General features: G+C 72.7%; 48 protein-coding genes and 2 pseudogenes (1 of these 50 running past the window's edge). 26 read left to right on the top strand and 24 right to left on the bottom strand.

Annotated features, from left to right (window positions below; translation table 11 throughout):
* Positions 1–472, top strand: the 3' portion of a protein-coding gene (locus FM110_RS07280; RefSeq protein WP_087104053.1) for a GNAT family N-acetyltransferase. The gene continues 140 nt to the left of window position 1, outside the view; the window shows 472 of its 612 coding nt (coding positions 141–612); its start codon lies beyond the left edge, outside the window; its stop codon occupies positions 470–472.
* Between the two features lie 154 nt (positions 473–626).
* Here the strand turns inward: FM110_RS07280 and FM110_RS07275 are convergent, their stop codons facing one another.
* The 4 genes from FM110_RS07275 to FM110_RS14120 form a co-directional block, all read right to left on the bottom strand.
* Positions 627–911: a DUF2249 domain-containing protein gene (locus tag FM110_RS07275; protein WP_087104051.1), complete on the bottom strand. Its 285-nt coding sequence runs from the start codon at positions 909–911 to the stop codon at positions 627–629.
* Between the two features lie 244 nt (positions 912–1,155).
* Positions 1,156–2,472 (bottom strand): FtsX-like permease family protein, encoded by a 1,317-nt coding sequence (locus FM110_RS07270; RefSeq protein ID WP_087104049.1) that lies wholly within the window; start codon positions 2,470–2,472, stop codon positions 1,156–1,158.
* The gene (locus FM110_RS07265) at positions 2,460–3,023 is read right to left on the bottom strand and encodes an ATP-binding cassette domain-containing protein (RefSeq protein WP_087104047.1); all 564 of its coding nucleotides are present in this window, start codon (positions 3,021–3,023) and stop codon (positions 2,460–2,462) included. The genes FM110_RS07270 and FM110_RS07265 overlap by 13 nt, the downstream gene beginning before the upstream one ends.
* Before the next feature lie 116 nt (positions 3,024–3,139).
* Positions 3,140–3,313, bottom strand: a complete 174-nt coding sequence (locus FM110_RS14120) for a hypothetical protein (RefSeq protein WP_159458005.1) — start codon at positions 3,311–3,313, stop codon at positions 3,140–3,142.
* Between the two features lie 171 nt (positions 3,314–3,484).
* On the opposite strand from FM110_RS14120, the gene FM110_RS07260 reads away from it, so the two are divergent.
* Positions 3,485–4,840 carry a TIGR04053 family radical SAM/SPASM domain-containing protein gene (locus FM110_RS07260; RefSeq protein WP_087104045.1) on the top strand — a complete coding sequence of 452 codons (1,356 nt, stop codon included), beginning with the start codon at positions 3,485–3,487 and terminating at the stop codon, positions 4,838–4,840.
* A gap of 85 nt (positions 4,841–4,925) precedes the next feature.
* The gene (locus FM110_RS07255) at positions 4,926–5,363 is read left to right on the top strand and encodes a DUF3592 domain-containing protein (RefSeq protein WP_087104043.1); all 438 of its coding nucleotides are present in this window, start codon (positions 4,926–4,928) and stop codon (positions 5,361–5,363) included.
* A gap of 109 nt (positions 5,364–5,472) precedes the next feature.
* On the opposite strand, the pseudogene FM110_RS07250 reads toward FM110_RS07255, so the two are convergent.
* From FM110_RS07250 to gcvT, 4 genes and pseudogenes are all read right to left on the bottom strand, one after another.
* A pseudogene (locus FM110_RS07250) lies at positions 5,473–6,684 on the bottom strand (cobalamin-independent methionine synthase II family protein).
* Positions 6,685–6,810: 126 nt separating this feature from the next.
* On the bottom strand, positions 6,811–9,822 hold the full coding sequence (gene gcvP / locus FM110_RS07245) for an aminomethyl-transferring glycine dehydrogenase (RefSeq protein ID WP_087104041.1): 3,012 nt from the start codon (positions 9,820–9,822) through the stop codon (positions 6,811–6,813).
* Positions 9,823–9,941: 119 nt separating this feature from the next.
* Entirely contained in the window at positions 9,942–10,319 is a 378-nt protein-coding gene (gene gcvH / locus FM110_RS07240; RefSeq protein WP_087104039.1) for a glycine cleavage system protein GcvH, read from the bottom strand.
* A gap of 101 nt (positions 10,320–10,420) precedes the next feature.
* On the bottom strand, positions 10,421–11,545 hold the full coding sequence (gene gcvT, locus FM110_RS07235; protein WP_234992021.1) for a glycine cleavage system aminomethyltransferase GcvT: 1,125 nt from the start codon (positions 11,543–11,545) through the stop codon (positions 10,421–10,423).
* A 179-nt stretch (positions 11,546–11,724) separates the two neighbouring features.
* Between gcvT and FM110_RS07230 the strand changes: the two genes are divergently transcribed.
* The gene (locus tag FM110_RS07230) at positions 11,725–12,291 is read left to right on the top strand and encodes a GNAT family N-acetyltransferase (protein ID WP_234992019.1); all 567 of its coding nucleotides are present in this window, start codon (positions 11,725–11,727) and stop codon (positions 12,289–12,291) included.
* Between the two features lie 41 nt (positions 12,292–12,332).
* Here FM110_RS07230 and FM110_RS07225 read toward each other — a convergent pair whose 3' ends face one another.
* Positions 12,333–13,640 carry an arginine deiminase gene (locus FM110_RS07225; RefSeq protein ID WP_087104033.1) on the bottom strand — a complete coding sequence of 436 codons (1,308 nt, stop codon included), beginning with the start codon at positions 13,638–13,640 and terminating at the stop codon, positions 12,333–12,335.
* Positions 13,641–13,726: 86 nt separating this feature from the next.
* Here FM110_RS07225 and FM110_RS07220 point away from each other — a divergent pair, with 86 nt between their 5' ends.
* The gene (locus FM110_RS07220) at positions 13,727–14,566 is read left to right on the top strand and encodes an aldo/keto reductase (protein WP_087104032.1); all 840 of its coding nucleotides are present in this window, start codon (positions 13,727–13,729) and stop codon (positions 14,564–14,566) included.
* Positions 14,563–15,360: an SIR2 family NAD-dependent protein deacylase gene (locus FM110_RS07215; RefSeq protein ID WP_234992018.1), complete on the top strand. Its 798-nt coding sequence runs from the start codon at positions 14,563–14,565 to the stop codon at positions 15,358–15,360. Before FM110_RS07220 ends, FM110_RS07215 begins: the two co-directional genes overlap by 4 nt.
* Positions 15,361–15,378: 18 nt before the next feature.
* On the opposite strand, the gene epsC is transcribed toward FM110_RS07215, so the two are convergent.
* Complete coding sequence (gene epsC, locus FM110_RS07210) at positions 15,379–15,975, bottom strand: serine O-acetyltransferase EpsC (RefSeq protein ID WP_087104028.1); 597 nt, start codon at positions 15,973–15,975, stop codon at positions 15,379–15,381.
* A 25-nt stretch (positions 15,976–16,000) separates the two neighbouring features.
* Complete coding sequence (gene cysK, locus FM110_RS07205; protein ID WP_087104027.1) at positions 16,001–16,930, bottom strand: cysteine synthase A; 930 nt, start codon at positions 16,928–16,930, stop codon at positions 16,001–16,003.
* Between the two features lie 180 nt (positions 16,931–17,110).
* On the opposite strand from cysK, the gene FM110_RS07200 reads away from it, so the two are divergent.
* A complete protein-coding gene (locus FM110_RS07200; protein ID WP_087104025.1) occupies positions 17,111–18,757 on the top strand; it encodes a DUF5129 domain-containing protein in 1,647 nt (548 codons plus the stop codon).
* A gap of 24 nt (positions 18,758–18,781) precedes the next feature.
* Here FM110_RS07200 and trpS read toward each other — a convergent pair whose 3' ends face one another.
* Together trpS and FM110_RS07190 are read right to left on the bottom strand one after the other, a co-directional pair.
* Positions 18,782–19,864: a tryptophan--tRNA ligase gene (gene trpS / locus FM110_RS07195; RefSeq protein ID WP_087104022.1), complete on the bottom strand. Its 1,083-nt coding sequence runs from the start codon at positions 19,862–19,864 to the stop codon at positions 18,782–18,784.
* Between the two features lie 93 nt (positions 19,865–19,957).
* On the bottom strand, positions 19,958–20,983 hold the full coding sequence (locus FM110_RS07190; RefSeq protein WP_087104020.1) for a LacI family DNA-binding transcriptional regulator: 1,026 nt from the start codon (positions 20,981–20,983) through the stop codon (positions 19,958–19,960).
* Positions 20,984–21,167: 184 nt separating this feature from the next.
* Between FM110_RS07190 and FM110_RS07185 the strand changes: the two genes are divergently transcribed.
* The 10 genes from FM110_RS07185 to FM110_RS07140 all read left to right on the top strand — a co-directional run bounded on the left by FM110_RS07185 (position 21,168) and on the right by FM110_RS07140 (position 32,751).
* On the top strand, positions 21,168–22,562 hold the full coding sequence (locus tag FM110_RS07185; RefSeq protein ID WP_234992016.1) for an ABC transporter substrate-binding protein: 1,395 nt from the start codon (positions 21,168–21,170) through the stop codon (positions 22,560–22,562).
* A 103-nt stretch (positions 22,563–22,665) separates the two neighbouring features.
* Positions 22,666–23,511 (top strand): carbohydrate ABC transporter permease, encoded by an 846-nt coding sequence (locus FM110_RS07180; protein ID WP_087104017.1) that lies wholly within the window; start codon positions 22,666–22,668, stop codon positions 23,509–23,511.
* A complete protein-coding gene (locus FM110_RS07175) occupies positions 23,508–24,410 on the top strand; it encodes a carbohydrate ABC transporter permease (protein ID WP_234992014.1) in 903 nt (300 codons plus the stop codon). Before FM110_RS07180 ends, FM110_RS07175 begins: the two co-directional genes overlap by 4 nt.
* A 40-nt stretch (positions 24,411–24,450) precedes the next feature.
* Positions 24,451–25,092, top strand: coding sequence for a MusI family membrane protein (locus FM110_RS07170; RefSeq protein WP_200810190.1), 642 nt, complete (start codon positions 24,451–24,453; stop codon positions 25,090–25,092).
* 137 nt (positions 25,093–25,229) lie between these two features.
* Entirely contained in the window at positions 25,230–26,873 is a 1,644-nt protein-coding gene (locus FM110_RS07165; protein ID WP_087104015.1) for a glycoside hydrolase family 13 protein, read from the top strand.
* A 36-nt stretch (positions 26,874–26,909) separates the two neighbouring features.
* On the top strand, positions 26,910–28,169 hold the full coding sequence (locus tag FM110_RS07160; protein WP_087104014.1) for a carboxylate--amine ligase: 1,260 nt from the start codon (positions 26,910–26,912) through the stop codon (positions 28,167–28,169).
* A 17-nt stretch (positions 28,170–28,186) separates the two neighbouring features.
* Positions 28,187–29,473, top strand: coding sequence for a carboxylate--amine ligase (locus tag FM110_RS07155; protein ID WP_087104012.1), 1,287 nt, complete (start codon positions 28,187–28,189; stop codon positions 29,471–29,473).
* A gap of 161 nt (positions 29,474–29,634) precedes the next feature.
* Entirely contained in the window at positions 29,635–30,117 is a 483-nt protein-coding gene (locus FM110_RS07150) for a YbhB/YbcL family Raf kinase inhibitor-like protein (protein WP_087104010.1), read from the top strand.
* 103 nt (positions 30,118–30,220) lie between these two features.
* Positions 30,221–31,585, top strand: a complete 1,365-nt coding sequence (locus tag FM110_RS07145; RefSeq protein WP_234992013.1) for a glycosyltransferase family 4 protein — start codon at positions 30,221–30,223, stop codon at positions 31,583–31,585.
* Positions 31,586–31,599: 14 nt separating this feature from the next.
* Entirely contained in the window at positions 31,600–32,751 is a 1,152-nt protein-coding gene (locus tag FM110_RS07140) for a glycosyltransferase family 4 protein (RefSeq protein ID WP_087104006.1), read from the top strand.
* A 489-nt stretch (positions 32,752–33,240) separates the two neighbouring features.
* On the opposite strand, the pseudogene FM110_RS07135 reads toward FM110_RS07140, so the two are convergent.
* The 5 genes and pseudogenes from FM110_RS07135 to dnaK all read right to left on the bottom strand — a co-directional run bounded on the left by FM110_RS07135 (position 33,241) and on the right by dnaK (position 39,988).
* Positions 33,241–35,091: pseudogene (locus tag FM110_RS07135) on the bottom strand (BCCT family transporter).
* A 505-nt stretch (positions 35,092–35,596) separates the two neighbouring features.
* Positions 35,597–36,040, bottom strand: coding sequence for a heat shock protein transcriptional repressor HspR (locus FM110_RS07130; RefSeq protein ID WP_087104004.1), 444 nt, complete (start codon positions 36,038–36,040; stop codon positions 35,597–35,599).
* Between the two features lie 89 nt (positions 36,041–36,129).
* Positions 36,130–37,161, bottom strand: a complete 1,032-nt coding sequence (locus FM110_RS07125) for a DnaJ C-terminal domain-containing protein (RefSeq protein ID WP_087104002.1) — start codon at positions 37,159–37,161, stop codon at positions 36,130–36,132.
* 242 nt (positions 37,162–37,403) lie between these two features.
* On the bottom strand, positions 37,404–38,132 hold the full coding sequence (locus FM110_RS07120; protein ID WP_087104000.1) for a nucleotide exchange factor GrpE: 729 nt from the start codon (positions 38,130–38,132) through the stop codon (positions 37,404–37,406).
* Positions 38,129–39,988 carry a molecular chaperone DnaK gene (dnaK, locus tag FM110_RS07115; protein ID WP_087103998.1) on the bottom strand — a complete coding sequence of 620 codons (1,860 nt, stop codon included), beginning with the start codon at positions 39,986–39,988 and terminating at the stop codon, positions 38,129–38,131. The genes FM110_RS07120 and dnaK overlap by 4 nt, the downstream gene beginning before the upstream one ends.
* Before the next feature lie 222 nt (positions 39,989–40,210).
* Here dnaK and FM110_RS07110 point away from each other — a divergent pair, with 222 nt between their 5' ends.
* From FM110_RS07110 to FM110_RS07090, 5 genes are all read left to right on the top strand, one after another.
* Positions 40,211–40,717, top strand: coding sequence for an RDD family protein (locus FM110_RS07110; protein ID WP_159458004.1), 507 nt, complete (start codon positions 40,211–40,213; stop codon positions 40,715–40,717).
* A 54-nt stretch (positions 40,718–40,771) separates the two neighbouring features.
* Complete coding sequence (locus FM110_RS07105) at positions 40,772–41,119, top strand: DUF2200 domain-containing protein (protein ID WP_087103994.1); 348 nt, start codon at positions 40,772–40,774, stop codon at positions 41,117–41,119.
* 54 nt (positions 41,120–41,173) lie between these two features.
* Positions 41,174–42,310, top strand: coding sequence for a dipeptidase (locus tag FM110_RS07100; RefSeq protein ID WP_087103992.1), 1,137 nt, complete (start codon positions 41,174–41,176; stop codon positions 42,308–42,310).
* On the top strand, positions 42,307–43,716 hold the full coding sequence (locus tag FM110_RS07095) for a CoA transferase (RefSeq protein WP_234992011.1): 1,410 nt from the start codon (positions 42,307–42,309) through the stop codon (positions 43,714–43,716). The genes FM110_RS07100 and FM110_RS07095 overlap by 4 nt, the downstream gene beginning before the upstream one ends.
* A gap of 148 nt (positions 43,717–43,864) precedes the next feature.
* Complete coding sequence (locus FM110_RS07090; protein WP_087103990.1) at positions 43,865–44,176, top strand: hypothetical protein; 312 nt, start codon at positions 43,865–43,867, stop codon at positions 44,174–44,176.
* A 3-nt stretch (positions 44,177–44,179) separates the two neighbouring features.
* Here FM110_RS07090 and FM110_RS07085 read toward each other — a convergent pair whose 3' ends face one another.
* The 3 genes from FM110_RS07085 to FM110_RS07075 form a co-directional block, all read right to left on the bottom strand.
* Complete coding sequence (locus FM110_RS07085) at positions 44,180–45,334, bottom strand: neutral zinc metallopeptidase (protein ID WP_087103988.1); 1,155 nt, start codon at positions 45,332–45,334, stop codon at positions 44,180–44,182.
* Positions 45,335–45,535: 201 nt separating this feature from the next.
* On the bottom strand, positions 45,536–46,084 hold the full coding sequence (locus tag FM110_RS07080) for a DUF2087 domain-containing protein (protein ID WP_087103986.1): 549 nt from the start codon (positions 46,082–46,084) through the stop codon (positions 45,536–45,538).
* 194 nt (positions 46,085–46,278) lie between these two features.
* A complete protein-coding gene (locus tag FM110_RS07075; protein WP_087103984.1) occupies positions 46,279–46,881 on the bottom strand; it encodes a class I SAM-dependent methyltransferase in 603 nt (200 codons plus the stop codon).
* A 98-nt stretch (positions 46,882–46,979) separates the two neighbouring features.
* On the opposite strand from FM110_RS07075, the gene FM110_RS07070 reads away from it, so the two are divergent.
* From FM110_RS07070 to FM110_RS07060, 3 genes are all read left to right on the top strand, one after another.
* The gene (locus tag FM110_RS07070; RefSeq protein WP_159458003.1) at positions 46,980–49,529 is read left to right on the top strand and encodes a GNAT family N-acetyltransferase; all 2,550 of its coding nucleotides are present in this window, start codon (positions 46,980–46,982) and stop codon (positions 49,527–49,529) included.
* Positions 49,526–50,518, top strand: coding sequence for a PIG-L family deacetylase (locus FM110_RS07065; RefSeq protein WP_087103980.1), 993 nt, complete (start codon positions 49,526–49,528; stop codon positions 50,516–50,518). The genes FM110_RS07070 and FM110_RS07065 overlap by 4 nt, the downstream gene beginning before the upstream one ends.
* A 63-nt stretch (positions 50,519–50,581) precedes the next feature.
* The gene (locus FM110_RS07060) at positions 50,582–51,400 is read left to right on the top strand and encodes a DUF4184 family protein (protein WP_159458002.1); all 819 of its coding nucleotides are present in this window, start codon (positions 50,582–50,584) and stop codon (positions 51,398–51,400) included.
* Here the strand turns inward: FM110_RS07060 and FM110_RS07055 are convergent.
* The 3 genes from FM110_RS07055 to FM110_RS07045 all read right to left on the bottom strand — a co-directional run bounded on the left by FM110_RS07055 (position 51,349) and on the right by FM110_RS07045 (position 56,671).
* Entirely contained in the window at positions 51,349–54,642 is a 3,294-nt protein-coding gene (locus FM110_RS07055; RefSeq protein WP_087103976.1) for a glycoside hydrolase family 2 TIM barrel-domain containing protein, read from the bottom strand. The two genes, FM110_RS07060 and FM110_RS07055, sit on opposite strands and share 52 nt — an antisense overlap.
* Positions 54,643–54,785: 143 nt before the next feature.
* On the bottom strand, positions 54,786–55,526 hold the full coding sequence (locus FM110_RS07050; protein WP_234992009.1) for an endonuclease/exonuclease/phosphatase family protein: 741 nt from the start codon (positions 55,524–55,526) through the stop codon (positions 54,786–54,788).
* Positions 55,527–55,600: 74 nt separating this feature from the next.
* On the bottom strand, positions 55,601–56,671 hold the full coding sequence (locus FM110_RS07045; protein WP_087103974.1) for an ADP-ribosylglycohydrolase family protein: 1,071 nt from the start codon (positions 56,669–56,671) through the stop codon (positions 55,601–55,603).
* A 104-nt stretch (positions 56,672–56,775) separates the two neighbouring features.
* Between FM110_RS07045 and FM110_RS07040 the strand changes: the two genes are divergently transcribed.
* On the top strand, positions 56,776–57,597 hold the full coding sequence (locus FM110_RS07040) for a hypothetical protein (RefSeq protein ID WP_087103972.1): 822 nt from the start codon (positions 56,776–56,778) through the stop codon (positions 57,595–57,597).
* Positions 57,598–57,671: the final 74 nt, after the last annotated feature.

Genomic DNA, 57,671 nt, shown 5'->3' with positions numbered 1-57,671 from the left:
CCTGCTGGCTGAGCTGCGCGGGGGCGCCTTCGCCCACGGAGTCGTGGACACCGCGCGCAACGAGAGCGGCGGGCCCCTGCTCGGCGTCGCCGCCTGGGTGGCCCCGCGGCCGCCGCGCTGCACGCCTCGCCGCGCCGTCGAGCACGTGCGCGGGATCCGCGCGGTGGGTCTGCGCCGCATGCCCGCCGCGATCCGCGCCGACCACCGCCTCACCCGGGACCACCCGACGATGCCTCACTGGTACCTCGAGGACATCGCCGTGGCGGAGGGCGCTCGGGGCATGGGCGTGGGCTCCGCGCTGATCGAGCACGGCCTGGCCCGTGTCGACGCCGATGCCCTCCCCGCCTACCTCGAGTCGACGACGCCTGCGAGCAGGCGCCTGTACGCCCGTCACGGCTTCGGCCCGCTGGGGGTCGTGGACCTCGGCGGCGGCGCGACCGCGACGACCATGCTCCGGCCCGCCGCGATCTGAGACGGCGACGGCCCCTGCCTCGTCACCGCGGTCCGGGTGACGAGGCAGGGGCCGTCGGGTGCGCGCCGCCGGTGACGGCGGCGCGGCGGGGACAGTACTCAGGCGGTGTGGATCAGGCGATGCGTGCCGGGCAGGGCCGGTCAGGCGATGCTGATCAGGCGCGGGTGAACGTGATCCGCCAGGCCTCGGGGCCGCTCTCCACGTACTCGTGGGTCATCGCGTCGCCGAACTGATCGGCGATCTGGGCCAGCAGCGGCTTCGGGTCGTGCGGGGCCACGAGGACCATCGAGGCGCCGGCGCGCAGCTGGGAGAGCGCACCGAGGATCGCGCCGTGGCGGATCGCGTGCGGGATCTCGCGGGCGTCGAGCTCGGGCATGCCGTGGGCGTCGCCGCACTGGCAGCCGCCCTCGGAGACGGAGGAGATGGGGAGTTCAGTCATGCGCCCGAGGGTAGTCCGCATTCCTCTGCACGCAGTTGCGCCGGATCAATCAGCACGGGGCTCGTGCGGGAAGCATGTCGAGCACTGGCGGTATAGCGGGGACTGCGACGATATCCTCGCAGTCCCCGCTATAACGCCATCACTCGACGGAGGCGACCCGGCCAGCTCCACGGCCAGGCCCGTCCAACCCCACCGGCCGGGCGCTACCGGCATCCGCCCCGTCCCGTCACGGCCAGACCCTGCCTCACCCGGCGGCGACCAGGCGGGGCTCAGCCCGTCCCGTCCACAGCACGGCGCCCACCGACGTGGCCACGGTGGCGAGGGCGAGGACCTCCAGGTGCGACCACGGCAGGTTCCCCATGGCCGTGCTCACCGGCATCCCGGCGGCAGAAGACATGAGCAGCACCGAGCCGATCAGGAAGATCGCCCCGAACAGCACCGCGGTCAGCGCGTAGACCAGCCCTTCGAGGGCGGCCGTCGCACGGCGCAGCCCCGGCCCTCCTCCGGCCACCGCGAGCAGGGCGTCATCCCGCACGCGGTCGCGGCGGACCATGGCGATCACGCAGACGCCGCCGCACCAGGCCACCGCGAGCGGCGGGCCGAGCACCACGGCGAGCTCCGCGAGGGAGCCCTCGGCCCCGGCGACGGCGCTGATGCCCCCATCGAGGACCGCGACCAGGGAGGTCGCGACGGCGAACGGGGTGATCATCGTCAGCGAGCGCGCGCTCGAGAAGCGGCAGTTCGCGCGCGCCAGGCGCCAGACGACCGCGCGGGACGGCACGAGAGCGGTCCACGCATGCAGCAGCGGTCGCAGCGTCCAGCCGGGCACGAGCAGCAGCGCGAGGATCAGCAGCAGGCAGGCGCTCATCACCGCCCCCACCCGCTCCTCCGGGCCGGAGACCGCACCGGACAGCACGGTCACGAGGATCGCGATCGCGCCCCCGAGCGCCACGACGGAGACGAGGATCTTCAGCCAGCCGGTGCGGGCACGGCCCCCGGCGGACTCCCGCAGCGCCGCCATCTCCGGGACCGTCGTGGCACGCCGGGTGGGGCCGGCCGCGCCCCAGACGGCCATCAGCACCGTGAGGCCGAGGACGAGCGGGATCTGGCCCCCGGCGAGGATCGGCCCCTGCCCCACAGGCACCAGTCCGAGCTGGGCCCACTGCCACAGGACCGCCCATGCCGCCAGGTAGGACAGCGGCACGGCGAGGATCCCGGCGAGCAGGGCGAGTGCGAGGATCTGCCCGCGCAGGACGCGCCGCAGCTGGTGCGGGCGCATGCCCGTCAGGAGCCGTAGCGCATGCTCGCGCGCCTGGGAGGACAGGCACAGCGCGCAGGTGGAGCCGATGATCCCGGCCGCGGAGGCGACGGTGATGACGCCGACCGTGGTGCCGATCGCCTCCAATCCCTCGAGGATCCAGTCGTCGGGGGCGACGACGATCCCGGTCCACATGGCAATCACGATGCCCGCCCCGATGGCCGCGGCCACCGTCATCGCGATGAGAGCGGGGACCCACAGGACGAGGTGAGCGCGCAGATCGGCGATGATCAGGCGTCGCATGCCGCGCCTCCCGTCGGCTGCCCGGTCGCCGCAGCGGTCGCAGCGCCCGCGCGTCCGCTGCTCCCGGTGCCGATCTGTCCGGCCGCGCTGTCCTGCGCGGCCTGCGCGGCCAGCACCGCGGCCGCGATCTCCCCGGCGCCGCCGTGCATCTCGCGGACGATCCGGCCCTCGGCCATGACGAGCACCCGGTCGGCGCGGGCCGCGGCCCGCGGGTCGTGGGTGACCGTCACGACGGCCGACCCGGCGGCGGCGACGTCGGCGAGCCAGTCGAGCACCAGGCCGCCCGTGCGGACGTCGAGGGCGCCGGTGGGCTCATCGGCGAAGAGGATCCGCGGGGACGACAGCAGGACGCGAGCGATCGCGACGCGCTGCTGCTCTCCGCCGGAGAGCTGGGAGGGGCGGTGCCCGCCGCGCGCGCCGAGGTTGCCGCCGGCGAGCGCCCGGACGGGGCGGCCTCCGGACGGCGGGGCGAAGGTGCGGGTGACGCCGGTCAGGCGCACGGCGGCGGGCTGCTGATCGGTCGGGACGGGAGGTGCGACGGGGATGGACATGCCTCCATCCCACGCCGCGACGGGCCGCCGCGGAACGGGGCCGTCCACCCGCCGGGGCGGGGGAAACCCGACCCCGCCCCGTGCTCGGCCGCGGCCCCCCGGTCCCGCAGTGTCCGTCAGGTGCGCACATCCCTCCGGTCGAGCACGACCGTGCCCAGCGCGCCGATGGCGACCGCCTCCAGGAGGCGGCGCCGCCGCCCGATCCAGCGGCCGACGGCCGTCGCGGGGACCGGCGAGGCATCGAGCGCAGGGAGGGCCTCGGGGACGGCGGGATCGTCGGGAGCAGGCACATCGGCAGGCTATCGGAGGGCCCTCCGGTCGCGGCCGGGCCGGTGGCCGCGGCGTACGATGGTCGTCGGCCCCGCGGCCCTCCGCTCTGCGCGGGCGGGCGGCTGATGCATCCGCGGGGCGGGTTCCCTCTCCCCTGCCGCGCGAACCCCCGGCCCCTGGAGTCCTCCCCCATGAGCACGATCCCGCAGCCCCACGGCGAGGACGCCGCCCCAGCACCCGCCGGCCGTCCGGCGAGCAGCCCCGCATCCCGCCCGACGGAGGCGACGACACGGGGCCCGCGCGCGGCCGTCCGCGAGTTGCGGCACGACCCCGACGATCGCCCGTTCATCGTGATCTGGGAGGTCACGCGCGCCTGCCAGCTCGTGTGCAAGCACTGCCGCGCCGACGCCCAGACGCGCTTCCACCCCGATCAGCTCACGCTCGAGCAGGGCAAGACGCTGCTGGACGACATCGCGGCCTTCGGCAGGCCCACCCCGATCGTCGTGCTCACCGGCGGCGACCCCTTCGAGCGGCGGGACCTCGAGGACCTCGTGGCCCACGGCAGCGCGATCGGCCTGTCGATGGCGCTCTCGCCCTCGGTGACCGCGAACGTGACGCCGGACCGCCTGGCCGCGCTGAACGCGGCCGGCGGCAAGGCGATCTCGCTGTCGCTGGACGGCTCGCGCGCCGAGACCCACGACGCCTTCCGGGGCTTCGGCGGCACGTACGACGCGACGCTGGTCGCGGCACAGCAGGTGCGCGACGCCGGGTTCCGTCTGCAGATCAACTCCACCGTCACCACCCGCACGGTCGACGAGCTGCCGGACCTGATGGTGCAGGTGACGGGCATGGGCGCGCACCTGTGGTCGATCTTCTTCCTGGTCCCCACGGGCCGCGGGCAGGCGCTGCAGGCCCTGGATGCGGACCAGGTCGAGGACGTCCTGCAGTGGGCCCAGGACTGCTCGGGCTTCATCGCGATCAAGACCACCGAGGCGCAGGCGTACCGGCGCGTGGCGATGAAGCGCGCCACCGGGGACGCTCCGCCGCACGGCGAGCTGTACGACCGCCTCATGGCGCGCACCCTCGAGCTGGTCTCGGCCGAGGAGCTCGTGAACCGTCGTCCGCGCCCGCCGCTGGCGACGAACGCGGGCCGCGGATTCGTGTTCATCGACCATCTGGGCGACGTCTACCCGTCCGGGTTCCTGCCCTACGTGTGCGGGAACGTGAAGACGGAGTCGTTCCGCGGTATCTACCGCGAGCACAAGACGATGCTGTCGCTGCGCCGCCCGGACGCCTTCCGCGGCAAGTGCGGGGTGTGCGAGTTCAACCAGGTGTGCGGCGGCTCGCGCTCCCACGCCTACGCGGTCACCGGGGACATGCTCGCCTCGGATCCGACGTGCGCCTACGTGCCCGCGCGGTGGACGGCCGAGCACGCGGACGAGGACCCGATCACGGGGGCGCGCACGGCGCCGATCGCGCTGGGCATCACGCCCGTCGAGGCCGCCGAGCCCGCGGCGGAGAACCTCCGGGCGACCGCCGACCACTGAGACGCGCACGGTGCTCGGCGGGCGCTCTGTCTCGGTGTCGGCTCGCTGCACTGCGCGGGCACGGGCCATGGGGCATCCTGGAGCCATGAGCCCGAGCCGCCTCCTCACTCTGCTGTGCGCGCTCGCGGCCCTCGCGTTCGCGGTCGGGGCCGTCATCGCCCTGGGCGACCGCCTCGGTCTCCTCGGTGGAGCGCATGCGCGCGCTGCGGGCGAGATCGTCGGGGCCGAGTCGGAGACCGATTCCGACGGCGACACCCGCTACCGCGCCGTGGTCCAGTTCGAGGTCGACGGCGAGACGCACCTGCTCACCGCGTCCGAGACCTCGCCGTGGCATCCGAACACCGGCGATGATCGCACGGTTCTGTATGCCGTGGACGATCCCGATGACGCCTCGCTGCTGGGCGTGCGCGAGGTCGCGACGGTGCCGGGCCTCCTCCTGCTCGGCGCCCTCGCGTCGGCTTTCGTGCTCCGCCTGCGCGTGCAGACCCACGGCTTCCTCCGGCCCCGCGCCGAGAACGGCTGAGCCGGCACCCGCTTCTCCGCCCGCCACTTCGCCGCAGCAGGCCCCCGGACGCACCACGGGCCCGGGACGCTGCTCGCGTCCCGGGCCCGTGCCGTCGTGCCGAATACCGTCAGAGGCGGGCCGACGCGATCCTCGCGCCCTCGACGAGGGACTCGAGCTTGGCCCACGCGATGTCCGGGTGGATGCGCCCGCCCAGGCCGCAGTCGGTCGAGCCGATCACCCGGTCGGGGCCGACGATGCGGGCGAAGCGCTCGAGGCGCTGGGCCACCAGCTCGGGATGCTCGACGACGTTCGTGGCGTGGGAGACGACGCCGGGCACGAGCACCTTGTCCTCCGGCAGCACCGTCTCCTCCCAGACGGTCCACTCGTGCTCGTGGCGCACGTTGGCGGCCTCGAAGCTGTAGTACTGCGCGTCGATGTCCAGCAGCAGGCCGACGATGTGCCGTAGCTCGATGTCGGTGGTGTGGGGCCCGTGCCAGGATCCCCAGCACAGGTGGAAGCGCGTGAGCTCGGTGGGCACGTTCGCGACGGCCCGGTTGATGGCGTCGACCCGCTTGGCGGTGAACGCGACGTAGTCCTCGACGCTGGGCTCGGGATTGATCTGGTCCCAGTTCTCGGCGATCGAGGGGTCGTCGATCTGCACCACGAACCCGGCGGCGGCGATCGCCTCGTACTCGGGGCGCATCACGTCCACCCAGGCGTCCAGGAAGGCGTCGACGTCCCCGTAGTGGTCGTCGACGATCCGCGAGCCGGAGCCCGGGGACAGGGAGTTCAGGAAACCGCCGCTGTAGCCGTGGGCATCCAGCGCTGTGCGCAGGTTGGCGATGTCGCGGGCGGTCTGCTCGCGCCCGAGGTCGGAGTAGGAGACGGCACCGGTCGCGGCCGGGAACGTGGTCTGCTTGCCGATCGTGATGCCGGAGTCCGGGTCCTGGTAGGCGGCGGCGAAGCGCACCCAGTCGCGGCGGTCGGGCATGCTGGTCAGGCGGATGTCGCCGGGGGCGGAGCGGACGGGCTCGGAGGTTAGGTGGTCCTCGCCGGTCAGCTCGAGGCCGTCGACGCGGTCGAAGATGTACGACCACCAGGAGCCGTAGTTCAGGGTCGAGCCCATCGCGTGCCCGTATTCGCCGTCGTTGGGCAGCGAGATGCCGATCCGGCGCTGCTAGGCGACGACGGAGTCGACCGCGGCGGCCAGCACGGCGTCGAAGCCCTCATCGCGGACGGGCGTGATGCCGTCCTCGGCGACGGGACGGGAGGCGTTGGCCTCGATGAGCTCGGGCGTGCGCGGGAGCGAGCCCGCATGGGTGGTGAGGATCTCGGTCATGGGGACAACCTACGGACACGACGGCGCCCGGTCCAAGGCAGCGGGCCGGGCGCCGTCACACGACGTCACACGGGCGCGGGCGCAGGCACGGGGTCGGGGATGCGACCGTGCCCGGCCGCGCAGCGGTCAGGACGCGTCGTAGGCGTCCAGCGGCGGGCACGAGCACACCAGGTGGCGGTCGCCGTACGCCTGGTCGACGCGGCGCACCGGCGGCCAGTACTTGCTCTGGATCCGCATCTGCTCGCTCGAGTGGTACGTGCCGTCGTCGATGCCCCGGGACGCCGCGACGCCCGGGTACACCGCGACCTCGCGCGAGTACGGGTGCGTCCACTCCTCGACGGAGATCGACGCCGCCGTGTGCGGGGCGTTGACCAGCGGGTTGTCGTCCTTGGGCCACTCCCCTGCCGCGACCTTCTCGGCCTCCGCCGCGATCGCGAGCATCGCCTCGCAGAAGCGGTCGATCTCGGGCAGGTCCTCCGACTCCGTCGGCTCGACCATGAGCGTCCCCGCGACCGGGAAGCTCATCGTCGGGGCGTGGAAGCCGTAGTCGATGAGGCGCTTGGCGACGTCGTCCACGGTGATCCCGGTGCGGGCCGTGAACGGCCGCAGATCGAGGATGCACTCGTGCGCGACCAGGCCGTTCTCCCCCGTGTACAGGATCGGGAAGGCGTCGCGCAGGCGATGGGCCACGTAGTTGGCGGCGAGCACCGCCGAGGCGGTCGCCCGGCGCAGGCCCTCGGCGCCCATGAGGCGGATGTACGCCCACGGGATCGGGAGGATCGACGGGGAGCCATAGGGCGCCTGCGAGACGGGGGCGCCGCCGTGGGCGACGGGCGCGGAGCCCGCGACGAAGTGCTGCGGCTCCTGCATCGCCGGGTGGCCGGGCAGGAACGGTGCCAGGTGCGCCTTGGCCGCGACCGGGCCGACGCCCGGGCCGCCGCCGCCGTGGGGGATGCAGAAGGTCTTGTGCAGGTTCAGGTGCGACACGTCGCCGCCGAACTCGCCCGGGCGGGCGACCTCGACCATGGCGTTGAGGTTGGCGCCGTCGACGTACACCTGGCCGCCCGCATCGTGCACGAGCTGGCAGATGGTGCGGACCTCCTGCTCGTACACGCCGTGCGTGGACGGGTAGGTGATCATGATGGCCGCGAGCTCGTCGCCGTGGTCCTTGATCTTCTGCTTGAGGTCCTCGACGTCCACGTTGCCGTGGGCATCGGAGGCGACCACCACGACGCGCAGGCCCGCGAGGACGGCGGAGGCGGCGTTGGTGCCGTGGGCGCTCGAGGGCACCAGGCACACGTCGCGCGAGGACTCGCCGCGGGAGACGTGGTAGGCGCGGATGGCCAGCAGACCCGCGAACTCGCCCTGGCTGCCCGCGTTGGGCTGCAGGGAGACGGTGTCGTAGCCGGTGACGGCGGCCAGCCACTGCTCGAGCTGGTCGATCATCTCGAGGTAGCCGGTGACGTCCGCGGCGGGCGAGAACGGGTGCGGGGCCGAGAACTCGGGCCAGGTGATCGCGGCCATCTCCGCGGCGGCGTTGAGCTTCATCGTGCACGAGCCCAGCGGGATCATGCCGCGGTCCAGCGCGTAGTCCTTGTCGGCCAGGCGGCGCAGGAAGCGCATCATCGCCGTCTCGGAGTGGAAGGAGGAGAACACGGGCTCGGTGAGGAAGGAGCTCGTGCGGTGCAGCTCGGCCGGCCAGCCCTCGCCGATCTCGGCGAGCGCATCGGTCTCCCCCGCGGCGTACGCGGCGTCCTCGTCCTGGCCGTCCCCGGCGTCCGCGCCGGAGGCCTCCGCCGGGGCGAAGGCCTCGAACAGGGCCGCGATCGCATCCAGGCGCTCGGCGTCGATCGTCTCATCGAGGCTCGCGCGGACCGTGTCCTCGTCGACGAGGCGCAACAGGTAGCCAGCCTCGGCGAAGGCGTCGACGAGCTCGGCGGCGCGGCCGGGGACCTTCACGCTGAGGGTGTCGAAGAACGAGCGGTGCACGAGCTCGAAGCCGTTGCGCTCGAGGTCGGCGGCCAGGTCCGCGGTGCGCGCGGCGACCTGCCGGGCGATCCGGGTGAGGCCCTCGGGCCCGTGGTAGACGGCGTACATCGCGGCCATGACCGCCAGCAGCACCTGGGCGGTGCAGATGTTCGACGTCGCCTTCTCGCGGCGGATGTGCTGCTCGCGGGTCTGCAGCGCGAGGCGGAAGGCCGGGTGGCCCTCGGCGTCCTGGGAGACGCCCACGAGGCGCCCGGGCAGCTGGCGCTCGAGGCCCTGGGTGACGGCCATGAACCCGGCGTGCGGGCCGCCGAAGCCCATCGGGACGCCGAAGCGCTGGGAGGTGCCGACCACGACGTCCGCGCCGAGCTCCCCGGGGGGCGCCAGCAGGGTGAGGGACAGCAGGTCCGCGGCGACGATCGCGAGGCCCTTGGCGGCGTGGATCTTCTCGATCACCGGCTGCGGGTCCCACACCAGGCCCGAGGCCGCGGGCACCTGCACGAGCACGCCGAAGGCGCCGTCGGCCAGCGCCGCGTCCGCGGCGGCCGGGTCCTTGAGGTCGGCGACGACGAGGTCGATGCCCACGGACTCGGCGCGCCCGCGGACCACAGCGAGGGTCGCGTCGAAGACGTCGGCGTCGACGACGAAGCGGGGGTTCTTCGCGCGCGTCGCACGGCGGGCCAGGAGCATGGCCTCGGCCGCGGCCGTCGCCTCGTCGAGCATCGACGAGTTGGCGATCGCCATGCCGGTGAGCTCGGCGACCATCGTCTGATAGGTCAGCAGCGCCTCGAGGCGGCCCTGCGAGATCTCCGGCTGGTAGGGCGTGTAGGCCGTGTACCAGGCGGGGTTCTCGAGGATGTTGCGCTGGATCACCGGCGGGGTGAAGGTCCCGTAGTAGCCCTCGCCCAGCAGGGAGGTGCGCACGGTGATGTCGCGGGCGAAGCCGCGGAGCTCGTCGAGCACCTCCTGCTCGGTGGCCCCGGAGCCCAGGGCGTCATCGGTGCGGGGGTCCAGCAGGATCGTGCCGGGGACGGCGCGCTCCAGGAGCTCCTCGAGATCGCTCACGCCCAGGGCCTGGAGCATCCGCGCCTGCGCGCTATCGTCGGTGCCGATGTGGCGGCGGGCGAAGGAATCGTGGTCGGTGGCGCCCATGGGGACGGCTGTTCCTCTCGTCGGACGGCGGCACGACGGGCGTCGGGCCGGTCATGGGGCCGGGGCCGCGCGGAGGCGGCCCCGGCGGGGAGCGGCCGCGGCGTCGCGGCCGGCGGGGATCAGGCCCCGGTCAGCTCGGCGTAGGCGTCGGCGTCCATGAGATCGGCCGGCAGCTCGGTGAACTGCACGCGCACCAGCCAGCCCTCGTCGAACGGCGAGGCGTTGACCGTCTCGGGGGCGTCGACGACGGCGGCGTTCGCCTCGAGGACGGTGCCGTCGATCGGCGAGTACAGCTCGGAGACCGACTTGGTGGACTCGATCTCGCCCATCTCGGAGCCGGCGATCAGCTCCGTTCCCTCCTCGGGCAGGTCGACGTAGACAACGTCGCCGAGCTGCCCGGCGGCGAAGGCGGTGACGCCGATGGTGGCGACGCCCTCGGAGTCGACGCGGACCCACTCGTGGTCCTTGGAGTACTTGAGGTCTTCGGTGGCGGCCATGGGGCTTCCTCTCATCGGGGGAGTTCCCGCCCGCGGTCGCGGGCGTTCGGTCGGGTGCTGCGAGTGCATGCGGGACAGGGTGCGGGCCCCGCCCGCACCGGTCAGGAGCGCTGGTAGAAGGGCAGGTCGACGACGGTCATCGGCAGGTCCTTGCCGCGCACGTCGGCAACGAGGGCGGTGCCGGTCTCGGCGCAGGCAGGGTCCACGAGCGCCATCGCGATCGGGTGGCCGAGCGTGGGCGAGAGGACGCCCGAGGTGATGACGCCGACCTCGCGCCCCTCGGCGTCCTTGACGGTCGAGCCCGCGCGGGCGGCGCGACGGCCCTCGCCCGCGAGCCCGACGAGCACGGGCCGACCGGTCATGTCGGCGCTCTCGACGCCCGAGCGGCCCACGAAGTCGCCCTTGGACGACAGCGCGACCACCCAACCGACGCCGGACTGCGCCGGGTAGAGGTCCGCGCCGAGCTCGTGGCCGTACAGCGGCATCCCGGCCTCGAGGCGCAGGGTGTCGCGGCAGGCGAGGCCGCACGGGACCAGCTCGTCGCCGCCGGCCTCCACGAGGGAGTTCCACAGGCTCTCCGCGTGCTCGACCGGGGTGTAGAGCTCGAAGCCGTCCTCGCCGGTGTAGCCGGTGCGGGCCACGAGCAGCTCGGCGCCCTCGTAGGCGCCGGCGAGCACGCGGTAGTAGCCCATGTCGGTGATGTCCTGGATGCTCAGGCCGGTGCCGTCGGCCCCCATCACGGCGCGGGTGACGATGTCGACGCTGCGCGGCCCCTGGACGGCGATGAGGGCGTACTCGCGGGAGCGGTCGGTGACGCGGGAGTCCGGGCCGTCGGCGCGGGCGAGCAGCTCGCGGGCGACGACCTCGGCGTTGGAGGCGTTGGCGACGACGAGGAAGCGCTCATCGGCGAGGCGGTAGACGATGAGGTCGTCCAGGACGCCGCCGTCCTCGGCGAGCAGCAGGGAGTACTTCGCGCGCCCCACGGCGAGCGTGGACAGCTTCCCGGCGAGCGCCCGATCGAGGGCCTCCCCCGCCGCAGGCCCTGCGACCTCGATCTCGCCCATGTGGCTGAGGTCGAACAGGCCGGCGCTCTCGCGCACGGCCGCGTGCTCGGCGAGGTCGGAGGTGTAGCGCACGGGCATCTTCCAGCCCGCGAAATCCGTGAACGCGGCACCGGCGGCCTCGTGCACGGCGCCGAGCGGGCTGATGAGAAGTTCCTGGGACAACGGGGCTCCTTCGGTCGACCTGTCCGTGACGGCTGCGAGCTGGGCCTGGCCGCTCAGCGGGCCGCACGTCATTGAGCGGCGCCCATCACTGTATATGGAACCGCGGACAGAACACCGGGGATCCACAGGCCGCGTCGCCGGCCCTCGGACGGATGGGCGCCCGGCGGTACCCTGGCGGGGTGACACGAGAGGGAACCGACGAGTGGCCCGTGCGGATCGAGTCGACGCGGCTGCTGATCCGCGAGGGCCGCGACGCCGACCGCGCATCGCTCATCCGCCTGCTGACCGACCCCGTGACCCGGGAGTACCTCGGCGGGGCGGTCGACTACGCCTCCCGGCAGGCGCTCGAGCTCTCTCCGCTGGGCCTGACCTGGGGCAACTGGGTGATCGCACAGCTGACGGACGACACCATGATCGGGTCGATCTCCCTGGACTACGACCGCGGCGAGGTGCAGCTGTCCTACGCCCTCCTGCCCGAGTACGTCGGCTACGGCTTCGCGGGCGAGGCCTGCCGCGCCGTCCTCGCGTGGGCGCAGGACAACCTCGAGGACACCACGGTGATCGCGGTGTCGCAGGCGCGCAACAAGCGCGCGATCGCGCTGCTGAAGCGCCTGGGCTTCACCACCCGCCGCGGTCTCGAGGAGTTCGGGACCCAGCAGCTGCTCATGGAGCGCACGATCGCCGATCCGCTGCCCGAGGGCCCCGAGGCGGCCTGGTCGGCGCCGCGCCCGATCCGCCCGTCCTGAGACCCTCCGCCCGTCCTGGCAGCGGCCCCGGTCGAGCCCGGTCAGACGCTCTCGCGCAGCACCGGGCAGGTCATGCAGCGCGGTCCTCCGCGCCCGCGTCCCAGCTCGCCGCCCGCGACCTCGATGACCTCCACGCCCTGGGAGCGCAGGTGGTCGTTCGTTGCGGCCGCCCGCTCGTACGCGATCACCCGGCCGGGCGCGACGGCCAGCAGGTTGCAGCCGTCGTCCCACTGCTCTCGGGCGGCGGCCCAGCGATCCAGCGGCGGCACGAGGACGCGCAGGGCGGGGACCCCCAGGCCGCGCGCGAGCACGGCGTCCATCTCCTCGGGGGCATGGGCCGTGGTGGTGAAGCGGCCTCCGACCCGCTCGATCTCGTAGGTCGCGAGCGGGCCCAGCCCGGCGTAGCGGATCACCGTCTCGGGGTCGATCACGGTCATCACCGTGTCCAGGTGCATCATCGAGCGGCGATGCGGCATCGCGAGCGCGATCACGCGGCGCGCGGCGCCGCGCTCGAGCAGCTGCCCGGCGAGGCGCTCGGCGCCGGCCGCCGTGGTCCGCTCGGACAGTCCGATCGCGACGGTGTCGCGCGACAGCACGAGCACGTCGCCGCCCTCGACCGCGGCCGCTCCCCCGGCCCCGTCGCTCCACAGCGCCGGACGCTCCCCGGGCGCCGCCGCGGCTGCGGCCTGCGCGCCTGCGAACAGGGGGTGCCGGTGGTAGATCGCCGTCAGGTGGATGCTCTCGCGCCGTCGGGCGGTGCGCTGCATCGAGGTGACCGCGACGCCGCGGCCGATCCACGCGGACGAGTCTCGCGTGAACAGGTGGTTGGGCAGGGGGTCGAGCACGAAGTCGTCGGGCTCGAGGCGGGCCAGGGCCACGGAGCGCACCTGCACGCCGAGCGCCTCGACCTCGGCACGGGAGATGCCGCCGATGAGGACGTCGACCAGGCGCTCGGGCGGGAGGTCGCCCAGGCACGCACGGAGATCCTGCACGGCGATGTCGCCGAGGACACGCGGGTCGAGCGTGGCCTCGAGCACCTCGGCCCGGGCGCCGGGCTGCGCGAGGGTCTCCCGCAGGAGATCCGCCAGCACCAGCACCTCGGCGCCCTCGGCCCGCAGGACGTCCGTGAAGGCGTCGTGCTCGGCCTGGGCGCGCTCCGTCCACAGCACCTCGTCGAACAGGAATCGATCGCGGGTGTCGGGCGTGAGGCGCTCGAGCTCGAGGCCGGGTCGGTGGACGATCACCCGCCGCAGGGGGCTGATCTCGTCCTCGATGCCGAAGCGCGCCGCCCCGCCGTGTCCTGCGCCGTCCGCATGTCCTGCACCGTCCGCATGTCCTGCACCGCCCATATGGGCCTCCGCTCACCGGTCGTCCTGCATCGTCGTCGTCCCCGCATGGTAGGACTGACCTGTCCCGCCGAGCCCAGGAGGTCCACATGGCCGCACTGTCCATCCCCATGACCGCCTTCCGCGACGGCACGCCGGTTCCGCTGGTGGGCTTCGGCACCAACGCGATGAAGGGCGTCGAGGGAGCGGCCGGGATCGCGAACGCCCTGCGCGCGGGCTACCGCCTGGTCGACACCGCCGCCCAGTACGGCAACGAGGCCGCCGTCGGCCAGGGACTCGTCGACAGCGGCGTGGACCGCGACGAGGTGCTCGTGACCACGAAGGTGGCCGGCGGGGACCAGGGCCGCGAGGCGGCCCGCCGCGGCGTCGAGGAGTCCGCCCGCCGCCTGGGCCTCGAGCGCATCGACATCGTCCTCATCCATTGGCCCAATCCCTCCCGCGGTCTCGCGCTGGAGACGTGGCGCACGCTCCTGGACCTGCGCGAGGAGGGGCTCATCGCCCATGCGGGCGTCTCGAACTTCCGCCGCGAGCAGCTGGAGGAGCTGCACGCCGCCACCGGCGAGTGGCCGGAGATCAACCAGATCCAGCTCTCTCCCGCCCTCCCCCGGACCGAGGCGGTCGCCTTCCACGCCGAGCACGGGATCCTCACCCAGGCCTGGGGCCCGCTCGGCGGTCGCGAGGGCCTGCCCGCCCAGTTCGCCCTGCGCCGCGTGGCCGCCGAGCACCGGGTCGAACCGTCGCAGGTCTCGCTGCGCTGGGCGGTCGACCAGGGCATCATCGTGATCCCGAAGTCCACGGATCCCGAGCGCCAGCGCCGCAACGCGAGCCTGGACGGCGTGCTGCTCAATGACGCGGACCGCGCCCTGCTGGCGAGCCTGGACCTGGGCGAGGACGCCGCCTGGGACTCGCGCACGCACGAGGAATGGTGACGGGCCGGGCGTCCGCCCGCGGCAGCGCCTTCCGGCCCTCCCGCGAGCACCGGCGCATCGTCTTCCTGACGGGCGCCGGGCTTTCGGCGCGCGCGGGCCTGCCGACGTTCCGCGGCGAGGACGGCCTGTGGGCCGTGCACCCCGAGCTCGAGCGGGCGATGCACGCGAGCGCCCTGCCGGACTGCATCCCGGACCTGTGGCGCGTGTGGCCAGGCATGTACGCCGCCGCGCAGCGCACGGGCCCCACGCCCGGGCACCGGGCGATCGCGCGGATGGGCGCCGCCGTGATCACCCAGAACGTCGACGGCCTGCACCAAACCGCGGGCAACCGCGACGTGGCCGAGCTGCACGGGGATGCGGGGCGCGCCGCCTGCCTGGGCCCGGACTGCACGTGGAGCACCAAGCTCGCCCCCGGGGACGGGGAGCGCGCCGAGGACCACGGCGCGCCCTCACTGTGCCCGGTCTGCGGTGCGCCGACGCGACCCGACGTGGTCCTGTTCGATGAGATGCTCCCCGCCGACGCCCTCGAGCGCGCCGAGCGCCTGGCCCGGGAGGCGGATCTGTTCGTGGCGGTCGGGACCTCCGGCGTCGTGTTCCCGGCCGCGCAGCTCGCGCCCACGGCACGCCGGGCCGGGGCCCGCACCGTGCTGATCGACGTCAACCCCGAGGATCCGGTGAGCGCCCGCGCCCAGTTCGACGAGGTCATCACGGGCGACGCCCACGACGTGCTCCCCCAGTGGGAGCGCGCCCTCAACGGCGTCCGGTCCTCGACGTTCCTGGATCCTTTCGACTGACGCGTCCGGGCGAGGGCGTCAGATCCAGATCGCGGGGTCCTCGAGCAGCCCGTGATGGGCGGCGCCGCCGCGGATGACGGCGGGCACGCCCACGGCGATCGCGTCGCCGGGCACGTCCTTGACCACCACGGCGTTGGCGCCGATCTGCGCGCCGTCGCCGATCTCCACCGGGCCCAGCAGGCGGGCCCCCGCACCGATCACGACGCCGTCCCCGACCGTGGGGTGGCGCTTGGTGCGCTCCATGCTGCGCCCGCCCAGCGTCACGCCGTGGTAGAGCATGACGTCATCGCCCACCTCGGCGGTCTCCCCGATCACCACGCCCATGCCGTGGTCGATGAAGAACCGCTGGCCGATGCGGGCGCCCGGATGGATCTCCACCCCGGTGAGGAAGCGCGCGGCCTGCGCCACGAGGAGCGCGGGCATGCGGTGCTCGCGGCGCCACAGCGCGTGGGCGGCGCGGTGGGCCCAGATCGCGTGGAGGCCGGGCGAGGTCACCGCCATCTGCACCCCGGACTGGGAGGCGGGGTCGCGCTGCTGCGCGGTGGCGATGTCGTCGCGCACGTGCTGCGCGGCGCGACGAGCGCCGCGCAGCAGCGCGCCGGGGAGGGAACGCATGGGAAAGGGGGGTCCTCTACGGGGATCAGTCCATGTACTCGGCGTACAGGGGCGTGGTCAGGTACCGCTCGCCGAAGGACGGGACGATCACCACGATGGTCTTCCCCTCCATCTCGTCGCGGGAGCCGATGCGGACGGCGGCCTCGATCGCGGCGCCGGCGGAGATGCCCACCAGCAGGCCCTCGGTGCGGGCGACCGAGCGGGCGCGCTCCATCGCGGCGTCGGCGTCGATGTCGAGGACCTCGTCGTAGACGTCCTGGTCGAGGACGGTGGGCACGAAGTTCGCGCCGATGCCCTGGATCTTGTGGGGGCCGGGCTTGCCGCCGTTGAGGATCGGGGACTCCTGCGGCTCGACGGCGAAGACCTTCACGTCGCTCTTGCGCTGCTTGAGCGCGCGCCCGGCGCCGGTGATGGTGCCGCCGGTGCCGATGCCCGCCACGAGGGCGTCGACGGCGCCGTCGGTGTCCTCCCAGATCTCGACGCCCGTGGTGGCCTCGTGGATCGCGGCGTTGGCGGGGTTGTCGAACTGGCGCACCTGGACGCCGCCGGTCTCCTCGGCGATCTCGCGGGCCTTCTCGACGGCGGACTTCATGCCGCCGGCGGCCTCGGTGAGCACGAGCTCGGCGCCGAAGGCGCGCAGCAGGGCGCGCCGCTCCTTGGACATGGACTCGGGCATGGTCAGGACCACGCGGTAGCCGCGGGAGGTGCCGATCATCGCGAGCGCGATGCCGGTGTTGCCGCTCGTGGCCTCGACGATGGTGCCGCCGGGCTGCAGGTCCCCGGACTGCTCGGCCGCGTCGATCATGGCGACGGCGATGCGGTCCTTGACGGAGTTGGCGGGGTTGTAGAACTCGAGCTTGGCCAGGACGGTGGCCTTCACGTCCTCGCCCAGGCGGTTCAGGCGCACCAGCGGGGTGCGGCCGACGAGCTCGGAGACGTTGTCGTAGACGGGCATGCGGTGTCCTCCTCGGGTCAGGGGCCGCGGCGGCAGGTCTCCCGCACCGCGCAGCCCTAAGCTTCTCTTGGCGGGAGTATAAGTGCGCAGCCGGAGCGGTGATCGGGAGTCCGCTGGGAGCCGCGCACGGAGCGCGCGGCATCCGCGACGCGCGTCACACGGATGCCGTAGGTTCGTGCCATGGCGCTCACCCCGATCGGCACCCGTCCCCCTGCGGCTGCGACCACGGCCGTCGGCCCCGCCCCGCTGGCGCGCGCCGCGACCGGCACCGGGAACGGCACTGCGGGCGCCGCTGCGTCCGGGACTGCGGGCGCCGCTGCGACGCGCATGCCACTGGTCCGGACCGCGGTGCTCGCCCTGGTGCTCGCTCTCGCCCTGCTGACGGGGCTGCTCGCGGGAGCTCCGGCGGCGCGCGCGGAGGCACCGCGCACGATCACGGTCGAGGACACCACGGGAGACCTCAACGCCGCCGCGCTCACCGAGCGCCTGCAGAGGATCGACTTCCGCGAGAGCGTGGACATCGTCGCGCTCACGGTCGACGTCAGGGCCCTCGGCTACTCCCCCTCCTCGAACCTCGCGCTGAACGACGCCGTGCTGGCCTACGCCACGCAGAACCACCCGGAGTGGATCACCGATGGCGGCGCCTTCTGGCGCGACGGGCTCGTGATCATCGCGATCGACCCGGACAACCGCTTCGTCGGCGCCTATGCCGGCGAGGACGTCAAGCTCTCCGACGGGCAGTTCGTCGACATCCAGGAGGCGATGCGGGGACCTGCGCGCCAGGCCGATTGGAACGGCGCGATCGTCGAGGGCGCCGCGGAGTACGCATCCCTGCTCGGGCGCCCCTTCTACCTGGACCCGACGGTGATCCTCTCGGCCCTCGCGGCCGTGGGGCTCGCGGTGGCCGCCTTCTTCGCGACCCTCTGGCGCGGCTCCTCCGTCGCCCGCAGGGCCCGCCGCGCGATCGCCCGCTACGACGATGTGATGATGCAGTTCGTCGAGACGGAGCTGGCCGCCAAGACCATCCCGGAGACCTCCCGCTATGGCGAGCCGGTGCTGCGCGACTACGACGAGTTCTCCCAGCGCGCCGCCGAGGCCACGCGCCTGCGCCAGGAGCTGCCCGCGCACCTCGGAGTGATGTGGGGGCTGAAGCCGGGCAGCGCTGACCGCGCCCGCGCGTTCGACGCGGCCGTCTCGCGGATCGACGAGCTCGACGACCAGATCATCGCGACCAATGACCTCCTGAACCGCGGCAGCCGCTGGCGCGAGGCCTGGGAGCGCGAGATGGCGCCGATCCGGGACTCCCTCGCACAGGTGGACCAGGCGGTCATGCAGGAGCGGAGCCTGGCCGACGCCCCGACCGCCCGGGCCCTGCGCACGGTCGCGGACAAGGCCGAGTCGGGGCTGGCCTCGACCACCCGCGCGCTCGAGGAGCAGACGATGAGCCCGGACGACGCGCTCGCCGAGCTGGACCTCATGACCGCGGCCCTGGGCCGGGCCGCCACCGCGCACCGCGACGCGGTGATCGCCGCGACCGCCCGCTCCGAGCAGGAGGCCGAGGTGATGCGCGACGCCGGCCAGGGCTACGCGGAGCGGGATCGCTACGGCACGATCCGCGGGCGCCGCTGGAGCCGGTACCCCGCCTCCTACGACCCGTTCTGGAACCTCAGCCCGATCCTCTGGCTGAGCACATGGCAGCACTCGGCCAGCACCGACCTGGACACCTACCGCAACCCGCCGCAGTCCTCGTCCTCGAGCGGCGGGTTCTCCGGCTACTCGGGCGGCGGCGGGGGCTTCTCGGGAGCAGGCAGCTCGGGCCGGTTCTGAGGGAGGGGCAGTGCTGAGGGAGGGTCAGTAGACCATCCCCATGACCTCGCGGACCCGGGCGAGGGTGTCGTCGGCCACCGCGTTCGCGCGCTCGTTGCCGCGGCGGAGGATCTCGAACAGCTGCGCGGGATCCTTCTCGAGCTCGGCGCGGCGCTCGCGGATCGGCGCGAAGTGCGCGTTCAGCGCCTCGGCGCACATCACCTTGAGCGTCCCGGCGCCCTTGTCGCCGATCTCGGCGGCGATCTCCTCCGGCGTGCGGCCGGTGGACAGCGCGGTGAGCGTCAGGAGGTTCGCGACCTCGGGGCGACCCTCCGGGTCGAAGGTGATCGTGCGGTCGGCGTCGGTCTTGGCCTTCTTGACCAGCTTGGCGGTCTCGGCCTCGGTCATGCGCAGCATGATCGCGTTGCCGCGGGACTTGCTCATCTTGTCCCCGTCCAGGCCCAGGATCGTCGGCGCCTCGGAGAGCAGCGCGTCCGGCTCGGCGAAGAGCTGCTCGCCGCCCGCGTAGCGCTCGTTGAAGCGGCGCGCGATCACGCGGGTCTGCTCGATGTGGGGCAGCTGGTCCTTGCCGACGGGCACGACGTTGCCGTGGCAGAACAGGATGTCCGCGGCCTGGTGCACGGGGTAGGTCAGCAGCAGACCGCCCATGGCGCTCTTGCCCGCGGCCTGCAGCTCGGCCTTGACGGTGGGGTTGCGCTCGAGCTCGGGCTGGGTCACGAGGGAGAGGAACGGCAGCAGCAGCTGGTTGAGCGCGGGGACGGCGGAGTGGGCGAAGATCGTCGCGCGCTCGGGGTCGATGCCCACGGCCAGGTAGTCGGTCAGCAGCTCGCGCACCGAGCCCTTGATGTCGCCGATCACGTCGCGGTCGGTGATCACCTGGTAGTCGGCCACGAGCACCCAGGTCTCGACGCCCGCCTCCTGCAGGCGCACGCGGTTGCGCAGCGTGCCGAAGTAGTGGCCCACGTGGAGGGCGCCCGTGGGGCGGTCGCCGGTGAGGACGCGCAGGCCGGAGGGGTCGGAGGCGATGCGGGCCTCCAGCGCCTCGCTGCGCGCGAGCGCGGCGTCGTAGCTGGAACGGTGGACGGTGGGGTTCGCGGCGTCGGTCACCGGGACATCGTAACGAGGTGCTCGGCGGCGCCACGGCGGCCGACCCCCGCGGCCCCCGCCCCCCCGGCACGCTCAGCTCCCCGGCACGCCCGCTCAGCTCTCCGGCGCGTCCGCTCCGCCGCGCGGGGCCGCCCCGGTGGTGCCGCGGACGATGAGCTGCGGGATGGTCTGCAGCTCGGTGCGGGCCGGCCGCCGGGAGTGCTCCCCACCTTCGAGCACGGCGCGGACGGCGGCGCGCGCCATCTCGGGCACGCTCTGGCGCACCGTCGTCAGCGCCGGGGAGGTCATCGCGGCCCACTGGGCGTCGTCGTAGCCGATGACGGAGACGTCCCCGGGGACCGCCAGGCCCAGCGACCGCACCCCCTCGAGCGCCCCGGCGGCCATGACGTCGGGGCCGCACAGCAGGCCCGTGCAGCCCGCGGCGGCGACCTCCCGGGCCGCCTGATACCCGCCCGCGTAGGAGAAGTCCGTGTAGGCGACCGTGCCGCGGACGCCGCTCTCCGCCGCGAGCGCCTGCTCGAAGGCCCGCACCTTCTCGCGCACCGGCCAGGTCCGCTCATCGCCCACCGCCAGGGCGATCGCCGTGTGCCCGAGCTCGCGCAGGTGCGCGATGGACATCCGGACCGCGCGGTCATCGTCGGTCGAGATGTAGGTCGCGTCGAGGTCGGGCCGCACGCCGTTGACGAGGGCCAGGGGGATGCCCTGCTGGACGATGGCCCGGTAGTGGCCGACGGAGCCCTCCTCCTGGGCGTGGTGGCCGGAGACGACGACGATCCCGCAGGCGCCGGCCCGCAGGAAGCGCTCGAAGGCCTCCTGCTCGCGCTCGACGGTGCGGGCGCGCACAGCGATCAGCGTCGCGGCGCCGCGCTGGAAGAGCTCGGCCTCCACGCGCTCGGCCCACTGGGCGAAGATCGGGTTCTCGAGGTCGGGGACGAGCACGCCGACGAGGCGCTCGCGGGTGCCGGGCAGCCCCGTGAGGTCGCGTCCCAGGTCGCGGGCGGCCTCGAGCACCGCGGAGCGGGTCTCCTCGGTGACGCCCGGCTTACCGTTGAGAACGCGGGAGACGGTCGCCTCGCTCACGTCGGCGCGCTGGGCGATGTCGATCAGGCGGGGCTTCATGAAAGCTCCTTCATGGTCGCGGCGCGTGCTCGTCCGAGGCTCTGGGCCCCCGGCGGACTCCTGTGTCGGCCGACACGCTCGCAAGTTCTTTCGCATTCTTGCACAGACTCGGCAGGTCGCCTAGTGTGGGGCCTGCAGGAAGCAACTTCGTTCCCTGCCCCGCCACGATTCAAAGGAGAACACGGTGCTCATCCGTCGTAAGTCCTTCCTCGCCCTCGGTGCCGCCGGCGTCCAAAGGAGGACCCCCATGCACCCCGTCTCCCGCCGCGCCCTTCTCGGAGGAACCGCCGCACTCACCGCCGCGAGCGCCCTGGCCGCCTGCTCCAACGGATCCTCCGGCGGCGGCAGCAGCAGCGACGGCATCTACTTCCTGAACTTCAAGCCGGAATCCGAGGCCGCCTTCAAGGAGATCGCGAAGACCTACCAGGACGCCAAGGGCGTCGAGGTCAAGGTCGTCACCGCAGCCTCGGGCACCTACGAGCAGACCCTGAAGTCCGAGGTCGCCAAGTCGAACCCGCCCACCCTGTTCCAGATGAACGGCCCGATCGGCCTGGCCAACTGGAAGGACTACGCCACGGACATGTCCGAGACGGAGACTGCCAAGGCGCTCATCGACCCTTCGATGGGCCTCAAGGGCGAGGACGGCAAGATCTACGGCCTCCCGCTGGCCAATGAGGGCTACGGCCTGATCTACAACGCCGCGATCCTCAACAAGTACTTCACCCTCCCGGGCGCGAAGGTCGCCTCGATCGACGAGGTCAAGGGCTTCGACGCCCTCAAGGCCCTCGCTGAGGACATGCAGACCAAGAAGGACCAGCTCGGCATCAAGGGCGTCTTCGCCTCCACGTCCCTCGCCCCGGGCGAGGACTGGCGCTGGCATACCCACCTGGCCAACTACCCGCTCTTCTACGAGCTGCGGGACGCCAACGCCACGGACACCAAGGCGTTCAAGATGACCTACGGGGACCAGTACAAGCAGATCTTCGACCTGTACCTGAACAACTCCACCGTTCCCAAGACCGAGACCTCGGCCAAGACCGTCACGGATTCCATGTCCGAGTTCGCGCTCGGCCAAGCCGCTTTCGTGCAGAACGGCAACTGGGCCTGGTCGCAGATCTCCGAGGTCGACGGCAACACGGTCAAGGAGGAGGACATCCGCTTCATGCCGATCTACATCGGCGTCGAGGGCGAGGAGAACTCGGGTATCGCGATCGGCACCGAGAACTACCTGACCATCAACTCCAAGGCCTCCGAGGCCGCGCAGAAGGCCACCGGCGATTTCCTCACCTGGCTCTTCACCGACCCCGAGGGCAGCAAGCTCGCCGCGGAGAAGCTCGGCATCATCGCGCCGTACACCGCCTTCGCGGAGCTCGCCCCGGAGGACCCGCTGGGCAAGCAGGTCTCGGAGTTCATGAACAACAAGGACCTCTACCCCATCAACTGGGTGTTCCAGATCTTCCCCAGCCAGGACTTCAAGGACCAGTTCGGCCAGCACCTGTCCCAGTACGCCTCGGGCAAGGAGGACTGGGCGGCCGTGATCGAGTACGTCACCACCGAGTGGGCCGCCGAGAAGGCCTGACGGCCCCCTCGCACATGACGACGGCGCCCTGTCGGAAGATCGGGCGCCGTCGCCGTCCCCCGCACCGCCCTCCCGCGTCAGGCGGCGGCTGAACGAAGGCATCATGACCAGAGCACTCAAGAAGTACTTCCCGATCTTCGCGGGCCCCACGGTCCTCGCGTTCCTCATCGCGTTCGTCATCCCCTTCGCGATGGGCCTCTACCTCTCCTTCACCGACTTCACGACGCTCACCGATGCCGAGTTCATCGGCCTCCAGAACTACAAGGACGCCTTCGGCGACCGCTCCGGATTCGTGGCGGCGCTCGCCTTCACCGCCCTGGTCGCCGCGATCTCGATCGTCACGGTCAACGTCGGCGCCTTCGCGCTCGCCTACCTGCTCACGCGGAGGTTCCCCGGCCGCAACCTGTTCCGCTCGGTGTTCTTCATGCCCAACCTCATCGGCGGCATCGTCCTCGGGTACACCTGGCAGGTGATGCTCAACGCGATCCTCAAGAACTGGGGCCAGACGATCGTCAACGACTGGCGCCTCGGGCTCCTGGGCCTCGTGATGCTCGTGAACTGGCAGATGCTCGGCTACATGATGATCATCTACATCGCCGGGCTCCAGAACGTCCCCAAAGAGCTGCTCGAAGCCGCCGAGATCGATGGGGCCGGCAAGTCCCGGACACTGCGCAGCGTCACCATCCCCATGGTGATGCCCTCGATCACCATCTGCCTGTTCCTCACCCTGGCGAACACCTTCAAGATGTACGACCAGAACCTCGCGCTGACGGCCGGTGCTCCACTGAACAAGACCCAGATGGCTGCGCTGAACATCGTCGACGCCATGTACTCCAAGGTCGGCCAGGAGGGCGTGGCCCAGGCCCAGGCAGTCGTCTTCTTCCTCATCGTCTCCGCCATCGCGCTCATCCAGCTGCGCGCGACCCGTTCGAAGGAGGTCGACGCGTGAGCACCTCGACCAGCACCCCGACCGCCGCCCCCGCCACGACCGCACGGGCGGCGAAGCCCAGCCGCCACTACGGCGCGGGAACCCCGTTCCTCGTCGCCCTCATGACGGTCCTCTCGCTGATCTGGCTCGTCCCCCTCGCCTTCATCCTGATCAACTCCTTCAAGGGGAAGTTCTTCATCTCGGGGGCGCCGTTCGCGCTGCCGGACGGCGAGACCTTCGCAGGCCTGGACAACTACATCACCGGTCTCCAGCTGTCCGGCTTCGCCCGCGCGATCGGCTGGTCGCTGTTCATCACGGTCGGCTCCGTCGCCGTGATCGTCCTCCTCACCGCGATGACGGCGTACTACATCACGCGCGTGAAGACCTGGTGGACGTCGCTGCTCTACTACCTGTTCGCGTTCTCGATGGTCGCGCCCTTCCAGATGGTCATGTTCCCCACCGTGAAGATCGCCGACATGCTCGGACTCGCGACGCCCTGGGGGATGATCCTCCTGTACCTGGGCTTCGGCGGCGGCCTGTCGGTCTTCCTCTTCGCCGGCTTCATCAAGTCGATCCCGCTGGAGATCGAGGAGGCCGCCTACATGGACGGCTGCTCCCCGCTGCAGACCTACTTCCGCATCGTGATGCCGCTGCTCATGCCCACCACGGTCACCGTCGCGATCCTCAACGCGATGTGGGTGTGGAACGACTTCCTCCTGCCCAACCTCGTGATCGGCCAGGACGAGCGCTACAAGACGATCCCGATCGTGATCCAGATGCTCATCGGCTCCAACGGCAACCGCGACATGGGCGCGCAGATGGCCATGCTGGTCCTCGCGATCATCCCCATCGTCGTCTTCTACCTCTTCGGGCAGAAGCACATCGTGGAGGGCGTCGCCGCCGGCGCGGTCAAGGGGTGAGAGCGATCCGCCACCCTGTCGGCCGTCGTCAGGAGCGCTCGTGCGTCTGAACCCTGACGCTCCCGTCTACCGGGCCTGGGCAGCTGCAGCCGACCTGGTCCTGGTCAACATGCTCACACTGGTGGCCTGCGCTCCGGTGGTCACAGCCGGTGCATCCCTCGTCGCGTGCACGCGCTCCGTCATGGAGATGGCCCGCGATGAGGGCGGCTCCGTCGCGCGCACCTGGTGGCGGACGTTCCGGAGCGAGCTGAAGGCCTCTCTCGTCTGGTGGCCGCCGTTCCCCGCCCTCGGAGCGCTCGGGGTCTGGGAGAGAACGGTGCTGTCGGGCTCGGCGGCGAGTCCCACCGTCGGCGATGCGCTCACCGCGCTCAGCGCGTTCGGAGTGCTGATGCTGCTGGCCGTTCTGCTGTGGCTGCTGCCGCTGATCGCCCTCTTCGATGCTCCTGCGACTCAGCATCTGCGCAATGCCGCCCGCCTCGCTCTCGGGCGCCTCGGGACCACCGCGCTGTGCCTCGTGCTGGTCATCGCCCCGGTCGTTCTCGCCGCGCTCCTGCCGGGGGCCGTCGGAGCCGTCGTCTGGTTCCTGGTCATCCTCGGCATCGCCTTCATCGCCTACCTGATCGCCCTCGTCCAACGGCGCACTATCGACGAACTGCGCCGGAACGCTCGCGCCGCCGTGTGAGCACCGTCCCCCAACACCGTTCTCGGGACCGCTCCCGAGTCCTCTCCCCCGACTCTTCTCGCATACCGTCGAGGAGCACACCGACCCCGCGGGCTCGCCCCCCATCACCCCACGACCCCTCAGGAGGGATCCCCCGCATGTCCCATCAGTGGTGGCGCGACGCCGTCGTGTACCAGGTCTACCCCCGCTCCTTCGCCGACTCCGACGGCGACGGGATGGGCGACCTCCCCGGCATCACCGAGCGCCTGCCGTATCTGCGGGATCTGGGGGTCGACGCCCTGTGGCTGTCGCCCTTCTATCTCTCGCCGCAGCACGACGCGGGCTACGACGTGGCGGACTACTGCGACGTCGACCCGCGCTTCGGCACCCTCGCGGACGCCGACGCCCTCATCGCCCGCGCCCATGAGCTGGGGCTGAAGGTGCTCGTGGACATCGTCCCCAACCACTCCTCGAACGAGCACGAGCTGTTCCAGCGGGCGCTCGCGGCCGCCCCGGGCTCCCCCGAGCGGGACATGTACATCTTCCGCGACGGCCGCGGCGAGAACGGGGAGCTGCCCCCGAACAACTGGACGTCGATCTTCCACGGGGACGCCTGGACCCGCGTCACCGAGGCCGACGGCAGCCCGGGCCAGTGGTACCTGCACATCTTCGACACCACGCAGCCGGACTGGAACTGGGAGAACCCCGCGGTCCACGAGCTGTTCGCGGGCGTGCTGCGCTTCTGGCTGGATCACCGGGCCGACGGCTTCCGCGTGGACGTGGCCCACGGGATGGCCAAGCCCGCGGGCCTGCCCGATGCGACCGTCAACTCCGCCGGGCTCATCGACATCCCCGAGGGCGAGGTGCCGATCTACTTCGACAACGACGGCGTGGTGGAGATCTACCAGGAGTGGCGCCCGCTCCTCGACGAGTACGACGGGGACCGCATGATGGTGCTCGAGGCGTGGATCCCCGAGCACCGCCTGCCCCAGTACATCGGCGCCGACCGCGCCCACCAGTCCTTCAACTTCGGGTTCCTCCAGGCCCGCTGGGGCGTGGACACGATGCGCCGCGCGATCGAGAAGCCGCTCGAGCTGGCCGATGCGGTCGACTCCCCGACCACCTGGGTGCTCTCCAACCACGACGTGATCCGCCACGCCACCCGCTACGGCTTCGCGCCCGAGCACCGCTTCGGCGAGGGCCTCTCGCGCGAGGAGACCCCGGATGCGGAGCTGGGGCTGCGCCGCGCCCGCGCCGCGACGCTGCTGATGCTGGCGCTGCCGGGCGCCGCCTACCTGTACCAGGGCGAGGAGCTGGGCCTGCCGGAGGTGGCCGACATCCCCGACGCGCTGCGCGAGGACCCGGCGCACAAGCGGGCGGGCGTGCCCGGCCGCGACGGCTGCCGCGTCCCGCTCCCCTGGGTCCACGACGCCCCCGCCTACGGGTTCTCGCCCACGGGCAAGAGCTGGCTGCCCCAGCCGGAGTCGTTCGGCGCTGTCGCGGCGGACCTCCAGGAGGGCGTCGACGGCTCGACCCTCGAGATGTACCGGACGGCCCTGCACCTGCGTCGGGAGCTGCGCCTGGGCGAGCACGCCGACGGCGTCGCCTTCGTCGAGGACGCGCCGGAGGGCGTGCTGGCGCTGCTCCACGGCGGGGTGCTCGTCGCGGTCAACACGACCGACGCGGACGTCCCGCTCGCGAAGCTGCCGGGCGCCGCCGGCCTGGGTGTGATCGCCGCCTCCGGCCCGGTCGACGCCGATGTGATCCCCGCCGAGACCACGGTCTGGCTGCGGGAGATCTGAGCGGCCGAGGATCGGGGTCTCGGTAGGATCACGGCCATGCCCGAGAGCGCTCCAGCCCCCGATCCCGGTTTCGACGTCGTCGTCCTGGGAGCGGGCCTCAACTCCCTGAACCTCACGATCGCCTTCCACCAGGAGTACGGGATGCGGTCGACCGTCGTGTGCCGCGTGCCCGTCGAGATGAACGAGCGCACGGTCACGGCGGACACGGTGGTGCTGGGCAAGGGCGCGAGCGACGAGGCGATGCGCGACGCGCTCGTCGATCTCGCCGCGAAGCGCCCGGAGGGGCGCCCCGCTCTGCTGCTGTGCAATGCGGATTCGCTGATCGACTTCATCGACCGCTTCCGCGAGGATCTTGAGCCGGACTACCTGCTGGGGCAGGTGCCGCGCGCGATGCTCGAGCGCCTGGCCGACAAGGCGGAGTTCGCCGAGATCTGCCAGGGCTTGGGCATCGCGACCCCGCCCACCGTGATCGTCGACTTCTCGCGGGCCGGCGAGCCGGACTGGAACGGGGACGACGAGCTGCCGTGGTCCTTCCCCTGCGTCGGCAAGGCCGCGAACACCGCCGAGTACTCCCACCTGTCCTTCGAGGGCAAGAAGAAGGTGTACTTCCTGGAGTCCGCCGAGGACGTCCGCGACACGGTGCGACGCCTGCGCGAGGCCGGCTTCACCGGCCGCTTCCTGTTCCAGGAGCTGATCCCGGGCGACGACACCGTCTGCCGCTCGATCACCGCGTACCGCTCGAGCCGCGGGAAGGTCACGCTGCTGTGCGCCGCGCAGGTGCTGCTGGGCGAGCACACGCCCGATGCCCTGGGCCGTCCCGCCGCGATGGTCACCGGCTCCTTCCCGAGCCTGACCGACGCCGCCGCCCGCTTCCTCGACGCCGTCGACTACGTGGGCTTCGCGAACTTCGACGTGAAGGTGGACCCGCGCACGGGCGAGGAGTGCTTCTTCGAGCTGAATCCGCGCATCGGCCGCAACAACTACTACGTGACCGCGACGGGCGAGTCCGTGGCGCGCCACGTGGTCGAGGACCTCGTGCTCGGACACGACATCGAGCAGGTGGTCGTGACCGAGCCGTTCCTGTACTCGATCCTCCCGGTGCGCCTGGTGCTGCGGTACATCCGCGACGCCGCCCTGCGGGATCGCGTACGGCGCCTGGCCCGGACGAAGCTCGCCAACCCGTTCCGGTACCGCCCCGAGGGCGCCTGGATGAAGGCCTATGCGACCGTGTCCGGGCTGAACTTCGTGCGCAAGTACCGCGCGGTCTACCCGCGCCCCACCGACACCGGCTTCTGAGCCGACCAGGAGACCCCGTGACCTCTGCGACCGTTCCCTCCGCCGAGCCGACCCCCGCTCGCGGCCTCCCCGATGTCGAGGTCGTGCTGCTGGGCGGCGACATCGGCATCTACGCGCTGGCCCGCGCCTTCCACGAGGAGTACGGGACCGTCTCCACGGTCGTGACCCGGCAGGTGTCCGGGCCGGTCGCGGACTCGCGGATCCTGCGCACCCGCGAGGTCGGGATGGGCGCGAGCGACGAGCAACTGGTGTCCGCGCTGCTCGCGGCGGGGCGCGAGATCCGGGAGCGCCGCGGTGCCGACGTCCCGATCATCCTGCTGGCCAACGCGGACTGGCTCGTGGTGCTCATGAGCGAGAACCGCGAGGCGCTCGGCGAGGTGTTCGTGCTGCCGATCCTGGCGCCGGAGACCCTCGAGGCGGTCTCCGACAAGGCCGAGTTCACCCGCCTGTGCACCGAGATCGGCGTGCCCACCCCGCGCACGATCATCATCGACTTCTCCGGCGAGGGCCCCACCCCCGTGCCCGAGATCGACCTGCCCTACCCGGTGGTGGCCAAGACCTCGCGCTCCTCGGCGTACTCGCGCGTCTCCTTCGCGGGCAAGAAGAAGGTGTACGAGATCGCCTCGCTCGCCGAGCTCGAGGAGCTGGTGCGGACCCTGGACGCCGCCGGTTTCGACGATCGCTTCGTGGTCCAGGAGATGGTCGGCGGCGACGACACCGCGATGCGGTCGATCACCGCGTACGTCGACTCCCGCGGCGAGGTGACGCTGCTGGGCGGCGCGCACGTGCTGCTCGAGGAGCACACGCCGGGCGCGCTGGGCAACCCCGCCGCGATGATCACCACCGACCAGGGCGAGATCGCCGAGCAGTCCGTCGCCTTCTTGCAGCACACGGGCTACCGCGGCTACGCGAACTTCGACGTGAAGGTGGATCCGAAGGACGGCGTCGCGAAGTTCTTCGAGGTCAACCCCCGTATCGGCCGCAACAACGTGTACATGACCGCGGCCGGCGCGAACGTCGCGCGCGCGGTGGTCGCCGACGTCGTGGAGCAGCGCGCGATCGAGCGGATCACCCCGCAGCGGGAGATCCTGTACTCGATCGTCCCGAAGCCGCTGCTGTGGCGCTACATCACCGATCCCGCGCTGCTGCGCCGGGTCAAGGCGATCGCCAAGGGCGCGACGGTCCACCCGCTGCTGTACGGGCCCGAGGGCCTGGGCCGCCGCAAGTACGTGGCCCTCGCGATGGTCAACCAGGTGCGCAAGTTCCTGCGCCACTACCCGAAGCCGACGACCGACGGGTTCTGAGGCGTCGGCCCCTGAGGATCAGCCCTCGCGGGCGGTCGCGTCGCTGCGGGCTCCGGTCGCGCTCTGCCCCGGGGCGATCTCGCCGTCCGACGCGGAACCTGGTGGTCCAACCTCCGCATCCCCTGGATGCGCGCCCGCGGAGTCTTCGTAGGCTGGGGACCATGACCCAGAACACGTTCACCCTGACCTCGTCCGCTGTGCCCGACGGCTCCGTCCTCGCCCATGACCAGGTGGGCGAGCCCGCCGGCGGGCCGTCGATCTCCCCCGATCTGAGCTGGTCCGGTGCGCCCGAGGGCACGCGGTCCTTCGCGATCACCTGCTACGACCCGGACGCCCCCACGGGCTCGGGCTTCTGGCACTGGATCGCCTGGGACATCCCGGCGTCCACGACCAGCCTCCCGGCCGGCCTGCCGCGCGACGCCGACGGCCTCGTCCAGGGCGTCAGCGACGCCGGGGAGCCCGGCTACACCGGCGCGTTCCCGCCCGCGGGCGAGGAGCACCGCTACGTCTTCACCGTGCACGCCCTGCCCGTCGAGACCCTGGGCGTGGACGCCGAGGCGCCGCACGTCCAGGCGCGCTTCGCGATCCACACGCAGGCCCTGGCGAGCGCCTCGGTGACGGCGACGTATCGCGCCGACGACTGACGCGTATCGTCCCGACGGCGGAGACGTGACGGTCCCGACCTTCCGGGGAAACTCCGGGGCGCGGCGGACCACCGCGACCCAGGCAGCGCCGTAGTCTCGGGGCATGACCGCATCGACCGTGGGCGACCCCACCAGCAGGCAGCAGCCTGTCGGGTGGACAGTCGACGTCCCGGCTCCCTTCCCCTCCCCCATGCCCGTGCCCGCGTCCGTGCGCCGCCCGCTGCGGGTGCTGCTCACCACCGACTGGTGGGAGCCCGCCGTCAACGGCGTCGTCGCCTCCGTCACGACCCTGCGCCGCGAGCTCGAGAAGGCGGGATGCGAGGTCCGCGTGCTCACGCTCGCCGAGGGGCTGCACTCCTCCGCCTCCGACGACGGCGTCTACCGCCTCGGCTCGATCTCCGCATCGATCCTGTACGACCGCGCCCGCATCGGCGTGCTGCGCAACGACCCGATCCGCCGCGCCCTGCTGGACTGGGCACCCGACGTGATCCACTCCCAGTGCGAGTTCTCCACCTTCGTGTGGGCCCGCAGCCTGTCTCGCGAGCTCGGCATCCCGCTGGTGCACACGTACCACACCATCTACGAGGACTACACGCACTACTACTCGCCCTCGCGCACCATGGGCCGCAAAGTGGTCGAGACGTTCTCCCGCCGCGTGCTGGCCCGCACCGATGACGTCGTGGTGCCCACCGCCAAGGTCGACGCCCTGCTGCGCGGCTACGGCGTCGACCGCCCCATCCACGTGGTCCCCACCGGGCTGGATCTGAGCCGCTTCCGCCCGGCGGGCACCGCGGCCGAGCACGAGGACGCCGCCGCGCTGCGCCGCGAGCTGGGCATCCCGGCCGACCACCGCGTGCTCGTCTCCGTGTGCCGCCTGGCCAAGGAGAAGAATCTCGACGAGGTGCTCTCGCACCTGGCAGCATCGGGCCGCGAGGACTGGACCCTGGTGCTCGTCGGCGACGGGCCCTTCCGCACCGAGCTCGAGCAGCACGCGCGCGAGCTGGGGCTCGCCGATCGCGTCCGCCTCATCGGCGCCGTCGACCCCGCCGAGGTGCCGCGCTGGTACCGGATGGGCGACGTGTTCGTCAGCGCGTCCCTCAGCGAGACCCAGGGGCTGACCTTCATCGAGGCGCTCGCCTGCGGCACGCCGCTGCTGTGCCGCCGCGACCCCTCGCTCACGGGCGTGGTCCTCGACGGGATCACCGGCTGGCAGTACGAGGGCCGGGCGGAGTTCGTCTACCGCCTCGGCGACCTCCTCGACCACGCCAATGTGCGCGGGCGCATGTCCCGCGCCGCCGCCGCGCACGCGCACGAGTCCTGCGGCGCGGAGGCCTTCGGCCGCGCGGCCATCGCCGTGTACCGCGAGGCCATCGCCCGCCGCACCGGTGCGCCGGTTGCACCTGCCGCGCCCGGTGCGCCCTCTGCGCCTCCCGCGCCCGCTGCGCCTGCCGCGCCCGCTGCGGCCTGAACCGGGCGCCCCCGATGCCCCGCACCCGCCTCCCCGGGACCCTATGCGATCGACTCCTCGACCGCCTCTCCTCCGCCTCCCGCCGCCACGTCCCCTCGCGCCGCCCTGCCGCGCCGGTCCCGGATCGTCCGCTGCGGGTGCTGATCCCCCGCGGGCTGGCGGCCCTGGCCACCCAGTCCGGCATCGGCGAGGCCATGCGCCATCAGCGCCGGGCCGTCGAGGCCCTGGGCCATGAGGTGGTCACCAGTCCGTTCGCGCCGTTCGACGTGGTGCACCTGAACACCCCCTTCCCCGACACCCCCCTGCTGGCCCGCTGGGCGCGCTGGCGGGGGCGGCCCGTCCTCGTGTGGGCGCATTCGACGGAGGAGGACTTCCGGGACTCGTTCACCGGGGCCAATGCGATCGCGCCGTGGTTCCGCCGCTGGATCGCGTCGATCTACCGCACGGGCGACGCCGTCGTGACGCCCACCCCGTACGCGCGCTCCCTGATCTCGCGCCCGCAGTACCGGCTGCGCCGCAACATCCACGTGCTGTCCAACGGCGTGGACACGACCTTCTTCCGTCCCGACCCGTCGGCCCGGGAGCGCCTGCGCGAGAGCCTGGGGCTGGCTCCGGACGCGCAGGTCGTGATGAGCGTGGGCCTGCAGATGGTCCGCAAGGGGATCCTCGACTGGGTCGAGGTGGCCCGGCGCCTGCCGGACGTCACCTTCGTCTGGTACGGCCGCACGGATCCGCGGATGATCACCCGGGACGTGGCCGCGGCGATCGCCGGTGCCCCCGCCAACTGCCTGTTCCCCGGCTACGTCGCGCCGACGGTGCTGCGGGACGCCTACGCGGGCTGCGACGCCTTCTGCTTCCTCACCCGCGAGGAGACCGAGGGGATCGTGCTGCTCGAGGCGCTCGCGTGCGAGGCCCCGGTGGTGGTGCGCGACATCCCGATCTACCGCGAGTGGCTGGCCGATGGCCGCGTCACGCACATGGTGCGCGGCGAGGGCCGTGCCGTGGTCGATGATGCGGTGGCGCGTCTGAGCGCGCTGCTGGCCGGCGATCTGCCGGATCTCACGGCCGCCGGTCGCGCCGAGGCCGAGGCGGTGGACCTGCACCGGGTGGCCGAGCGCCTGGGCGAGATCTACCGCGTCCAGGGCGTGCGGCCGATCGGTCGCTGAGGGGCGAGGGCTCGGGACGGCGCCACGTGCCGCTGGTCCGGGTGCGCCGCTGGTCCGGGGTGCGCCGCTGGTCCGGAATGCGCATCGAGCGCCAGCCCCGCTGCCCCGCCACCATCCTCCGGGGTGCGCGTCGAGCGCCAGCCTGGTTACCCCCGCCACCATCCTCCGGAATGCGCGTCGAGCGCCAGCCTGGTTACCCCCGCCACCATCCTCCGGGGTGCGCGTCGAGTGTCAGCCTGGATGCCAGAATCGCGCCGATCCGAGTCGCAGCGTGACACTCGACGGCGGCATGAGGCAGCAGGTCAGGTGACCGCGCGCGAGGCGGTGGCTGTGGCTGCGGCCGGTAGTAGTGGCGGTGGCTGCGGCTGACAGGCGGACCCCACCCCGCACCGGATCGCCTGTGTCCGTTCCCGTGTACATGCACGCGGGCATGTACACGGAAACGGACACAACGCGGAGCAGGGATGAGCGAGCACGCGGCACCTGGCGTCAGGCGCGCGCCGCCGGCTCGCCGTCCGCAGGCACGGCGTCCGCGGGCACGCCGTCCGTGCGCTCGTCGTCCACGGTCACGCCATCTGCGCGCTCACCATCGGCGGGCTCGTCGCCCTCGGGCTCGTCGTCCTCATGGGTCCAGCCATCGCCCCAGGTGTCGGTCTCGTAGTCGTAGTCCACGGGCTGGCCGTCCTCGTCCGTGCGGCGATACCACGCGGTGACGTGCTCGCTGCGCGAGTCGATCTCCGCACCGGCGCCCTGCCCGGCGGGCGAGGACCCGACGGGGAACGTCCAGTCGTCGCCGTGCTCCTCGATGCCGCGTCGGACCGCGAGGTCAAGAGCGGCCGAAGCGTGATCCTGGCGGATGGCCGCCGGATCCGTCGACAGCTCCTTGTGGAACGCCGCGGCCACCAGCAGCAGGATCGCCGCGAAGGGCACCGTCACGATGATCATGAGGCTCTGCAGGGCGTCCAGCGTGGTCTCGCCGCCGGCCAGCAGCATCACCACGGCGATGCCGATCATCATCACGCCCCAGAAGATCACGAGGGCCTTGCGGGGCTTCGGGTCGCCGCGCGAGGACAGCGTGCCCATCACCACGGACGCCGAGTCCGCGCTGGTGATGAAGAAGCTCGCCAGGACGATGCACACGAGAACCGACACCAGGCCCGACAGCGGCAGGTGCTCGAACATGCCGAACAGCACCTGCGGCGGGCTGGCCTCCGGCGTGATGCCCTCGACGCCGTCGCGGTACATGCTGATCGAGGTGCCGCCGAAGACGGCGAAGGCGATCACGAGGATCGAGCTGGGGATCAGCATGGTGCCCAGCACGAACTCGCGGATCGTCCGGCCGCGGGAGATGCGGGCCAGGAAGATCCCCACGAAGGGCGACCAGGCGATCCACCAGGCGAAGTAGAAGACGCTCCACGCGGCCTGCCACTCCACGGTCTCCTCGCCCCACGACAGCGAGCGGCTCATCATCCCGAGCACCTCCTGGCCGTACTGCATGACGGAGGACGGGATGAGGTTGAGCAGGAACAGCGTAGGCCCGGTGACGAACACGAACGCGACGAGCGCGAGCGTGAGGGCGATGTTGACGTTCGACAGGTAGCGGATGCCGCGGGAGACGCCGGAGACCGCGGAGACGATCACGGCGACGCCAAGCAAGGCGATGATGAGCACGAGCACGCCGTTGCCGACGCGGCCGACGCCCGTGACCACCTGGACGCCCTCCATGATCTGCAGGGCGGCGATGCCGAGGGCCCCGGCGGTTCCGAACACGGTGGCGATGATCGCGGCCATGTCGATGATCCGCCCCACCGTCCCCTGCGTGTGGCGGGAGCCGATGAGGGCGTGGAACACGGAGCTGAGCAGGGAGGGGCGGCCGCGTCGGTAGGAGGAGTAGGCGACGGCGCCGCCGACGAGGGCGTAGATCGCCCAGGCGTGCGGGCCCCATTCGAAGATCACCTGTGCGAGGCTGTGGTGCAGGGCCTCGGGGGTCTCCCTCGCGACGGTCTCTGGCGGCGGGGTCACGTAGTGGAAAAGCGGCTCGTAGGGCCCGTAGAAGAAGATGCCCACGCCGATGCCGGCGCCGAACATCATGGCCACCCAGGCGAAGCGGCTGAACTCGGGCTCCTCCCCGTCGGGTCCCAGCGGGATGTCCCCCTAGCGGCTGAAGGCCAGGTAGAGCATGAACAGCAGCACGCCTGCGACGCACAGGTTGAACAGCCAGCCGAGGTTGCGCATGACCCAGCCGATCGCGGTCCCCGTGACGGTGCCGATGGCGCCGAGGGCGAGGATGCCCCAGACCACGAAGGCGAGGACGAGCGTGCCGGTGATGCCGAAGACCACGCGGTCCAGGCCGAAGCGGATGCGGTTGCGGTCGACGGGGACGCCGGGGACGAGGCCCGGATGCAGGCCGTGCGGGTAGTCCGGCTCCTCAGGGCGCGGGTCGGGGACCAGGCTGTCGGGCACAGGACTGCCAGGCACCGGGCTGTCGGGCAGCGGACGACCGGGCAGCGGGGCCTCGGATGCGGGAGCGCTGGCCGCCTGCGGGGCGGCATCTGCGGGGTCGGATGCCGAGTCGCGGAGGTCGGCGGCGGGCGGGCGGGAGGTCGACGTGGGCTCTGAGGCCACAGGGTGCTCCTGTCAGCGGGCGGTCGGCTACCGAGAACGGCGACCGGGGTCCGGGCCCGCACAAGAGTAGGCGAGGGGCCGGGAGGCCTCCACGTGACCCGCGATGCCCGCGCGCATCTCACCGACCGCGCGGGAGGCGACGTGAGGAAGATCCCGGCGTGGCGCTGCGGGACGATGCGGCCCATCGGACACGAGCCCGTGCCCGGCCGCTCCGCGCCCGTCAGGAACGCCGCTCGGGACGCCACAGCACGAGCGCCCCGGACTCGGGGCGGGCCGGGCGCTGGCCGCGGCGCAGCGGGGTCACCTGACCGTCGCTTCCCGCGGCGAACACGCGGCGCGCGGACTCGGGCGTCATGCGCTCCTGGACGGCGCGCTGGACGCTCGCGAGCTGCTCGTGCATCGCGCGGACCTGGTCCTCGAGCTCGAGGATCCGCTTGATGCCCGCGAGGTTGATGCCCTCCTCCTGGGAGAGCTGCTGGACCTGGCGCAGGCGCCGCACATCGTGGGCGCTGTAGCGGCGCCCGCGCCCCGAGGTGCGGCGGGGCGTGACCAGACCCAGCCGGTCGTACTGGCGCAGCGTCTGCGGGTGCATGCCCGACAGCTCCGCCGCGACGGAGATGACGAACACGGGGGCGTGCTCGTCGAGCTCATGCGCCGGGGACACGCGGATCGCCTCCTCGAGGATGCCGTCGGCGGGATCAGATTCGGGATCGGGGCGGGGCGTCGATCCCCGCCCCGTCAGTATGGCCCGCGTCAGCGGGCCGCGTCGGCGACCAGGGACGCTCGCGGGTCGACGTCCTTCTGCGCCTCGCGGAGCTGCTCGACGGCGGCGCGGGTCGCGTCGTCGAGCTCGGAGGGGACGTCCACCTGGAGCGTCACCAGCAGATCGCCGGTGCGCTTCGAGGTGGTGATCCCCTTGCCCTTGGCGCGCAGCACACGGCCCGAGGGCGTTCCCGCGGGAACGCGCATGCGCACATGACCGCCCTCCAGCAGCGGGACCTCGATGGTCGTGCCGAGGGCCGCCTCGTCGAAGCGGATCGGCACCGTGATGCGCAGGTCCGCACCGTCGAGCGAGTACACCGGGTGGGGCGTCACGTCGATGGTGAGGATCAGATCGCCGGGCTTGCCGCCGTTGGGGGACGGCTGGCCCTTGCCGCGCAGGCGGATCTTCTGGCCGTCGCGCACCCCCTTCGGGGTCCGCGTGGTGACGGTGCGCCCGCCGACCTCGAGGCGGATCTCGGTGCCCAGCGCCGCCTCGCGGAAGCTCAGACGGGTGCGGGCCGACAGGTCCTGGCCCGCGGTCGGGGCGCCGTAGCCCCCGCCGCCGAAACCGGAGGCGCCGCCCCCGAAGCCCTGGCCGCCGCTGAAGCCCTGCGAGCCCCCGAACATGGAGAAGATGTCCTCCATGTTCGGCTGCCCCTGGGCGCCCGCGCCGCCGAAGCGGACCCGGGTGCCGCCGGCGCCGCCGCCGAACATCGCCGAGAACATGTCCTCGAAGCCCTCGGCGCCGGATGCGCCGCCGGGACCGGAGGCGAAGCGGGCGCCGCCGGCGCCCATCGCCCGGATCGCGTCGTACTGCTTGCGCTGCTCCTCGTCGTGGAGCACGCCGTAGGCCTCGCCGACCGCCTTGAAGCGCTCCTCGGCAGTCTTGTCGCCGGGGTGGCGGTCCGGGTGCAGTTCCTTGGCCTTCTTCCGGTACGCCTTCTTGATCTCCTGGGCGCTCGCGTCCATCGAGACACCGAGCACCGCGTAGAAGTCCTTGTCGAGCCAGTCCTGTCCGGACATCTGGCCCTCCTTCCGCATGATGAACGTGATGGTGGTGGTGTCGCGAGGGCCGCGGCCGGGGACCGGTCCCTGCGGGGACGGCGGACCGCCCGGCAGCTGGGCTGCGGACGATCCGCCGTCGTCGTCGTGCCGCAGGTGCTCCGCCTGCCGCGTGCGGCGGGCGGAGCACCCGGGTCACCGGGGCTGCGACGTCACGGGGACCGCGGCGTCACGGGTGCTGTGTCGTCAGGAGGTCTCGGGCGTCACTGCGGGCCGCGGGTGGCCACACGAGCGGGGCGCAGGACGCGCTCCTTCATGCGGTAGCCGCGCTGCAGGACGGTCTTGATCTCCGCGACCTCGACCTCGTCGGAGTCCTCGTGCATGAGGGCCTCGTGGATGGTCGGGTCGAAGGCCTCGCCCTCGGCGCCGAAGCGCTCCATGCCGTGGGCGCGCAGGGCGTCCTCGAGCTTGGAGGCGATCGAAGCGAACGGCGTGCCCTCGGCGATGTCGCCGTGCTGGCGGCCCAGCTCGACGTCGTCGAGGACCCCGATCAGCGAGGACAGCACGCCCGCGACCGCAGTCTCGGTGCCCACCTGGGCGCTGGCCTCGATGCGGCGGCGCGAGTTGACGTACTCCGCCTGGGCGCGCTTGAGCTCCTCCTGGAGTTCGGCGACGCGGCCCTCGAGCTCGGCCACGCGGGCGTCGGACGCCGCGCCGGGCGTCTCACCCTGCTCGGCCTCGGCGAACAGCTCGGCCGCCTCGGCATCGATCGGGTCGACGCCCTCAGCGCCCTGCGAGGGGGCGGAGGCATCGTCCGCGGACGCAGCGCCCTCGGGCTGCTCCTGCTCGCCGGCCGCGGGGCCCGACGGGCGGACGGTGCCGTCCGTCGGGTCCACGCGACGCTTGTCGGCGAAGGAGAACGAGCCGCCCTGGCCCTCGGCCGAGCCGTCGCGCGGCTCCTGCTGGGGGTTCGTGCCGGCGTTCTCGGTCACTTGGTCTCCTCGTCCTCGTCCACGATCTCGGCGTCGACCACGTCATCGTCCCCGGAAGTGCTCGACGCAGCGTCGGCGCCCTCGGCACCCGGCTGGGCGTCGCCCTGCTGGGAGTAGATGGCGGTGCCCACGGCCTGCAGCGCGGTGTTCAGCGCATCGCGCTTGGACTCGAGCTCGGACTTGTCGGCGTCCTCCTTGGCGAGGGTCTCCTTCGCGTCCTTGATCGCGTCCTCGGCGGCGGACTTGTCCGCGTCCGAGACCTTGTCCTCGTTGTCCTTGAGCAGCTTCTCGCCCTGGTAGACGAGCTGCTCGAGGGTGTTGCGGGCCTCGGCGGCCTCGCGGCGCTCGGCGTCCTCGGCCGCGTGGGCCTCGGCGTCCTTGATCATCCGGTCGATGTCCTCCTGGGAGAGGGCGGAGCCGCCGGTGATCTGGATGGACTGCTCGGCGCCGGTGCCGCGGTCCTTGGCGGACACGTGCACGATGCCGTTGGAGTCGATGTCGAAGGTGACCTCGATCTGCGGGATGCCGCGGGGCGCCGGGGCGATGCCGGTCAGCTCGAAGGTGCCCAGGAGCTTGTTGTCGCGGGTGAACTGGCGCTCGCCCTGGAACACCTGGATCGCGACCGACGGCTGGTTGTCCTCGGCGGTGGAGAACACCTCGGAGGACTTCGTCGGGATGGCCGCGTTGCGCTCGATGAGCTTGGTCATCACGCCGCCCTTGGTCTCGATGCCCAGCGACAGCGGGGTGACGTCCATGAGCAGGACGTCCTTGCGCTCGCCCTTGATGACGGCGGCCTGCAGGGCCGCGCCGATCGCGACGACCTCATCGGGGTTGACGCCCTTGTTGGGCTCCTTGCCGGTGAGCTCCTTGACGACCTCGGAGACGGCGGGCATGCGGGTGGAGCCGCCGACGAGGACCACGTGGTCGATGTCGGAGACCTTGATGCCGGCATCCTTGATGACCTGATGGAACGGCGCCTTGGTGCGCTCGAGCAGGTCGGAGGTCATCTCCTCGAACTGGGAGCGGGAGAGCTTCTCGTCCAGGTGCAGCGGGCCGTTCTCCGTCATGGAGAGGTACTGCAGGGAGATGTTCGTCGAGGTGGCCGACGACAGCTCCTTCTTGGCCTGCTCGGCGGCCTCCTTGAGGCGCTGCAGGGCGATGCGGTCCTTGGACAGGTCCACGCCGTCCTTGTTCTTGACCTGCGAGATCAGCCAGTCGACGATCTTCTGGTCCCAGTCGTCGCCGCCGAGGCGGTTGTCGCCCGCGGTCGCCTGGACCTGGATGGTCGAGCCGTCCTCGTCCTTGGAGACCTCGAGGAGGGACACGTCGAAGGTGCCGCCGCCGAGGTCGAACACGAGGATCTGCTCGTCATCCTTGCCCTTCTCGAGGCCGTAGGCGAGGGCCGCCGCGGTGGGCTCGTTGATGATGCGCAGTACGTTCAGGCCCGCGATCTGCCCTGCGTCCTTGGTGGCCTGGCGCTCGGAGTCCGAGAAGTAGGCGGGGACGGTGATGACGGCGTCGGTGACGGTCTCGCCGAGGTAGGACTCGGCGTCGCGCTTGAGCTTGCCCAGCGTGCGGGCCGAGATCTCCTGCGGCGTGTACTTCTTGTCGTCGATGGTGATGGTCCAGTCGGTGCCCATGTGGCGCTTGACGGACGCGATGGTGCGGTCCACGTTGGTGACCGCCTGACGCTTGGCGACCTCGCCCACGAGGACCTCGCCCTGCTTGGAGAAGGCCACGACGGACGGGGTGGTGCGAGCGCCCTCGGCGTTCACGATGACGGTGGGCTGACCGCCCTCGAGGACGGCGACGCACGAGTTGGTGGTTCCGAGGTCGATGCCGACGACACGGGACATGTGTGCCTGCCTTTCCGCGACCGGTGCGGTCGCACTGTTCCGCCGGAGCCCGGCGGGAAGATCTGAGTCGAAGCGGCTCAAGCAGATACCCGGCGGTTCCGGAGTGTCAAACCCTGGTGCATCTAACTTGCGCTCACCAGGCTCAACCCTGGGGGTGGGGCGGATATTCCGCCGATGCGCGGCCGTGGCACGGATCACAGATCCAGTGCCTACGGTGGCGCCATGGACCCTCTCGCGACGCGCCGCCTGGCCGCCTACGCCCTGGACATGACCTGCTGCCTGGGCATCGCCGCCGCGACCGTGCCGCTCGGTCTCGCGCTGCGCCGCGGGCGTCCGGAGTGGATCTCGGAGCCGACCGTGCAGGCTCTGAGCGCGGTCCCGGTGGTCGCCGCGACCGCCTGGGCCGCATGGGCGGAGTCCGGGCCCCGTCAGGGGACGCCGGGCAAGCGCGCTATGGGGCTGCGCACCGAGGCCGTCGAGGGCGGGCGCCTCCCTCTCCCCCGCGCCGCCGTCCGGGCCACGGCCAAGGTGGCGATCCCCTGGCAGCAGGGCCACACCGCGACGATCCACGGCATGTGGGGAGGTTTCGAGAAGCCGGACGCGCTGCTCATCGGCTCCTACGCGGCGACCTACGCAGCGATGATCGCCGGCATCGTCCCCGTCGTGCGCCGCGGCGGCCGCACGATCCCCGACCTGCTCGCCGGGTCGCGGGTAGTGCGGCAGGACTGACGGGGCTCTTCCCCCGGTGCACAGGTCTGCGCATACCCCGACTACCCTGCCACTATGGCCCACCGCGTCTTCTCCATGCCCGTCGCCGAGGTGTACCCGCACTACGTGACCAAGGTCGAGCGCAAGGGGCGCACCGAGGCGGAGGTGCGCGAAGCGGTCTGTTGGCTCACCGGCTTCGACGATGCGACCCTCCAGCACCACCTCGACGATCGCACGAGCTTCGAGGACTTCTTCGCCGCCGCGACGCTGCACCCGCACGCCTCGCTCATCACCGGCTGCGTCTGCGGGGTCAAGGTCCAGGAGGTCGAGGACCCGCTCATGCGGAGGATCCGGTACCTCGACAAGCTGATCGACGAGATCGCCCAGGGCAGGCCGATGACCAGGGTCCTCCGCCCCGCCTGACCCCCTCCGCCCCAGATCCCTCCGGGTGCGACAGCGCGGTGCGACGATGGGGGCATGAGCGCACCGATCGCCGTCGTCGACGGCCACAACGACCTGGCCTGGGAGCTGCGCGAGCGCGGCTACGACCTCTCCGCTGACGACATCGCGATACCGCTCCCCCATCTGCAGACGGATCTGCCGCGCCTGCGCGCCGGGGGCGTCCGCGGGCAGTTCTGGTCGGTGTACGCGCCCTCGACCATCCCCGATCTCCTGCGGGCGACGCTCGAGCAGGTCGACGCCGTGCACGCCCTCATCGAGCGGTACCCGGACGATCTCGTGCTCGCGACGGATCCGGAGGACCTGGCCCGCGCGCTCGAGGCCGGGCCCGAGGCGCCGATCGCCTCGATGCTGGGCGCCGAGGGCGGGCACTGCATCGCGGACTCCCTGGGGGTGCTGCGCGATCTGCACCGCCTGGGCGTGCGGTACATGACCCTCACGCACAACGAGAGCAACGCCTGGGCGGACTCCGCGACCGGCGCCGCCGATCACGGCGGGCTCACGGACTTCGGGCGCGACGTGGTGCGCGAGATGAACCGCATCGGGATGCTCGTGGACCTCTCGCACGTGGCGCCGTCGACCATGCGCGACGCCCTCGTCGTGAGCGCGGCGCCGGTGATCTTCTCCCACTCGTCGTGCCTGAGCGTGTGCGGCCACGTGCGCAACGTGCCCGACGATGTCCTCGCGGACATGGCCGAGCGCGGCGGCACCTGCATGATCACGATGGTGCCGCGCTTCGTCTCGCAGCGGGTGATGGCGTGGAGCGACGAGGTGGAGGCCGCCGCCACGGCGTCGGGCATCGACCCGCTGGACCTCACCGCCCGCGACGCCTTCGAGGCGACGTGGCCGCATCCGGCGCCGCCGGCGACGCTCGAGGAGGTCGTCGCCCACATCGAGCACGCGCGCGAGGTCGCGGGCATCGAGCACATCGGCCTGGGCGGCGACTACGACGGCGCGGGCACGATGCCCGTCGGCCTCGAGGACGTCAGCACCTATCCGCGGTTGTTCGACGCCCTGCGCGCACGGCGCTGGAGCGATGACGACCTCGCCCGGCTCGGCGGACGCAACGTGCTCGCGACGTGGCGCGCGGCCGAGGCCGTCTCCCGCGAGCTGCGCGCGGGTGCGCCCGTGGACCCGGCGCTGCGGCGGCCGTGACCCCCTCCCTCGGCACGGCGGGTGGGATCGCCGATGTCCCCGACCTGTTCGGCGGCATCGGAGAGGTCCTCGGCCTCGACGCCCCGGCCGTGCCTGTGCGAGGGCCGCGCCGCTGGTGGAGCGGGCCGCTCGACGTCGAGGGACTCGCCCTGGGCAGCGCACTGGCCGCAGCCCGCTCCGCCGCCCTGTGGACGGGACGGTCGGACATCGCGGTCGACGCCGCGCGGGTGGCAGGGGCCTTCGGCTCGCTCTCGCATCTGCGGATCGACGGGTGCGCCCCGGAAGGATTCGCCCCGCTCTCCGGCTTCTTCCGGTGCTCCGACGGCTGGATCCGCACCCATGCGAGCTACCCGCACCACGAACGGGCTCTGCGGGAGGCTCTCGGCCTCGCCGCCTCGGACTGCGACGACCCTGCGGGAGCGGTGCGGGACGCGCTCGGCTCGCTGCCGCGCCGCGAGGCCGAGAGACGGACCCGTCGTGCCGGAGGCGCCGCGGCGGCCATGCGCACGCCGCCGGAATGGTCGTCCTCCCCGATGGGACGGGCCGCGGCGGCGACTCCCCTGATCGACGTGGATCCGGGGGACGTGGCGACGCTCGCCGTCGGGTCTGCGCGCAGGGACCGGCCGCGCGTCCTGGATCTCACCCGGGTGATCGCCGGGCCGACGTGCACGCAACTCCTGGCGCTGCTGGGGGCCGACGTGCTGCGCATCGATCCGCCGCAGCTGCCCGAGCTGCTCGATCAGCACCTCGATCGCGATCACGGCAAGCGCACCGCTCTCGCGGATCTCCGCGATCCGCGGGCGCGATCGCGCATTCTCGAGCTGTGCGCGGAGGCGGACGTCCTCGTCACCGGCTACCGGCCCGGGGCGCTCGCGGCGCTGGGACTCGATGCCGAGACCCTCGCGCGCGTGGCGCCGCGGCTGGTGACGGTCTGGCTCGACGCCTGGGGCGGTACGGGGCCGTGGTCGCACGACCGCGGCTTCGATTCGCTCGTGCAGTCGGCGTCGGGCATCGCGTGGCTGTACGGGGAGGCGGCGCGCCGCGGGGCCGACGAGGAGCCGATGCGCCGGCCCGGCGCCCTGCCGGTGCAGGCTCTGGACCACGCGGCCGGCTGCCTGCTGGCGGCCGCGACCTGGGCCCTCCTCGTGCACCGGGAAAGGACCGGACGGGCGGGCGGCGCGCACGTGTCGCTCGCCGCTGTCGCCCATCAGCTTCTCGCGCTGCCGGTCCCGCAGGACGAGGGCGCTCCGATCGCGATCGCGCTCCAGGAATCGGACAGTCCGCACGGACGCCTGCTGCACGCCGCTCCGCTCTTCTCCTCCGCGGACGACGCCATCGCGTTCCCGTTCCCGCCGCGGAGGTACGGGGGCGATCCGCTCACCTGGTCGCAGGCACCGCAGGGCTGACGCGGGACGCGCAGAAGACCCGTCCGTTCCTGTGCCCTGGTCACGGGCCCGCACAGCGGATCGACAGCGCTGTCGCCTTCGTTCGTCAGCCCCCCTCCCTAGCGTCGTCATCGACAGATCATCCGATGAGCGACCGCAGGAGGAGACCATGCTTGAGGACACCCGACGATCCGATGCCCACGGCGAGCGCGAGCGCATCCGCCGCGCCCTGCTGGCCCGTCGCCCCGCTCTCGCGGCGCGCCTGGTGGAGGGGCCGAGCGGCGCCCTGACCGTGCCGGTCGGGCAGGGACGTGCGATCGAGGTCGGTCGCATGCGCCGTCTGGGCCGCCCCCGCTGGGTGGTGGTGGAGCCGATGGAGGAGGGCGCGAAGGTGCACGAGCCCGCGGGGATCGAGGACTGCGCGCGGATCGTGCTGGCCGCGCTCGCCCGGCGGCGCATGCCGCGGGCGAGCGCAGCGTGATGATCAGGCGTCGGGGGTCAGGATCTCCGGGAGCTCGGCGCGGAACGCGTCGGAGACCTCGCGCGCCGTGAGGACGTGCCCCTTGGCTCCCTTGGCGTCGGCGAGCTCCTCGGCCCAGGTGCCGGTGGCGGCGCGCTGGTTCGGGGTGCCGTGGTGGCCGTTCGAGGCGAACGAGCAGTCGCCCACCTCGTAGTCGGTGCGGATGAACGCGTCGACGCGCTGGGCGCGCAGGCGCTCGCCGCGGGGGTGGGAGAGGTAGTAGCCGGCCAGGGCGTCGGCCTCGAGCTCGGTCTCGCGCGTGGCCTCGGGGGTGCCGGCGTGCTCGGCGAACAGGCCCAGGCGGTACTGGACCTGGTGGCCGTACTCGTGGGCGAGGATGCCGCGGGGAGCGACGTCGCCCAGGCCCAGGTTCTCCATGCACTGCAGGATGCCGTCGCCCATGATGATCTTGTCCGGGACGCCGAGGGCCTCGTCCGGGCCGGCGTCGCGATCGGAGTAGGCGAAGGCGTTGAACGTGAACAGCGGGTGGCGACCGCCGTCGAACTTCGGCTGGGCCAGGTACTCCTGGACGGCGGCGATGATCTCCCGGGCATCGGCCTCGGAGATCTCGAAGACCAGCGTCACCATCGGGACGAGCGCCTCGGTGTCGGCGAAGATCGACCCGTGCATCGCGGCCAGGAGGATGTCGCTGCCGTCGACGTCCCAGAAGCCCTGGAGGCGGCGGAAGGTCTTCGTGAGCTCCTTGCCGTACTCGCCGTCGATCCCGTAGGTCTGAGGGCCGTCGGGAGCGAACAGGAGCGCGTGGTAGGTGGGCCAGTCGAGGAGGCCCAGCTGGTCCATGAGGTCGAAGTCCTCGGCGGTCCAGTCCTTGGTGGACTCGGTGATGTAGTCGCGCATCCGGGTGGGGCCGCAGGCGTACTGGCCGCCGTCGATGGCGCGGGCCAGGCCGCTCGCGCTGACGCGTCCCTCCGCCGCGACCAGGGCGGCCATGCGCGCGCCCGCGGCGGTGCGGCGCGAGCGCAGGTCGGGCAGGCGGCCGGCGAGCTCGCGGGTGCGCTCCGGGGTCCAGGCGGCGGAGGGCTCGGCCAGGGCGGGAGCGCCGAGCAGGAGGGCCGGGACGGCCAGGGCGAGGGCGGAGGTGACGGTGCGACGTCGCATCGGAGGATCCTTCGTTCAGGGGATGGGGACTGGGCGGGATCATGCCCCATGAGTGACCTGGGCCACCGCCGTGATCGCATGTCGACACCGTTCCGTGACCTGCGACGTCGTGGTCGGTGAACCCGGGCACCTGCAGGCATGAATGCATGCGGGTGCGCCCGGCAGGTCCGACCGGTGCCGGTCGGACCTGCCCGTCGCTCGTCAGCTCCTGGTCTCCCCGCCCAGGAAGCGCGGCAGCCAGATCCGCTCCCAGTCCGTGACCTCCTGCGCCATGTTCCCGGTGCGGTTCGGTACCCGCGCCGCGACCCGGTACCGCGCACCGGAGGCGTCCCGCTCGAGGAGGGCGTAGTCCACGAGCTCGCGCCGCCAGAACGCGATGTCCGGGTGGAGCACGCCGAGGATCTCCCCGACCTCGGCCTCGCTGTACTCCTCGCCGGGAGCGAAACGGGCCAGCAGCTCGAGGAGGAGGGCGAAGCGCGCTCGGCGGCGCGCGGGGATCGAGGTGATCCGGCCTTCCCTCCAGAAGGGGCGGAGGAGGCGTTCGTGCTCGGCGCGGGCGCGCACCGGATCGATCGCGGGTTCAGCGTCCACGGCGTCCGCAGCGGCCCGCGGCGCGGCGGGCGCCGATACGAGGGCGCTGGGGTCCGTCGCCCTCTGGGCCATCAGGGCGGCCCGGGCGGCGGTGTAGTTCTGGCCGGTCGCGCTCATGCGGGCGCGGATCAGGCGCTTGAGGTCGTGGTCTCGGGTCATGGCTGTCACCTCGCGCCGTCGGACATCCCCAGCATGCGGCGGCGCGCGGACGCGTCATGAGCAGTTCGAGAGACCCGAGGATTCGCTCCCCTTCGCCGCGACGCTCGGGCTGGGGCCGAGCGCGGGCTGGGCGGCGGGTCGACGCCGTGCACGATCATGCCAGACGTCGGCAGACCACGGCGGAGCCCCGTCGCTCAAGCGGCCGCGCGCGCCACGAGCGTGTGGACGTGCCAGTGCTTCTTGCCGTCGGCGAAGTCGCGGCCGTCCTCGTCGCGGATCTCCCGCTGGACGATCCGCATGCCCTCGAGCATCGCGTCGATCTCGGCCGCGGTGAACGTGGCGATGCTGTCATCGCCCGCCCAGGTGTCGTGCTCGCCGAACAGGTCGACGGCGACCACGCCGCCCGGCTTCAGCGCCGCCCGGAGCTTCTCCCACACGGCCGGCAGGGCATCGCCGAGCAGCGGCAGCGCGTACCCGGAGTAGATGATGTCCGCCGCCGGGAAGGCCTCGACCTCGGCGATGTCGCCGTGGCGGAAGTAGATGGTCCCGTCCATGCGGGAGTTCTCCACCAGGCGCGAGGCGATCGTGTCGTCGCTGTCGTACGCGAAGACGGTGAAGCCGCGGCGCGCGAACTCGAGCGCATCCGATCCGCCGCCCGCCCCGAGATCCAGGACGGAGCGCCCGGCACCGGTCACGGCACCGATGGCCGAGATCGCTGTGGAGACGAGGCGTCTGGCGGGACGACCCGCCGCGGAGGTGTTGAAGGCATGCCAATCGACCTCGGGTGCGCTCGTCATCCCCCCACTGTGTCCCGCAGCGTGCACGGATGTCACATCGGTGTGGTACGCCGATCGCGAAACAGGGCGGATGCGGGCGCGCCCTCTACGATGCCGTCGTGCCGATCGATGACTCCCCCGCCCCGCTCCCGACCGCCGCGCCGGGCCCTGCGTCCCGCGATGGGGTCCGCGCCCCGTCGGATGCCGCGCCGGATGCCGCGCCGCGCGGCCGCACCGTCCGCGAGCTGACGCCGGAGGACGCGCCCGTGGTGCGCGAGGTGATGCAGGCGGCCTTCGCCGAGTACACGACGCCCGATTTCTCCTACGGCACGGAGCGCGAGACGGACGCGTCGATCCGCACCGAGCTCGAGGGCGCCGGCCGCGCCCTCGGGATCTTCGACGGGGACGCACCGGTCGCGGTCGTGAAGATGCACCCCGATGCCGGGAGCGACCTGCTGTACTTCTGGCGGCTGTCGGTGCTGCCGTCCTATCGCGGGCAGGGGCTGTCCGGGCACCTCATCACCGCTCTCGCCGCACTCGCCCGGACGGAGGGCTTCGCGGGCCTGGCCTGCAACGTGGTCCCGCGCCATGCCGGTCTGACCGAGGTGTACCGCCGCCACGGCATGCGCCTGATCGGCGAGGAGGAGTTCACCGCGCCCGACGGCACCGAGATGACGCTGCTGCGACTCGAGGGCCGCTTCGACGAGGACCTCGCGCCCTCTCCTCCCGATCGCTCCCCCGCGTCCTCTCCGCGCCGCGCTCTGCGGGAGCTCGGCGCGGAGGATGCCGAGCTGCTCGCCTGCGTCATCCATGACGCCTTCCGGCAGTACGACGCGACCGAGGCCCCCTCCGGCGCGATGCTCGAGACGCCCGAGACCCTGGCCGCGGAGATGGCCCGCGGCATGCGGGCGATCGCGGTGCAGGTCGACGACGTCGTTTTCGCCGCGATGAAGACGACCGTCTCGCGCACCCGCGCCCTGCAGCTGTCGCGGGTGGCGGTCGCGCCCGAGCACCGGGGACAGGGGCATGCGCGGGCGCTCGTCGAATGGGCCCTCGCCGAGGCCGAGGCGCAGGGGCTGCGCGCCGTCACGTGCACCGTCCGGGCCGACGAGCCGGGGAACATCGCCCTCTATGAGCATCTGGGCTTCGCCGTCAGCGCCCACGGCGTCCATGTGAGCCTCACCGGCCGCCAGCATCAGGTGGTGCAGATGCGCCGGCCCGTGGCGGGCGGGCCGCGAGCGGCATCGGCCGCCAGCCCAGGCTCCGGTGCAGGCACTGCCGACCGAGGTGCCGCGGGCACCGCGACGACAGGCACCGCGGACGCTGCGACGGGGACGGAACAGGACGCGCGACCGGGCACCGAGCTCGACGCGGCGCAGGACACGAAACTGGGCTCAAAGCAGGACACGAAGCAGGGCTCGACGGAGGGCGCGGCCCCGCGCCCGCTGCGGATCGCCGCGGTCTGCCTGCACACCTCGCCGCTCGCGCCTCCCGGTGCCGCGGATGCCGGGGGCATGAACGTGGTGGTCCTGGAGCAGGCCCGGGCGCTGGCCGCCCGGGGCCATCAGGTGGACCTGCTGACCCGGCGCACGGATCCGGCCGCCCCGTTCGTCATCGGCATCGCCCCCGGCCTGCGCCTGTTCCACCTCGACGCCGGGCCCGCACGGCCCCTGGCCAAGAGCGCCATGGAGCAGACCATCGCCCCGTTCGCCGCGGCGCTCGCCCGCCACCTGGACTCCGGTATCGCCTATGACGTGCTGCACGCCCACCACTGGTTCAGCGGGGTCGCCGCGCTCGATGCGGCCCGCGCCCGCGGACTGCCGCTCGTGCAGTCCTTCCACTCGGTCGCCGCGCCGGAGGGTGCCGCCACGCTCGATCACGGCGAGCCTCCCGAGTCGCCCGGCCGCATCGCCGGGGAGCGCCGGGCCGCCACCCAGGCCGACCTGGTCGTGGCCGTCTCCGAGTCCGAGGCCCGCACGGTCCGCGAGCGGTACGACGTGCCCGCCGCCCGCATCCGCACCGTCCTGCCGGGGGTGGACACGCGCGTGTTCCACCCCGCCGAGGACGAGCACAATGCTCCTGGCGATACCGATACCGATACCGGCAGTCTGACGCTGCTGCACGCCGCCCGCCTGCAGCCGCTCAAGGCGCCCGACCTGGCGATCGAGGTGCTCGCGGCCCTCGGCCCCGACTCGCCCGCGCGCCTCGTGCTCGCGGGCGGCGCGAGCGAGGACGACGCGGACCAGCCGCGGCACCTGGAGGAGCTCGCGCAGCGTCTCGGTGTCGCCGATCGGATCGAGCTGATCGGCTCGGTGGACCGCGCGGAGCTCTCGCGCCGCATGCGCGAGGCCGATGCCCTGCTGCTCACCAGCTGGTCGGAGACCTTCGGGCTGGTGGCGCTCGAGGCTCAGGCGTCCGGGACACCGGTGATCGCCTGGAGCGGTGCCGGAGGGGTCACCGAGGCCGTCGGGCCGGATGGGGTCGTGCTCGGCTCGCGCTCGCCCGAGGACTGGGCCGCGGCCGTGCGAACGCTGCTGGCCGATCCCGAACAGCGCCATGAGCGCTCTCGCGCCGCCCGGGCGTTCGCCGAGTCCCGCACCTGGGAAGTCTCGGCCCTGCGCCTCGAAGCCTGCTACCGCCACGTCCTCGTCGAGGAGGAGAACCGATGACCGCCCCTGATTCCCCACAGGATCCGCTCTCCGCGCCCGCGCCGAACGCCGCGCACGTTCCGACCGCCGCGCAGGCTCCGACCGCCGCGCAGACGCCCGACGCCTGGCGACTCCTCGAGGGCGCCCAGCGGGTGCTGACGCTCCAGGCGCATCCGGACGACGAGACCCTCTCGACGGGAGCGCTGCTGGCGCACCTGGCCGCGCGCGGCACGCGCATCGACCTCGTGACCGCCACCCGCGGGGAGGAGGGCGAGACCGTTCCCGGATCGATCGCCCCGGACGATGCCCGCTCGTTCGTCGAGGTGCGCGCCGCCGAGCTCGACGGCGCGACCCGCAGCCTGGGGATCACCTCGTCGTGCTTCCTGGGCTCGCCTCCCGCGCTGGCGCCGGGCGCGGATGCGCGCCGCTACCGCGACTCCGGCATGCGCTGGGTGACGCCGCAGCTGGCCGGACCGGCCGAGGACACGGGCCCCGACGCCTTCACCCGCCGCCCCGTCGCCGAGGCGGTCGCGGATCTCGAGGCCGCTATCCGGGCCCTGCGCCCCGACGTGCTGCTGAGCAACGACGACGGCGGGACCTACGGCCACCCGGACCATGTGCACGTGCACACGATCGCCGCGCGGGCCGCCGCCGCGCAGGGGGTGCCGCTGATCGAGGTGGCCAGCTATCACGATGCGGATGCCCAGGCCGACGACCCCTCGTTCGCCCGCCGCGAGCTGCCGGGGACCGCGCGTGCCGTCGAGGGCGCGCTGCGAGCCCACCGCACGCAGCTGACGGTCCTCGGCCCGGCCGCCGCCGAGGGAGCAGGCAGCGGCGTCGCGGGAGTGGACGCCGCCGAAGGAGCAGGCAGCGATGTCGACCGTGCCGGGAGGGGCAGCTCGGGTGCTGCCAGCGGCATCCGCATCGTGCTGTCCGGGGGCCAGGAGCGCGTCGTCCCGCTGAGCGCCGGGATCCGGGTGCACCGGGAGGAGCCCGTGGACGCACGGTGAAGATCGCGGGCAGGGCCCGCGCACATCCCCTCGCGACCTGCCCGCTGTTCGTACGCTCGCCTCGTGCCCCTCACCTTCGCCCATCCCCTCGCCGCTATCCCGCTGCGCCGCCTCGGCCTGCCGCTGCCGGCTCTCGCGATCGGCGCGATGATCCCCGATCTGGTGCTCTTCGCCCGCCTCCCCGTCGACTACGCGTTCACGCACTCGGTGCTGGGGATCGTGACGGTGGACCTCGCCCTCGCGGCTGTGCTGCTCGCGCTGTGGTCGCTCGTGCTGCGCGCCCCGCTCACGGACGCGGCACCGGCATGGGTGCGCGAGCGCTGCCCCGCTCCCCCGCCGCTCACGGCGCCGAGGGCGCGCGATCTGCTCGCGGCGGCGGCCGCCCTCGTGCTCGGCGCCGTCACCCACATCGTCTGGGACGCCTTCACGCACCCCTTCGGGGCCGTCGTGGTGCGCGTGCCCGCACTGCAGGCCGAGGTCGGTCCGCTGCCCCTCTACCACTGGCTGCAGTACGGCTCCTCGCTGCTGGGCGTCCTGGGGCTCGCGCTGCTGGCGATCATCGTGCTCGGGCGCTCCCGCCCGCGCCCGCTGCCGCGGCGCCTCGGGACCCCGGCCGTCGCGGTCATCGCCGTCCCGCTGGTGCTCGGGGCGCTGACCGCCGGGCTGCTGATCGGCGTGGGCTGGGGTTCCTGGGAGCCGGGAACGCTCGCGTTCATGCTGGCCACGCGCACATCCGCGGTCGCGGCCGTCGCACTGGTCGCGACGGCCGCGGCCTGGTGGGCGGCTCTCGGGATCCGCTCGGCCCGGACCCCCGAACCGCCGCGCGGCGATCAGTCCACGCGCAGCAGCAGGCTCCAGGACCCGGCCCGCGGACGCAGCTGATAGGCGGGGAGCACGTCCGGCCCGCAGGACCGCGAGCCGAGCCCGTGCTGGGCCGCATCGAGGAACAGGTGCACGGCGTGCGGCTCGGGAAGCTCATGCGGGTGCGCGGCCGCGGCGACCTCGTGCTCGTCGTGCTGGCGCACGCTGAAACCCGGCAGCTCGCCGGCGACCGGCAGCGCCGTCACGGTCAGGTCGCCCGCCGCGCCGCGCAGGGTCGTCTCGCGCAGCCCCGCGCGGTGGCCTGACTCCTGGGGCACCGCGTACGGACAGACCATCTGCGCGAGCGGCCGCTCGTACCGGCCCACGCGGGCGGCCTGGCGCGAGTCCGGGTAGTTCTCCTCGGGACCGGTCCCGAACCAGGCCACGTGCTCGAGGCCGGGCTCGAGCTCGAGGACCAGCCCGAGGCGGCCCCAGGTGCCGTCCCAGCCGTCCGAGGGACTCGCATCGGCCTCCAGCGCGAGCCCCTGGTCGGTCCAGCTCCAGCGCAGCGTCACATCCACGCTGTGCCGGGACGACGCCGGGGACCAGCGCTCGTTGACCACCAGCGACGACGCCGGATGCCCGGCCCCCGCGGTGCGATCGGCCGCCTCCCATCGCACCGACACGGTGCGGCGCTTCAGCAGGTGAAGGTGGCGGTCGTTCCAGGTGCGGGCGGTCGAGGGGCCGGGCGCGCCGAGGCCGTGGGTCTCCTCGGGCGTGGCGTCGAGGTAGGAGCCGAAACCGTCCAGGGAGTCGTTCTCGGTCGGCGAGCGCCACAGCGACAGGCGCGGGCCGCGCACGGCCAGCGCGCCGATGCGGGTCAGGAGCCCCGTCGATGCGTCGAAGCGGGCATCGCCGAGGGCGACCTCGCCGGTCGTGCCGGGGCCGACGGGGGCCAGCGCCTCGTCCGCTGCTGCGGCGCCGAGGCCGTTCGAGGACGGGGCGCCGTCGTGGATCTCGTCGCGGCCGACGGCCGCGGGCGCGACGGGTGTGCGCTCGGCCAAACGGATCTGCGTGCTCGAGACGACGTGGCCGGCCTCGGCCCATGCGGCATCTGAGGCCAGTTCGGCCCGAACGGTCAGCCAGACCTCGCGAGCAGCGCCGTCGTCATGACCTCCCGATCCTCGCCCGGCGTCGAGCAGCGCGGCGGGCAGGTTCACGAGGGCCTCGTCCCCCGCGGGGATCGGCGGCGCATCCAGCTCGAGGGTCTCGACGGCGCGACCGTCGGCCTCGCGCACGGCGACCAGGCGCAGGTCGGAGGTGTCGGCGCTGTGGCGCAGGTTCCGCACCCGCAGGGCACGGCCCTCCCCCTTCTGGCCCTTCGCCTCCGCGTCCTTCGCATCGACGATGTCCAGGCGCACCGGGGCGATCACCGCGGCGAGCTCGGCCAGTGCCGGGGACGGCGTGCCGTCGCTCAGCACGAGGCCGTCGCACACGAAGGAGCCGTCGTGCAGCTCCTCCCCGAAGTCGCCGCCGTAGCCGTAAAACGGCGTGCCGTCCGCGGTGCGGGTGGCCAGGCCGTGGTCGCGCCATTCCCAGATGAAGCCGCCGTGCCACTGCGGCAGCGTCGAGAACGCCTCCTCGTACTCGAGCAGGCCGCCGGGGCCGTTGCCCATCGCGTGCGCGTACTCGCACTGGATCATCGGGCGCTGCGCGAGGACCGCATTGCGCCCCGCCGTCGTGGCGCGGCCCTGGCCGATGCCCGCGGACATCTCCCGCATCGACTCCAGCGGCTCGTACATGCGCGAGACGATGTCGGTGTACCGGCCGTCGAAGTCGGGCTCGTAGTGGACGGGCCGCTCGGGGTCGCGGCGGTGGATCCACGCGGCCATCGCGGCCGTGTTCCGTCCCGTGTGGGACTCGTTGCCCAGCGACCAGGCGATCACCGACGGATGGTTCTTGTCGCGCTCGACGAAGCGCTCGGCGCGGTCCAGCAGGGCGTCGCGCCACATCGGCTCGTCGGCCGGGTTGCCGCGCCAGCCGCCGAGCTCGAAACCGTGGGTCTCCAGGTCGCACTCGTCGATCACCCACAGTCCCAGCTCGTCGGTCATCTCGAGCAGCCGCGGATGCGGCGGGTAGTGGCTGGTGCGGACGGCGTTGACGTTGTGGCGCTTCATGAGCAGCAGGCCCTCCCAGGCGTCCTGCTCGTCGAAGACGCGGCCCTGCGCGGGGTGGAACTCGTGGCGGTTGACGCCGCGCAGGCGCAGCTTGGTGCCGTTGACGCGCCACTCGTGGCCGACGATCTCCACGCGCCGGAAGCCGAGGCGCAGCGTCACCGTCTCCCCCGCGCCCTCGCCGTCACCGTCGCCGTCGACCGCACCGGCCGACGCGACCTGGGCCTCGTACAGGCGCGGCGTGTCGCAGCTCCACGGCTCGACGGTCCCGACCTCGATCGGGGCGAGCTCGGCGGGCGAGGCGAGAGTCTCCTCGATCCCCAGCTCGGGGACGCGGACCGTGACCGGCCAGGCGCCCTCCGGGGCGCGGACCTCGGGGATCAGCGTGCCCTGTCCCGTGGCGGGATCGTAGTCGGCGCGCAGCCAGACGTCGTCGATGCGGGACGCGGGCCGCGCCAGCAGCTCGATCTCGCGGAAGATCCCGGGCAGCCACCACTGGTCCTGATCCTCGAGGTAGGACGCGGCGCTGAACTGGTGCACCCGCACCGCGAGCGTGTTCTCGCCCTCGCGCAGCAGGTCCGTGACGTCGAGCTCCTGGGTGAGGCGGGAGCCGCGGATCGCGCCGACCCGCCTCCCGTTGAGGTGCACGACGCCGAGGGACTCGATGCCGAGCGTCCGCAGCACCGCCCGGCCGCCCTCCGGGACGAATCCCGCGGGCACGTCGAGACGGCGGCGGTAGACCGCGGCGGGACTGTCCATCGGCACGTGCGGCGGATCCACCGGGAAGGGGTAGACCACGTTGGTGTAGGCGGGGGCGCCCCAGCGGTGGTCGTCGGCGGCGAGCACCCAGTGGGAGGGGACGTCGATGGCGTCCCATGCGCCCGCCGACCGATCCTGCGCGGGCTCCTGCTCCGCGGGCTCCTGCGCGGCGGGCGCGCCCGGGGCGGCGAGCGCGTCGCCGCCGGCCGCGAGGAGCGCCTCGGTGCCGGGGAACCAGCGCAGCTCCCACTGCCCGGTCAGGTCCATCCGCGCGGCGTCGCTGCGCAGGTGCGAGCGCGGGGCGCAGCGGGGGCCGTCGCCCGGGGCGGCGGAGGAGATGTCGGCGAGGATCGCGGCGGCGCCGACGGCGGTGTCGTACTCGGGGTGCATGGAGTGCTCCGTTGCTCGGGAGGACGGTGTCCCCTCGAGGCTATCGGACCGAGCGCGCCCGTGCTCCCGGCACAGCAGGCCACTCAGCCACCGGCACAGCGACCGGCACAGCAGGCCGCTCAGCCTCCGGCCGCGCAGCCGCCTCAGAAGGCGGGGACCTCGATCTCCAGCAGCACGGGCAGATGGTCGGAGGCCTCACGGAACCTCCCGGCCGGCACCGACGCCGTCTGGGTGAGGCGGTCCTCGCGCACGACGTCGACGCCCTCCGTCACGTAGATCGCGTCGATCCGCCGCTGCGGACGACGGGCCGGGAAGGTCCACTGCGTCGCGTCATCGCCCGGATCATGGGCGACGGTCGACAGCAGGGTGCGCGCCGGGCCCGTGCCCACCTCGTTGAGATCCCCGCCGATGACGACGGGCGCACCGGCACCCTCGATGAGCTCGCAGGCGCGGCGGGCGTGGGTCACCCGGTTGGACTCCTGGAGGGCGAAGTGGATACAGGAGAACACCATCTCTCCCGCACCCCCGAGATCCAGGCGCACCGCGGCCACCCCGCGCGGATAGGTGGAGTTCGCGTCGACGATCTGCTGGCGCACGCGCAGCAGCCCGCGCGTCACGACGCGATCGGCCATCTCGTCGGTGCCCAGGATCGCGAGGCCGCGGCCGAAGCGACCGCCGAGGAGCACCCGCATCCCGACGCGGCGCGCGACGTTCTGCAGGCGCAGCTGCGGCAGGAAGAACCGGGGCGCCTCCTGCACGAGCATGATGTCCGGCCGGATCTCGCGGATCGCCGTGAACAGGGCGTCGAGGTCCCCGCGCAGCTCGCAGATGTTCCAGCTCAGGACGCGCAGGACACGACGGGAGGGGTCGACGGCCTCGGACACGGTGCTCTCCTCGCGGACGTGATCGGGGCGTGACGTCCGACGGGATCGTAGCCGGGCACGGGCCGCGGCAGCATTCAGGCCGCGGTGGGCCCGACCGGCTCGGGCTGGGAGGCCCGCGCGTCGATCACGCGCTCGACCAGGGAGATCAGCTCGCTGACCTCGTACCCGGGCCAGCCGAACAGGGCGCGCCGCCACTCCGGCTGGATCGCCTTGTGGCCCAGGGCCGCGCCGAGCAGCCCCCCGGTGATGCTCGCGAGGGTGTCCGTGTCGTAGCCGGCGCGGACCGCCGCCTCGAGGGCCTCCGTCATCGCCGCGCGCTGGGCGAACTTGCCCCGCGGGATGGGCAGCACGCCGTGGATCGCGGACCATGCGGCCTGGAAGGCGTGGACCACCCAGCCGTTGCGCGGGAACGCCGTGGGGACGGCCGTCTCCGCCTCCTCGATGCGCTGGGCCCACAGCTCGGCGCGCTCGGGCTCGAGGAGATCCAGTGCGACGCGCACATCGACCTCACCGGTGAGGATCGCGTGGCGGACCGCGAAGGTCCACAGGATGCAGGCCTCCTCGACATCGGGCCCCTGATGCGTGAGGCGGCACACGGCGAGGACGGCCTCGACGAGCACCTCGTCATCGGCGTGCAGGTACGGCAGGGCGACCGCGTGCGTGCGCAGGAGGCAGCCGTTGCCCGCATTGTTGGTCGTGTGCTCGGCCACGCAGTGCGCGGCGGCCTCGAAATCCGCGGCGGTCGGCAGCGAGCGCCCGTCGGCGACGGCGCGGGCGATCGCCGCCCCCATCACCTTCGAGGTCATCGCCCCGATGTCGGGCGTCCCCATCGACCACGCGTACCACTCGCGCGCGATCTGGTCGAGGGACGAGGGCAGGCGCAGATCGTGCCCCAGGGAGGCGGCCGCGGCGGCCTCGAGGACTACGATGGACATCGACGTGTCGTCGGTCCACTCGCCCACGTCCCAGCCGAGCACCCCGCCGCCCGTCATCGCGACGTCGTCGGAATCCGGGATCGGCCCCTGGAACTCATAGGGCGCACCGAGAGCGTCCCCCGTGGCCGCACCGATGACGCTGCCGAGAGCTCTCGCGCGCACCGCTGACGTCACGAGCGATGCCTCATCGCGTCCGCTCTCGTCTGTCACCCGTCCATGGTCACATACGCAGGCGGGGCCACTCGTCCCGTTCGGGCGTGAGGAAGCCCTCCCCGGGCCCCGCCGGTACGCTGGTCGCGCAACGAAGGAGCTCCATGTCGACGACGTCCACCCCCTCCGCGGATGGCACCACCGAGGCGCCCGCCTCCGCCTGCTGCGACGACCCCCACGACCACACCGGGCACGATCACGGCCCCACCGGCTCCGAGATCGTCACCGGTCTCGTGCGCGGCTTCTCCGTGCTTTCGCTGCTCGTGCCCCTGCTGGGGCTGGTGATGGTGATCGCGGGCCTGCCGATGACCCCGTCCACCGTGCTGGTGCCGCTCCTCGGCATCGTCCTCGGCGGCCTCCAGCTCGGCGTGATCGTGGCCACCGGCCTGGTCGTCGCGCGCGGCGACCGGAAGCTGTCGGTGCATCCGGGTCTGGTGGTCGCCCGCTCCGTGCTCGAGGAGGTACTGCGCGTCGCCGCCGTCCTGCTCGTGCTGATCCTGTGGCCCGCCCAGGCCCGCGGGCCGCTGGGACTGTGGGTCGGCATCGGCTGCGCCCTCGTGTGGGTGGCCCTGACCACCGCCCAGCTCGTCTCCGCACGGCGCCGGATCGCCCGCCCGTCGGAGTGGTCCAAGGAGATGGTCGCCACGCTGCTGCTGGAGAAGGTGAGCGTGCGTCGCACCATGCTCATGCGCGTGCTCGACGTCATCGGCCTGATGCTCTTCCAGGTGGGCGCGACCGTGCTGGTCACCGCCGCGCCCGTCATGGCCGTGGCGACCGCGGTCCTGTCGATCGCCGTCGGCATGTCCACCCTCGTCCAGGTGCGCCGCACCCCGCACGAGCGCACCCGCAGCGCGTGGGCGTTCGCGCCCCTGGCCATCGGGGTGATCACCGCCGCGCTGGCCGTGCTCGCCTCGCTGTCGATGTGATGCCCGAGCACCTCCGTCGGCCCGGCGCCGTTGACGTGGCCGAAGAGGTCGTCCTGGAGGCGGACGGCGGGGTC

The organism is Brachybacterium nesterenkovii (genome assembly GCF_900163655.1).
In the GTDB taxonomy this organism is placed as follows: domain Bacteria; phylum Actinomycetota; class Actinomycetes; order Actinomycetales; family Dermabacteraceae; genus Brachybacterium; species Brachybacterium nesterenkovii.
This window is presented reverse-complemented; position numbering and strand designations above follow the sequence as displayed.

Bases quoted from the DNA above. Each gene is read 5' to 3' on its own strand.
- FM110_RS07150 (WP_087104010.1), top strand. From the start codon at position 29,635: ATGACCCAGAACACGTTCACCCTGACCTCGTCCGCTGTGCCCGACGGC.
- FM110_RS07260 (WP_087104045.1), top strand. From the start codon at position 3,485: ATGAGCACGATCCCGCAGCCCCACGGCGAGGACGCCGCCCCAGCACCC.
- FM110_RS07160 (WP_087104014.1), top strand. From the start codon at position 26,910: ATGCCCGAGAGCGCTCCAGCCCCCGATCCCGGTTTCGACGTCGTCGTC.
- epsC (WP_087104028.1), bottom strand. From the start codon at position 15,975: ATGCGTTCCCTCCCCGGCGCGCTGCTGCGCGGCGCTCGTCGCGCCGCG.
- FM110_RS07225 (WP_087104033.1), bottom strand. From the start codon at position 13,640: ATGGGCGGTGCAGGACATGCGGACGGTGCAGGACATGCGGACGGCGCA.
- FM110_RS07125 (WP_087104002.1), bottom strand. From the start codon at position 37,161: ATGTCCGGACAGGACTGGCTCGACAAGGACTTCTACGCGGTGCTCGGT.
- FM110_RS07265 (WP_087104047.1), bottom strand. From the start codon at position 3,023: ATGTCCATCCCCGTCGCACCTCCCGTCCCGACCGATCAGCAGCCCGCC.
- FM110_RS07085 (WP_087103988.1), bottom strand. From the start codon at position 45,334: ATGCGACGTCGCACCGTCACCTCCGCCCTCGCCCTGGCCGTCCCGGCC.
- FM110_RS07145 (WP_234992013.1), top strand. From the start codon at position 30,221: ATGACCGCATCGACCGTGGGCGACCCCACCAGCAGGCAGCAGCCTGTC.
- FM110_RS07200 (WP_087104025.1), top strand. From the start codon at position 17,111: ATGGCGCTCACCCCGATCGGCACCCGTCCCCCTGCGGCTGCGACCACG.
- FM110_RS07080 (WP_087103986.1), bottom strand. From the start codon at position 46,084: ATGACCCGAGACCACGACCTCAAGCGCCTGATCCGCGCCCGCATGAGC.
- FM110_RS07270 (WP_087104049.1), bottom strand. From the start codon at position 2,472: ATGCGACGCCTGATCATCGCCGATCTGCGCGCTCACCTCGTCCTGTGG.
- FM110_RS07140 (WP_087104006.1), top strand. From the start codon at position 31,600: ATGCCCCGCACCCGCCTCCCCGGGACCCTATGCGATCGACTCCTCGAC.
- FM110_RS07075 (WP_087103984.1), bottom strand. From the start codon at position 46,881: ATGACGAGCGCACCCGAGGTCGATTGGCATGCCTTCAACACCTCCGCG.
- gcvH (WP_087104039.1), bottom strand. From the start codon at position 10,319: ATGGCCGCCACCGAAGACCTCAAGTACTCCAAGGACCACGAGTGGGTC.
- FM110_RS07180 (WP_087104017.1), top strand. From the start codon at position 22,666: ATGACCAGAGCACTCAAGAAGTACTTCCCGATCTTCGCGGGCCCCACG.
- dnaK (WP_087103998.1), bottom strand. From the start codon at position 39,988: ATGTCCCGTGTCGTCGGCATCGACCTCGGAACCACCAACTCGTGCGTC.
- gcvP (WP_087104041.1), bottom strand. From the start codon at position 9,822: ATGGGCGCCACCGACCACGATTCCTTCGCCCGCCGCCACATCGGCACC.
- FM110_RS07040 (WP_087103972.1), top strand. From the start codon at position 56,776: ATGTCGACGACGTCCACCCCCTCCGCGGATGGCACCACCGAGGCGCCC.
- FM110_RS07065 (WP_087103980.1), top strand. From the start codon at position 49,526: ATGACCGCCCCTGATTCCCCACAGGATCCGCTCTCCGCGCCCGCGCCG.
- cysK (WP_087104027.1), bottom strand. From the start codon at position 16,930: ATGCCCGTCTACGACAACGTCTCCGAGCTCGTCGGCCGCACCCCGCTG.
- FM110_RS07220 (WP_087104032.1), top strand. From the start codon at position 13,727: ATGGCCGCACTGTCCATCCCCATGACCGCCTTCCGCGACGGCACGCCG.
- FM110_RS07090 (WP_087103990.1), top strand. From the start codon at position 43,865: ATGCTTGAGGACACCCGACGATCCGATGCCCACGGCGAGCGCGAGCGC.
- FM110_RS07255 (WP_087104043.1), top strand. From the start codon at position 4,926: ATGAGCCCGAGCCGCCTCCTCACTCTGCTGTGCGCGCTCGCGGCCCTC.
- FM110_RS07100 (WP_087103992.1), top strand. From the start codon at position 41,174: ATGAGCGCACCGATCGCCGTCGTCGACGGCCACAACGACCTGGCCTGG.
- FM110_RS07105 (WP_087103994.1), top strand. From the start codon at position 40,772: ATGGCCCACCGCGTCTTCTCCATGCCCGTCGCCGAGGTGTACCCGCAC.
- FM110_RS07165 (WP_087104015.1), top strand. From the start codon at position 25,230: ATGTCCCATCAGTGGTGGCGCGACGCCGTCGTGTACCAGGTCTACCCC.
- FM110_RS07055 (WP_087103976.1), bottom strand. From the start codon at position 54,642: ATGCACCCCGAGTACGACACCGCCGTCGGCGCCGCCGCGATCCTCGCC.
- FM110_RS07275 (WP_087104051.1), bottom strand. From the start codon at position 911: ATGACTGAACTCCCCATCTCCTCCGTCTCCGAGGGCGGCTGCCAGTGC.
- FM110_RS07110 (WP_159458004.1), top strand. From the start codon at position 40,211: ATGGACCCTCTCGCGACGCGCCGCCTGGCCGCCTACGCCCTGGACATG.
- FM110_RS07190 (WP_087104020.1), bottom strand. From the start codon at position 20,983: ATGAAGCCCCGCCTGATCGACATCGCCCAGCGCGCCGACGTGAGCGAG.